The following is a 57671-nucleotide window of genomic DNA, read 5'->3' as shown; positions in this document are numbered from 1 at the left end:
TCAATACACGTTTTTGATTCTCCCATTGTGCCGCACGTTACATACGCATCAATTAACTCTCCCTCATAAGGGAAGCGTAATTCTGTACGAACAATACCTACTTGTACAATAGATGGCACAACAAATACCATCACTTTATCGTCAAGCTTCCGTATACGCCTGTTATTGAGATGCGCTCTATTGTAAGCAATAAAATCCATAAATTTATCCTCCTTATAAATCGAGGTATGCACTTTCATTATAAGAACTTTCCATTAGAAATTAACAAAGGGATAGACTTAGCTATCCCCTCGTACTGTTGTCTTTAATAGTCTTCTAGTTGCAGGATCATATGAAAATTCCCTTGTAACCTGTTGAGATAGACTTCCAAGACCATCTGTATAATATACAGTCTCTGTTTTCAATTCACCCTTTACCATAGGTGCCTCGTTCTCATAATACGTAAACTCTCGAATAATAGTATGATCTCCCGTGATAATTTCACGAATAATTTGACCTCTTTCGTTATATTCATAATCTATATCTACACTAGAATTTCCACCGTACACCAATTCTAACTGGCGTTGTATTTCATCTAAACGTGCATCTAATGAAATATGAGGCTTATCACTCTCTCTGAATTGCCTAGCATCATATACTTCTTTTTGTAAGTCATAAAATTGCGTTCCACTAATAGTAGCTTGCCCCCTACTACAATATTGGTTTTTATAGACTTCTATGTACACCTCATCACCAATTTGTAGCTGTATAGAACGCTCTTCATTTTTTGAACCTACACCTAAATGGATGTGGTAATCATCCAACTCAATATAATCAACTCCGCTTAGTAAACGCCGGCCATTATAATACACTTTTAATAACCCTTTATTTGGTTCATAAGTATGACCAACTGGTAAAATAGGATTTGATGTACCATATGTTTTCACGAAATCCTGATCAACAAGGTGTAATATTTCATCCCAATCTTTTGTGATAGGACTATATCTATGGAGCTTCATTCTTGTTCCCATTTAGCCACCCCTTATTCGTTTCTTATTTCCAAGAAGAAGTGTGAAGGTCTCATCTGTTGTTTTATTTTTTCAGGGTCGGTTGTATCGACCCTAGCAATTCTCACCCAAAAATCCTTTGATTCTCCTTCATGTAACGTTCCTATACGTATTGTTGTATCTTCATATTGATTAGGAGAACCGTTGTTGTCTGTGGCAAGATCACACCATTCCCAGCCAAACTCTTTTTTATAAACAGCAATCTGAATTTCAATATTCTCTGCTACATTTCCCGAAGTATCGTTTAAGACAGTCAATTTTTGTTCAATTATGTCACTTTTCAGTGCTCCTAAATGTGTAGCTTTTGTTTCACTTAACTCTTGACCTTTCCATTTGACTTTTAAGTTTGTACCTCTTAAAAACAGATCTCCTCCGTACATTTCAGCGTATTCTTTTTGTTCATCTATTAAAACATACTCACCAGTCTCACCCTTATCGTAAACTCTGATTTTCCCCTTAAAAGGAATGGTAGGTAATTCAATATCTATACCTGAATATCCATCTGGTACTATTTGAGTAGTTACAACATTTCTTTCATAATCAATTAACTCAACTTTATAAAAGCTATTTAAATTACCAACACTAATATTGGTACCCTTACACAGGATAACCCTTTCTACAATAAGGGGTGTATACCCATCCCTTGGCGTACCTTTTAATACAACTCCAGCCATAGCTGGATCGATACAAATTGTTGAGTCAAATAGCTCCCACGCATTTCCTCGCTCTGCAAAAAAGGTCCACAGATTTTGTTTTTTTACTGTTCTCCAAATATTATAGGTATTCTCATAAATGCTATCTTCACTTTCCAAAAACTCAACTTTCTCAAGAGCATTCTTCCAAATAACAAGTCCACCTTCATCTCCCAAATATTTTGGTGTATAGTTCGAATGCACTTGTAGTAACAATTCATCTTCATTTTGAGGAAGAGAAAAAAGAGCATTTGTACTTCTATCAGTAGCGTTGTGTTTAAGTACTAATTGTTTATCAGAATCACTGTACGTATAAGAGTCAGTAGGGGATACGATCCAACGTGAATCAAGTGTTTCAAAATTATCGTCAAAAATAAGTCCAGTCTGAACCCTATGAATGCTCAATAGTAACTTCCTCCTATCGCGTCTTCTTGATATTCCAACCATTCCATGCAGGGAATGGTTTACCCATAATGAGCCATACTTTATCCTTTTCTTTTTCATCCCATGGCTTATCTGGTTCAGGTAATCCTATACCTGTATCATCTTCATCAATTACATTCATTTCATGCTGTCTTTCAATATTTAAATCCACTTCATTTTCTATAGAAATTATATTTGAATTCGAATGCATTCCCTCATCAATTTCATCAATAAATCCATAATTCCCTTTATTAATATTTAACAATCTCTCATCTTCTATAGACATTGTATTTGATATTAATTTTTTCGTTGTAGTTTCACTATCTATTGTGATATTTGAAGCAGAATTAATGTTTATCTGTTCTTCTTCATCCAGTATCATTATAGTTTCATTACTTGAACTTCCCTCTTCTTCTTGGAAAATCCTTATTTTCTTCTTATTTACCTGTTCTGTTTGCATTTCATCTTCTATTGTCATTTTTCTATTTTTACGTAATATTGTTTTATCAAATTGTTCTTGGATAACATCTAAGAATACATTACATTCTGCTAAGGTACTTTCTTCCACCTCTGTATCTACATGAATTCCCGAAATTCCCATTTCATTATTGTTTATAATTGAATCTGTTTCTTGACTATTACTCGCAAAATCATAGTGATTTATAGTAGTTTCGAAATTACTTTCTGAACCTGCAAACTCTATTTCTTCTAATGTTGTTTCTCTATCATTACCACTATTTACGAATTCAATTGTTGCAATATCCACTTCATTTGATGCATGGTGATCTGCTAAATTCGCATCTATAACTACAGTGTCTATAGTTGCACCCATTTCACCTTTAATAGTAGAATCAATAATTGACTCATAAGTATCCCCCAAACTCATAAGAGCCCCATCAGTAACTACAACTCCAATTTCATTTGTTTGATTACCTGAAACTGTATCTTCAATGGTAGCATCCTTTTCTTTCCCTACATTGGTTAGAACTTGATTGTTCATTTCAATATCAAATATGTTAAACAGATGAGCTAAATGTTTTTTTTCTACTGCAACGTGGATTTCACTTCCACTTAATGCGCTTTCTACATCTTGTATCATTGTTTCATATTCTTTATGAATAATTAATGGTTCTACCTCTTCTATTAACGTTTCATAAGTCTCTCCTACTATACCTTCTGATACATAATCCAATAAAATACCATTGTCTTTTTCAGCCATATTTGACATTGTATTTTCCTTATAGACAACACTATCAATTATCCCATCAGATTTTGCTGTACTTAGATTAATGAGGTAATTTTCCTCTTCACGAAGATTTTGAAATGCTCTATCGTCACTTTGCATATATACTTCTAGCGTATCTTCCAGATTCATATCTAGTAATTTATCGACGTGTAATTCTTCTTTGCGTTCAATTTGGTCTGCTATCTCACCATTTTGTACATACGTTTCTAGTGTTTTTTCAAGATTCATGCTTAGCGGTTTATCGACATGCAGTTCTTCTTCACGTTGTAATTGGTCTAATCTATCTATACTTTGCACATGCATTTCTAACGTTTCTTCCAGATTCATGCCTAACAATTTCTCTACTGTTGTTTCTTCTTCGCGTTTGATTTGTTCTGCTATCTCACCACTTTGCACATACGTTTCTAGTGTTTTCTCCAAATTCATACTTAGTGGTTTATCGACATGTAGTTCTTCTTCACATTGTAATTGATCCAATCTATCCATACTTTGCACATGCATTTCTAGCGTTTCTTCCAAATTCATGCCTAACAGTTTTTCTACAGCTGTTTCTTCTTCGTATTCAATTTGTTCTGCTATCTCACCACTTTGCGCATACGTTTCTAACGTTTTTTCAAAATTAGTGCTTAGTAGCTTCTCGACATGTAGTTCTTCTTCGTTCATTCGTTTTGCTTTATTAATATTTTGTACATACGTCTCTAGCGTTTCTTTTCTAATTTCATTTTGTTCTGCCATATTACCGCTTTGCACATACGTTTCTAATATCTTTTCATGCTTCGAACTAACTAACTTCTCAATATATACCTGTTCTTTATGATCAGTTTGATTCGCTCTACTACTATCTAATAAATACAAGTCTCTTGTATTATCTAGAACAGCATCAATTAGATATATTTCATTGAGCTCTTCTTCTCGTTCTGCAAGCGCTGCTGAATCGTTATTTTGAATATAGGTTTCAACTATATTTTCTAATTCCAATCCAATTAGATTATCAACATGAGCTTTTTCTTCTCTCTGTATATCATCTGCTATCATGTTGGTTGATACATCAGCATTCAATACCTTTTCACTTTTAGCATCTAAAAAATTCACTAAATTTATTTCTTCTTCTTGTTTCAATTGATTTACTACATTACTATCTTGAATATAAGATTCAAATATCTTTTCAAGTTTTGAATTGATTAGTGTGTCTTGCTGAATTTCCATGTTCTTTTCGGGTTTATTTACTACACTTTGTTCTTCTACATAAAGTTCTAAATTCTTCTCTATCTCCCCAAAATCTCCATAGTCATTCGAAATATCAACTACGATTTCTCTTTGATCACTTAAGGTAGTTGTTGAAATAAATGTGTCAAATTCTTTATCTAGATGATACTTAATTTCATTTTCTATAGTTATCTCATAATCAGCTACACTATTTTTAACAGAAATATTTTGTTCAATTTTTGTTTCATTTGTTTTTTTCTTTTCACTCTTTTTTACTACATGTGTAACCACTACATCTTCACATTGTTCCAACACACTTGAAGAAAAACCATCTATTTTAGCGTCCTTTAATAAAGAGTGAGTTTGCATTGTATTTAACTCGTTAAGTTCAACATCTATCATATCCTCATTGCTAAAGGCCTGTTCTGTAGCTATTAATTCCCCTTTAAAAGCAAAACGATTAGCACCATTCTCTAAATTATTCAAATGGCCATTTTGAATCTGGAATGTTTCACCGGAATTTATAACAACCTTTTCACCAACTTGGTAATTTCTATCTCCACTAAGTAGATTTAACTTTTCTGCTTCACGAATAAATTCTGTGCTATCCAATAAAGTAGTAACATTCGCTTGATAATGACTACTAAAATTACTATTTAATACTGAATCTTCAAATCCATACTTAAATGATTTGCTTTGTGTTTTTTCCATATCCAGTGACTCAGAACCAGAATGGTAAACCTGACCTAATTCGAATCCTGATAAATTATTTTGAACATTTTTATACTTATCTGCAATGATAAATTTCTCACTATTCTTCGTATACTGATAAGATTTACTATCTTCCATTCTATGAATTAGCTGTTTTACAGACTTGAAAGAGGTACTACCAATGTACTGACTAAAATCATTCAAAGTATAATTCACATTTGCCCTTGGTACTGTCATTGAATCTACTCTTCCGTCTGAAATATTCTTACCTGCACCTAAACCCTGAATAATTACATCATGTACGTTTCGTGTTTCATCTAATGAAGCTTTCTGATTCATTAATCTATAGACTTCACTCGCTTCACTTAATGTAGCTATATGAGACACACCCTCGTAAATTTTAGGTTCAATATACGCCTCATATACATCAAATGGGACTAATCCATATAAATGATAATTCCCTCTACTATCCTGAGAAACGTTTCCTTCTAATGCAATTAAAGATCCTGTTTCAGTATTTGCAACCTTACTTGATAACAGCTTATTTCCATTACTCATTTCATGCTTTTGCAGAAAACCTAAAATTCCTTTATAGGATTCACCTATATCTCCTAAATTCAGAACGCCTTGAATTGGTGTATCTTTTCCTTTTAATATTCCTTCATCAGGATAACTTGTAAAAATAACTTTAAAGTTCTCAATCTTATTGGGCTCTTTCCCAAATTCACTTAATTTGTTCCCCTTATCCAATTGGCTATAGAGAGCATTCAAAACCACTTTTAAAAAATTGGCTTTTGCTATTTCTACAACTTTCTCGCCATATTGTAAGGTTAGTAATCTTTCTTCCGTATTAATTTGCCCACTTTTAAATAATACATCTGCTAATTCTTTTACTTGATTATGACCAAAACTCGGTAATAACTCGAGTAGTTCTAAACTAATATTTTCTCCAATTAACTCTTTCAAAAAGCTGAAATCATATGAATTCCTTTCACTATAAACCCTCTTATTACTACTTTTATATTCAAATGGAGTTTCTGTATGAATCATCGACTTTTTACTAGATTTCAAGTCATATTTGTTTAGTTTCTTAACTAGATTTGTATTAATTTGACTAATAACTTCTCCAAAATAAGCGTAAAAATCCTTATTCTCTGTTATTTCTATTAAATCCCCTTGTCGTGCACTTTTATCCCCTCTAGTTAATGCTTCTCCTACCTCCGCTATATAAATAAGACTACCTTTTTCTAAATTTAAATTGGAGCCTTCAAATATAGTTTTGTAATCAGCTAATACAGAGTGCATCGCACCAGCCGCTCGTTTCACTTTTGTACCCATTTTCATATCATCTAAAGCTAACGCACTATACCTATTCCAAGGATCAAAAGCCAATGGGACAACATCTAGATTAGGTACATTTTGATGACGATTGAACCTGAATACATATCCCTTTTTATTATAAAAAAGGGTAGTGAAACTGAGTAAATAATGCTTACTGTTACTCATTTTCCACCACCCACCTTTCGACAAAGTAAGACTTGCACCGTAGTATTCGGTACAAGTCATGACTTAGTTGCGGTTATTATAAATTTTCTTTTAAGAAACCAAGTCCAATAGGAGCATATGGAGTCATGTTCGCTAAACGGAAAGGTGTTCTAGGTGTATCTGCTAAAGTGTAACGATATGTTTGGGCGTAATTATAAGAAACAATCACTTCTACGCGATCTTTTGGAGCATCACCCAAAATTAATCGTTTGGTAGAACCATCTACTGTAAATTTCCCAGCAGCTGGAGGTGTATCTGCTTTATATTCAACATAATTCGCTTTAGTTAACGTATTACATCCAGTTGAACTTACTAAGCGAACTTCAAATTCATCATCGATTGTAGGTCTATGGAATAAATGAAACTCTTTGATTGCTCCATCTCCTGTACCTACTTGCTCGTTTTCAGATCGTTCTTTTACTTCTAGTTCATCTAATTGTGAGATATTTTTTGGATGAATTGCATAAACTTCATCTAGTCTACCCACATAACCATCAGAAGGATGAACAATATACATTGGCGAAATGTGATATTTATTAGAATATACAGACGGATTAAAACGAGACTCATGGCTTGGATCTACGTCAGCATCATGAGTAATAAATGCTAAGTAATGTTTTTGATACATTGCCCCGCCAACAGTTCGCTGTACAAGTACAGAACTATTACCATTAGATGTATTTACACCATAGTCAACTACACTACGTCCTAATTTCATGCCCGCTTTATATTGAATCTCATCATCAGAACGAGCTCCACCAATAATTACATTATTCATTCGAGGAGTCTTACCAATTGTCGATAGACGTCCAATATATAATGGTGCAAAGAACGTACTTTCAGGATCCGGCGCAGGATCTAAACGGAAGTAAGAAACGATACGGTCCTTTGTAATATTTCCCCAATAATAAACTTGAGAATCTCGTCCCCATCCTAAACCGATATCATTTTGCGGAATAAACGATACGGCTGTTGGTAATGAAGGATAAACAAAGCGAACTGCATCATAAGCGGCCCCCATAAGTTCTGTTGGAACTTGCGGATTAAACTTATTTACTTCAATATCTCCATAACTACCGTTTGCATCTTTTACATATTCTAATTCATAGTCAGCGAATAATGCTAACGGCTCAGTTCCTCCTGAAAACGTTACTGTACCGGCCTCATGGTCCACAGTATAATCAGCGGAATCAAGGGGTACTGTTCCAGTTAATTTATCATAGAACTTATATGAATTCTCGCGGATACGTTGGTTCCCTTTCTTCATTTTAAAGCTAAATACTCCACCTTTTTTGTCTTCTAGCTCAGCCAAGTCAGGGCGTTCAGAACGTAAAATAAATCGAGTAGGGATAAATCCTTCAAACGTAAAGAACCATAAGCGTTTTACTAGATCTGGAGCATTATCTGTAAGCGAGTATGTAGAAAAAACCTTACCTACTTGACTATCATTGAATGTTACAGTCCCTTTCTCTCCATCTATTAAATACTTTGTTGTAGCTTGGTCAATCATTGAACCATCTTCACGATATAAAATTACACTAGAAGGAATAACTGGTTTAACCATAAATTCAAATACTGTCTTTGTTTTTTTGGCCCCACTAGGAGTTACATCCTTCATTTCACCTAAAAATGTATCTTTTGAAATTACAGGTTCCTCTCCAAGCTTTCTCACATTTCCACCATAACCTGTGGTGAATCCAAAGTAGCGATGTTGTTTATCGCTACCTTTCGATTCAAATAGAAAAGTTTCAGCAAAAGTTTTTCGGTATGAATCCTTCTTTCCATTTGCATCTGTTAAAGGCGATACCGCACGGTATTTCCCTAAAGTACTCCATCCTCCCGCATTAAACAACTTCTCTAAATCTAAAGGTAGAAGTTGCACGGACAAATCTACATCGAAAAATCCATCTGTATTAATTAATGACATATTGGTCACCCCTTCTATATTTATTAAGAAACCTCTATAGGTGTTGCAGTAATACCTACAGATTCGTTACCGGCTGAATCCACCGTAGTAATTTTGATCTCAGGTTTAAATCCTGTGTTTAATCCCATTAATCTGTAATAAGTTGTTCCAGTAATTCCAGTAGCATAGATCTTACCATCTAAGTAGATATTGACATGCTTTAAATCCTTATCTGTAGGAAGTTCAAATTCTACATCAATAGTCTGTGATATTGGACTTAATACTTTAGTAATCTTCACTTCTCCTGGAGGAGTTTTATCATTCTTAATGTCGTGAGGAACTTCATTTGGATTAAAGTCCTCAGAATAAATCCCCAAACCTACAGGACGGAAAGGTGTAACAGGTAGCTTCGTTAGAGGAGATACCGCACCTATACTATGTGGTTTATACATTTCATAAACTTTTTCCGGACAGTTTTGTTTTGCAACACGTAAGTTCGTTGCACTCATTCCTTGTGAGTTAAAACCAATTGCTTTATCTAAATACCCCCTCACACCCTCTTCAGGATGAACTACATAAATTCGAGAGGAGTGTACTTTATCTGAGTATCGGGAAGTATTAAATTGATATTTATAATTGTTAGTTTTTTCAACAGGATTATATGCTCTCGGATATTTCTTACCAATTTCATCTACTCTATTTGGTGGTAGCTGGTTCGAAGGTGCGTTCCATGAGAGATAGTGAGCCTGATAACGTGCACCAAATCTTGAACGGGAAACCATTACAGAATCTACACCATTTGAAGAATGATGTGGATACAATTTAAGTAAAGGATAAATTGTTTCGCCAACAGTTGCGCCAGGATCATCAAAATCAAATAAAGATACTACATCTTCATTCTTCACTCGTTTGCTAGCGTTGTTAGTCGATAGACGAGCAATTGTCGCACCTGTGTCCCAATAAGGTGCACGCATGAATGTTCCTAGTTGCGCACGTTCAACAGTTAAATAGTTACCTTTTTTCTCAATTAGTTTAACTACCTCTGTACCATTAATCGTTAACAACGCTGGTGCCTCAGGTAATTTCGTTGCATCATTGACATAAAGGATTGTATCTCCAGGCATAATTTTCCGCCAAGAAAATGTAGTTTCTTTTCTAGTTGAATCCACACGTTTTACAGGTGGAATAGTTCCTGAAAATAATGCATAGCCTTCATCTTTATCTCCATCTAAAGAATTTACTTTACCGAAATATAGCGGTATAGTCGGAACCAAATTCTTCTCCCAAACAGGGGCTGTATCAGCTTGAAGAACTAGGAAAAATGTTGTGCTATCAATATGACCTTTGACACGAACTTCTGAATCTGTCCACCAGTTCGTATGCCATAAAGGATCGTTTATATGCTCTAAAAATTCAGCGCGCAATGTAGTCTTAACAATTGGTGACTGCATTACACGAGGATCAGCTTTTTCAATTACCGCTTCTTGCATATCAGTATCCCAACGTGTTTCTAACACTTCAATATCTAGTGCTGAACGTATTACATGGAAAGGAGAAGCTGATAATAATTTTTCTTCATAAATTAAGTCTTCTGGATCGTAGTCTCTATCTTCTACATGGTAGTTTCCTTCAAAATACTCATACCACCACTTAGACCAGTCATCTCTATCCCTATCTCTGTCTTGCTCAAAGGATGTACCACCCATACCTGGCATAGTAACGATAGAAACAATACCATCTTCTTTAACAAGATTAGAGTTTGGTAACTTCTCTAACATATAGAAATACAAGTTTGTTCTTGTTGTATTATCTACATACTTTTGTTTAATCCATTCATCCCAAGTAGGCTTCATTTTAAAGTTAGGATCATTAGGATCGGTATCATCGTGAGGTCTACGAATAGGCTGTTTTTTTTCATACTTGTACTTAAGAGGGAATTGGCTAATTGTCGCAAAACCTAGCAATTTCCCATCTGCATTTCTAAAAATGGTATGTCTTGCAATTGCATAATTGACTTGATCCGTTCGGCGATTGTACGCCCTAGTATCTACCGCAGCTTTATAAAAGTTCCTCACTAACGTCCAACCGTTATCAATTAACATTTGTGCAAATACGTCCTGCAAGTTATCTTCTTCAAACTTAGAGGGATAATCCTGAGGAGTTGAATCAATATATGGCATCTCATCACCCACTTCATCATTTTATTTTAATAATAGGTTAATTAGTTTTATAAATAGTAATTCTTCTATATCATGTATATTATAGGTAGGTACCTTTCTTTCATAACATGTAAGTTGCATTACTACATTACGTTCACAGATACTTCAATACCTGCAGATTCATTACCTTTCATGTCTACAGAAACTAGTTTAATTTTTACACCATTTCCTTTTGTCACATTTTTAATAGTATATGATTCTACTTCAGTGACACCTGTTGCATACTTCATACCATTTACGAAGATGTTAACCGTTGAGAGCTCCATATCATTCGGATTTGTCCAAGTAAGTAATACAGTTCCTTCTTGTGGATTTGTAGCTTTTAGGTTAGAAACATTAACTAGAGTCTTATTCGCTGCTGGTTTCTTAGAAGTATTTAGTGCTTCTTTGTACAACCCTAATCCCATTGGTCGAAATTGTGTGGATGGTCGCTTCGTTAGTGGTGAAATTGCACTAACTGGGACACACTGATATACATCAAAAACCTTTTCTGGACAACTCTCTTGACGAATTCTTAATTCACTAGATCCCATATTAATTGAATTAAATCCTACAGAGTTCTTTAAATATCCTCTTACTCCTTCTTCTGGATGAATCAGATAAATAAATGAAGTTTGTACTTTATCCGAATAACGTGAAGGATTGAATTGATAATTATTAATTCGTTCCCATGCTCGTGGGTATTGTTTATTACCTACTTCAGATACACGCTTAGGAGGCATATCTTGTGCAGGTGCATTCCAAGACAAGTAATAACTTTGATAACGAGAACCTAATTTAGTACGACTCACCATTACAGAGTCAACACCATTAGATGGATTAGAAGGATATTTTTTCAGGACAGGCATAATTTGACGCCCACCTTTAATCTTAATATCATCAAAGTTATAAGCAGCAACGCCATTTGTATCAGTACCTTTTGGAACAGTTCCTGCGAATAATGCGATAGCAGGATCACCTTCATCTATTGCTTCAATATCGCCAAAGTAAATCGGTACAATAGGTACGACATTATTTTCCCACATTGGTGTATTATCCGTTTGGATAATTAAGAAAAGACTATTACTGTCAATATGTCCTTTAATATTAATTTCCGAATCAACCCACCAATTTGTATGCATATAAGGGTAATCAATATTTTCAAGTAATGGTGAACGTAGAGATGACTCTACAATAGGCGACTGCATCACAACAGGATTCGCTTGTTTTACAAATTCTGAACCAGCACTTGTAGACTTAAAATCAATTTGTGTAACTTCAATATCTAAAGCCATTTGAAGTCGTTTTTCATCTGCACTAGATCCCGTTCCCCATGGGGTAAATAATTTATCTCCCTCTTTTACATCTGGTAATTTTTCCAACATATAAAAATAAAGAGATGTATTTACTTTTCTTTTTTCAAATTCTTTGGCCATATAGTTAATAAGGGCCTCTTTTTCAGTAGCTGTTGATTTAAAAGCATTGTAATATGGAATCCCTTTATCATGAGCAGTAAACTCCTTCCAATCTGCAACTACAGCAAAACCAAACAAATCACCTCGTGCATTACGTAGAATAATATGATTGGCAACTGTAAATTTTTCATCATGCCTTCCTTCTAAAGGATGATCTGTAACATAATAAGACCCTGTTACAGCTTTTTTAAACTCTACTACTTTGGTCCAACCGTGTTTAATCAGTAAATCCATAAAACCGTGTTGTAAGTTACCTTCACGAACCTTATAAGGGGAAAGTGCAGGTGTGCTATCAATATACGGCATTTCTACACCTCTCTTTCTATTAATTAAGGACGAGATTTTACCCGCCCTTATTCTGCAACTTAGTTATCGTTATGAGTAGGTAATAAGTTGCAACTAATTACTTAAATTCATTATAAGTAGTCTTTTTATTCTGTTAACAACACTCATGTCTAATTAAGAATTTTAGCTTTTAGTTTTACATCCGAAGGTACACTACTTCCACAATAAAGGGTATAACTCCACCTGCTTCCTTTATCTTGACCATCATTCATTACTACTCTTAATTCCCCATCATCAGGTTTATAATAAAAACCAAACGGACTTCCTTCTTTTTCCATTTTACGTGAAGTATCATAAATTAATTCATTATTAACAAATACTCGCATCCTATCTGGTGCAGAGAAGAAATCATATTCCACATAGCAGATGCCCTCTTCACTTACAGCATGAATATATTCCCCATATCCCATGCCACCCTGTGCCGTTTGTCCGCATTTTAGTACATTTTTACCTGGTTTCTCACCTTCGCCTTCTGGCTTTCCACCTTCACCTTCTGGTTTTCCGCCTTCGCCTTCTGGTTTTCCACCTTCACCTTCACCTTCTGGTTTTCCGCCTCCGCCTTCGCCTTCTGGTTTTCCGCCTTCGCCTTCTGGTTTTCCACCTCCGCCTTCTGGTTTTTCAGGGGGAATATTTTTTGAGATAAATTCAATATTCACTATTTTTTCGCAAACTCCAAAACCATAATCAACGATAAATTTAATTGAATATACTCCTGGTGAACTACTAGTAAAAGTGTAATTTCCTGTCTGCATGACTTTAGGAGGGGTTTGAACAAGTACACCTATATTAGAAGCTGAACTATTTTGTCCATGATCTAAATGAAGAACAATTGAATCTCCTACATGTGATTTTAAAGAAGGACCAGTAATGTTTAATTCACAAATAAATTCGCCAATAATAGTCCCCTCAGTTATACATTCTTGTCCATCGTTATACGTTACAATAAATGTAATTTTATATACGCCCTTATTAATAACTTTAAATGTTCCATTCCCAAGACTCTTTAAACCATTCTTATCATAGTTCGTATCAATGCGTAGAATACCAGATTTATTTGTGTGTACAAGCGAGAATGTAACAACCTCTCCTACTACCTTATTAAATCGTGATGTAATTAAATTTAAACCACAGCTACTAATTGGGATATCATTAATAATCTGTATTTTTGAAGGCCTTGAAATTGGTTCTAATACAGGAGTCTCTATTCTTTTAAAACAACCCGCATCTTTTAACATACCTATACCTGCCATTCTAAAATGGGTAGAAGGCCTTTTAGTAAAAGCTGATTCCCCCTCTACAATCGTCACGTAATATTCATCATTATATTCTGATTTTTTGTTATCCTTGCCCGCATCATCAGAATCATGACCATCTTTTTCTGGAGGAATGCTAGGCACCAAGTTGTCCCATTGAAAAGGAACCCTTAAATGCATTTCTTTTCCTAACCCTGTAATTACTTTTATCCAGACTTCATAAATGCCTTCTTTAGACATATTTATAAAGTCGTACATAGGTGTACCATCACCTAGGTCTTTTTGCGTAAAAGCAATTCCTTTAACTCTCCTTAATTCATGGTTTACTTCATCATCCTCTAAAGCAATTACTGCCCCAGCTTCTCCAATTTTATAGGGTTCCTCTATTAAAAGCTGATCTTTTTCTCTTAAAAATCTGATATATGCTGTTACTTCAACGATTTCAGTATCTTTTAGGAAGTAAACATCAAGATAAGATACGCCATGCTTGTTAATATCTATAGTAAGTGGCCCATGAGTATGATATGTAATTACGTCATCTACGTCTTTAAAAATGTACCTCGATGGTAAATGCCTCCATCTAATTGAATGTATAATTGGTAGTGAATCTGTTCCTTTAAACCCTTTATTTTGCGGTACTGATAAATTAGGAACGGGAGTTAATGCCATATCAAAATCACCTCTACGCTTTTATAATTTCCACGGTAAATCCTTGTAACTCTAAGTCTCTTTTGAAATATTCCATAAGATATAACTTACTAGATTTATTGATTGTTGAAGGATTTGCTCCGCTCTTTGTAATTAATTTAGGTGGAATCCCCTTAATCTCTCCTCTAAATCTTATTCCAGTTTGAACATTCAAAATATTATCTAGAGATTTTACAAGAGATTCATTATTACCGCTTACTCTGACTTTATGTTGAATATCACCTTCATTATCAACAAAGGCAAAATCTTCTCCTCTTTTTATCTTAAGAATCATTATATTTTACCTCCTACATTTTTGGATCAATACCCATCACTTTTAATTTATTAACTATAAAATCGTGTTTATCTTTAAAATTGTTAGCTAAAAACTGTCTATTAATGATATACATCATAAAGGCCTCAGCAAAATCTTCGGCCGGACTAAAACATCCATAATCTGATACCGGAGCCAGTTTTCCATTATCTAGCGCTGTACCCGGCGAGCTTTTCGTTAGTTCATTAAATGAACCATCAATATTCTCGCTCCACCCACTAATATCTAACCATTCTTGCATTTCATGTAGTTTTTCACCTAATATGTCATATCCATAATTAGATAATGCATGACCCATCTCATGTACAGCTACTTCTGCGGCAACATAAGGTATATAATTATCATTAGTCATATCCGGTAAATAATATGCTTTATATTCTCCATCAACAACATGACTGCCAAAACCCATGTTAGGTTTTATATAGTCATATGGTCGATGTGCCTTGGCAGCTGAAATATTATAAAGCAGTACCTGAGGTTCAAAGTTAACTAGAGAACGAAAAGAAGATAAAATATTTTCCTTTTTCCCATTACTATGCATTGCTGTAGCAAAACTATCCATTACCCAAGCTCCAACAAGACCTGTATCATCTTCGTTTTCAATAAATACATTATTAAAGTCAATCCAATCATATATAACACTTGGTACTTTCTTAATTAAAGGAAGCATTTTATCTAAAATATCGCCCTTTAAAAACCCCTCTGAACCTGGGAAAAATAAGACAGGTTTATTGAGTTTAGCCGACATAAATACTGAGGCTTTTTGCAATTCATTTAAACAAGGTAAATTTGCCTTTCCCCACTCGTTAAAATCTAGCCATTTATCTTGTAAACTATAACCTTCATCTTTAATATCTTTTAAAGTTTTCCATAAAAATTTATGAAAATCTTCAATTTTTATTTTAGAGTTATCCAAATGATACTGACTTTGAGGCTCCTGTAAATAATCTAACCAATCATTTCGCCCCTCCCAGAACGATTTGCTTAATTCCTTTCCAATACCATCTGTGCTGTTAGCCAAATAATCTTGCGTAATAACAGAGGGATTCCAATAAGTATCATCTACTGCTTGTGCCTTTACTGATCCATCGCAATAATAAGAAAATTTATTACCTTTATCAGAATTGGAATTAGAATTATTGGTTGAATCTCCTAAATTCACATGAAGATTATTCAGTTTGCTTGTACTCTTAGCAATTCCCCACTCTAATTTAGTAGATTCTTTAGGTACCTCAGGTTGATATTGAGATTCATTACATTCTTCACACCAATAAGGGAACACTAATTTCTCACCTTCAGAAACATTAATAACGGGCAAAAGTACGATATTAGGAATATACCCTAATACACCATCTTCAGGATGCATGACTGTTGCGCGAGATGTATGAATCTTATTACTATACCTAGATGCATGAAAATCGTATTGATAGTAACCATATCTTAAATAATTCCATGCCCTTGGGTACTTACGAACATATTCTTCCTCTTTCTCGGTTCCTTGTGCATTTTTGACCAGTCTTAATTCTTCACGAGTAGGTGGCATTAGATTAGGTGGCACGTTCCAACGTAAAAAATGTTCTTGATAACGTGCTCCATATTTTGTTTTTTTGATCATAACGGAATCTATTCCGTTTGATGGATGGTTTACATAATTTCTTGTGATAGGTTGTAAAATTTCAGTTTTAGTCTCTATACTATCGAAATCAAAAAATTCTCCTACTTGCCTACCTCCAAGCATAGCGATTGGTGTTTCATTTTTCGAAGATGTATTTTTAGATACTAGATTTCCAAAGAAAAAGGGAATTAAAGTCACCATATTATTTTCCCAGCTAGGAGCTGAATCTACTTTTAATGTAAAAAATGCACTTGTCTCATCAAATACACCTTTTAGCTGAATTAAAGAGTCCCCCCACCAATTAGTATTAGTTCGATAATTCAACTTCCCTATGGAGGCAACTAGATCACCTGTATCTCCTTTTAATTGCATGGTAATAATTGGTGATTGTTTCATACTTTCATAGTATTCATCCTCACCGTAGTACTCTATATCCATGCTATCCCTAAATATATCTAAACCATGATTTTCACTCATGATAGTAACTGGAGCAAGTTCACCACTAGGTGATACATAATGCGTATATCCAGCATATGTGTCTAGTGTGTATGAATAAACAGTTGTATAGTCTACAGATTTTCTATAAAAATTAGAAATCCATTCTAAGAAACCTTCTTTTTCTCTAGGAATATCTTTAGTGTTAATTTTTACAGCCCCTGTTGACTGTGCGAATGCTAAATACTCATTATCCCACCTACGCATAATCATATGCCGAGTGATGCATAACATACCTTCTCGAGATTCAAAAGGAGGTAGATATCCCTCTTCTCCTTTTACAAATAACCCTTTTTCAAAAGTAATTTTATATAGATCTACTTTTGGAACTTGATTGTTAAAATTTTGCCACCAGTAATTACCTGATTTATCTTTAAATCTTCTAAATACTTTATCAAACATATCATCTAAAAAATTATCTTGTCTTAATGTTTCCTCTACCCAAGGCATTTATATCCACCTCTCTTATTTGTTGGGATTATCCCTTAAACATTGAAAGTTTATCCAAACATATTTCGATTGCCCACCTTTATTATCAAAGCGGAATGTAATTGGGGTACCTGCTTTTACTGTTTTCACAGCCATTAAATAAGCACCTTCTGGTAAATCCTTCGTATAAATTTCATCAAATACGTAGTTATTTTTATGATCGTCTCCAATAAACAAACTCCAATTATCAAAGGAATGATATCTAGATGCTCCTACAGCTACGGAGACCAGCTCAATATCAAAATCAGGAATAAATTGAATATCAAAGTGCCCTAAAGTACCTAGTACCTCTAAAATTTTCCCCTTTATATAAGGAACTGTTTTTGTAGGCATAAATGGATAATCTAAACGTCCACCACCCAATCTACCTACTCTATCTATTTCCCCTCCAACTACTACATTTGCCCCAAAACTCATGTAGGACCTCCTCTCTAAATTTCATCTGTTATCTTTGGTCCGAGTTCCACATTAACATCTACAGGAGACGATGGATTATATCCATCAGACCAACCATCTGGAGAGATTTCAATTTCTTCATTAGATGCATATCCTATTTCTGCATAGTCTACATAATCCTCTACTATCACTTCTTCATAATTACTATATTTACCGTTATAAAAATCAGATGGATTTTCATATTTAGACGGCATAGAACCTTCTTCGATTTCGTCCTCACTCCAGCCCCATTCCGAGTCAAAATAAGTGAGTTTAACCTTTTTAAAATTACCGTAATCATTTTCCCTTATAATCTTTGCAACAACTTCTTGGGATTTACCAAACCACTCTGTTTTTATAGAAACTTCTGTAATCATAATATTGTTGATGTACTCATAATCTTGAATTTCATCAGATACAGATGGATTGAGCCCACGGACTAAAGAAATTTTATCTAATGCACCATTTCGATAAATAATTCGGATCTCATTAATTACATGATTAGCTATTGAATTTTCTGTTTCCCTTATGACTTCAAATGAATCTACTTGCCATTGAGAAGAATTCAATGTTGTTACACCATTGTCGTTATCATTATTGAATAGCGGACTAGTAAAATGGTGTCTTGTTCCCTTTCCTTGATTAACTTTTCTATTGATCATATCAAGTATTGGATATACATCATTTACGTTCATATGACTCTTTTGCGCCATTTTCCCACCTCGCTTTCCATAGCATTATAAGAAAAAACAAGGAGATTCCTAACGTTCTGTAGGAATCTCCTTGTTTTTTTAGCTATAATAATTCTCTTTGTCATGCCAAGTAAATTCTAGGAAATTTAACATACCTTCCTTATTTCCAACAAGTCGGTTCCCTTTTATGACATAATACCCTGCATTAGAAGTATTACTATCATAAACATAACAACCATCTAATAACTCTATCATTGGATTTCCTTTAACAACGGCATTAAAAGTACGGGCTTGTCTTTTCATATCAAAAAATAATTTGTTCGAGATATCCTCTTTGGTTCCTCTTGCATTTGAACCAAATCGCTCATCAATCCAATCAGCAACAATCTTAGCCGTTCTCATATTACCCTTTGTAGATATAAGAAGATCTTTATCTACAAAATGCTCAATTTGCCCACCATTACCAACAATAATAAGATGATTACGTATACGAGAATGGTCAATAGAAGTGGAAAGAGAATATAAATTCTCACCATCTATAAATGACCATTTTGCCTCACTTGCATTAATTTTACGGATATTTTCCAATCTAAATGTTCCATAACGATCACAGTAAGAGCGATACATAATATCTCCAATCACTTCATGAACCGCATCAGATGCTCTTGTACCTTCTAAAAAATCTATCGCCTGTACATAAGGATTTTTATAACCTTGTGCATCTTGTACAGTTGCTATATCTTTTTCGACATATTGTTGACTTTTAGTATCCCAGACGACTGCCTTTTTCCCACCTCTATCGATATCAATATAATACGTTTCTTCAATAATCGCATCAGCATATCTCAAATCATCTTCATGGATTCTCCATCCAATCATTCCTGCCTCATTTACGATATTATGAATAATAGATGATTTAACCCACATGGTTACTGGTTGTTTTTCATCACCATGTATCTCGTCTCTTCGAGGAAAAGTTAGAACCCTATCAAAAACATGTTCTTCTAACATATCGTACATATCTACACAATTAATAGTAATTGTTTTTTCATCAGAATTTTGCTCAATCTCTCCTCTTATACGTCCTGTAAAAACCCTTACTAGGTTTTCACCATAGCCTGCATAAACACGTACTGGGGTAGCTTCACTTAACACATGTCTGATTGCACCATTCTCATAATATGACATCTCTGCTTCTCTTAAATTCTCAGGGAAGATATTGGCTCGTTCATATGTAGGAGAATAAATACCATGTTTATTGTCTAAAGTAATTCTTGCAGTTGCGACTCTGGCGTCAAAATGGCTATTTATCTCCCATTGTAATACATCTTGGTCTACTGTAAAGGTTTTATCGTATACAAATGCCCCTGTATCAACCCATACATCACGTTTACGAGCCTTAATTCTTTCATCAACATATTGTGCACCGTATTGAGTTTCAATTTCCACTACCTTAAAGCATTTTAATCCAAATACAGCCTCACCACTTACATTATTTAAGGAGAAATCTAATATATGTGAATTGGTCCCTTGTATATCACTTGCAACCCATTTTGCATAAACTGGAGGTTCATATGTAGGTTGTGTTGTATTGTTCTCTTTTGTATATCGTTTTACAATCATTCCGTCATATGTAACCGTTACGGAATCTCCTTCTTTAAGATCTGCATAGAAAGCATATTCATAAAATCCGTCTGAAGAGAAGTTATGTTTATATCCAAAATCTTCAACTGCTCCTTTGGCAATATTCTCATTAAAACCTAAATACTTTTCACCTGTTGACCAAGCTGTAAAATGGGTTATGTTCTCTTGTCCATGCCAATTCCCATCCAGATTTGCATCCTTATCAAAGCACTTATTAAACTTAATATTTTGGGTAATGGTCATTTGGGGTGGTGGTTGACTAACACCACTTCCATTTCCTGTACTATTATCATTTCCGCCCGTATTACCGCCTCCATTATTACCTTTACCGCTTGGTGCTACTCCTAATTTTTGAGCACCTGTTAAAACAGGATATGGATCAATATGATTATTTCCACCATAAATCCATTCACCTTTCCAAATTTCAAAGTGTAAATGGGCGCCATAAGATTGACCTGTATTTCCGACTTTCCCTAAACGTGTTCCTGGAGTAACTAAATCACCTTTTCGAACCTGTAAAGAATTATTTTGCATGTGGGCATAAACTGTCATATATCCATTATCATGTTGAATCATTACACAATTACCATAAGATGTACTTTTATAAGCCTTATGTACATGTCCAGCCCAAGCCGCTACTACCCACATACCATTAATTTTACCTTGGGATGTATGTATAATATCAGTACCCTTATGCCCTGAACGTGCACCCCCACCCTTATGTTTCATATGGTGTGAAGATACTTTCGCACCATTTCCAAATGAAATTCCTTCAACAGGAAAAGTAGCACCGGATAACGCACTAGAGCTTGCATTATGAACTTCTTTCCTTTGTTCCTCAATTGTATAAGTCTCAGCTTTCTCACAACCACAGTCTTCTTCCTTCTTGGAAACATTTAGATTTGTAGAATGCTTTGGAAACAGATTTTTATTAATAATAGAACCAGATTCTTTACAATGCCATTTTTTTTGCCTAGATTCACCAATAATTCTATCAAAATAGCTTTTCACAAGTTTTTTCCAGTTAGGTCCATCTGCTGACCATTTCCACTTTTTATATCCTTTATCTCCACCTTCATGGAAATAATCAACATCACTAGCATCCATATATCCATTGGAAATTTTTGCGTATCTGCTCCTCATTGCTTCGGAAAAACGTTTTGCAGCATACTTCGCTTGGGTATCTATCCCTTTATATTGAGGATCGCATGAACCCGGGCAACCATATCCTACTATATAACTTCCTTTTTCAGGTTTCCCTTGTCCCAATGTTCCAAATCCTGTTTCATGTTTCGCTACAGCTAATAGAAAGAAATAAGCAACATTGGGACACTTATAATGTTTTACCCATTTATTTAAGGCACATTTAATATACTCAAACCTATCCCCTGACTCTCCACCTTTTGTAACAGAACTTGGCTCAGCACCTGCTACTGGTGTTGTTAAAGTCGCCTCTGCTGCCTGATGCACAATAGATGCTTCTCGAATTCTGTCCCAAACTTCAAACTTATTTTTCATTCCTGGTACATAGGCCATTTTATCAAATTCAATAATCACCCTAGGTTCATGACCTAAAGCATTAACTTTTCTCATTACGTCATTTAACAACTGAGGCGCAGGAGTTCTATGATCAAATACGTTCGGCATACCTTATTCCCCCTATCTAAATCTTTCTAGTGCCCATTCTGTAAATCTATGTAAATATACAATTGCTTCAGCTCTAGTTACACATACCTCAGGTTGAAAGGAATCATCTGCGTAAAGTGGAAATACATAACAACCATCATTAAATTTTTCATCTAATATATTTAAGACTGATTCGGCATACCATTTTCCTACAATCTTATCTTTATCTTTAATGTATCTCTCCGTTTGCTGAATTGTATTATTCACATATCCTCTATCTGTATATCGATTATAAATATTCATTCTTAAACGTTGTAACAAAGTAAAAAACTCTCCTCTATATATCGTTATATCAGGAAAGAATCTATCATTATAGAGTGCGCAACTTGACATAGGGACAACTTTTTCTCCCTGCCTATTTTTGATTTGAGCACCCTTTTGATAATTGTAATTCACATAAATAGGAAACTGATTTAAATTATAAGATACATAAAGATATCCATTAATTATAGTAAAACAGTCTCGTTTAAATCCTAACGTTCTTGTAAGTGCATCTTGTATGGATTCGTCTTCATTTACATCTACATGTATTCTCTTTAACTTCTTGTTCATGCAAACTGCTATTTCATTTAAAGAGTAAGTGATATCAAATACGTAATTATTTGCTTTTTCTAACTTTTTTGCCGGATAAGCCAAAGAGCATCCGCTCATCAAAGGATAAATCTGACAGTTTTCAAGAGTATGATCTCCTTCATGCATTTCCACTACCCCAGATAAAAGAATACTAACTTCTCTTCCATTGGTTAACGGGTAACCAATATGTATAAAATTATCCTCAAGTTTAGATGGGAGTGTAGGCACCCCATCAATATAAACAAACACCATTTCCCTAGAATCAGGTTTATATCCGCTTACTTCAAACTTGGTTTGTCCCTCTGTTGAAGTGAAATTATGAACCTGACGTGACTTGCCACCAATAAATTGGTTATAGGTTTTTCCACTAAATAAGGTTTCTTCTTTTTTTGTATCAATAAATATATTATCTGTTTCTAATACTGCACGATAAAACCAATCCTTTGGCCCCACATCTAACCATCGCTTTGGCATTTTTAATACCCCCTCAATATCTTTTCGATGTATTTAAAAGTCCTTGTCATATAGGATGCCGTTTGAGCCCTTGTAATCCAAACTTCAGGTTGAAAATACTGTACAGGTGTTCCATCACTAGCATAAGTAGTGATAAGTCCCCTTTTTTGCATTTCATCTATATACGTTTGCGCCCAATGATTTTCAATATCTATAAAAGGATATTGATGACGATATTCGAAATCTTGTTTTCGAATTAACATAAGGTTTACAGTAATGATATATTTCGTCTCAAATTCTGCTGTTTTAATATCTAAATCACCATTAACAATCCCTAAATAAATCGTGCCTTTTTCATCATAGTATTTGTGTTCTGCACCAATAAATTGTAGCCAGTCTGCAAATTCCTCTTTGCTCGCAAATAAAAATTGAATGGTAGTAGAATAATGAGAAGTCCCTTTCCCTACCAATCCTGCAGAAGATTGAATATTTTCGTTTATATGGGATTTTAATACTGGCGTTGGTGGCTTATAATCGCCAGTCATACGCCCCCTTACTTGTACAAAACGAATCCCGTTATCATAAAATAATTTACGTTTAAATACATCATCATTAGATTTACTTGGTTTTTGTTGTGCCATTTAATCACCCCTTAGTATTATAAGAAACCCCACCTAATAATTAGATGGGGTTTTGTAATTAGAATGTTGGATATCCCCAAGGGGCTGAATTTAACTGATTTCGTAGTGGTGTTGTTCTACCTTGTGCTAATCCTTTTCCTAAATTCATTCCAAGATTCGCTAACTGTTGACTAGAAGTTTGTCCAGTTACATTAGGTAACGTAATATTGACATACATATCTCCTGATTGAACACTAAAGTTTGAATGTGTACCTTTACTTGTTAGATAATCATACTGAGACATAACCTGTACGCCTTCAGGAAGATTAAATGTTCCACCCATTTGTGCTCTTAACTCTTGGTGGATACCAATCTGTGCCTGTAAAGATTGCTTTGTCAATTCTCGAATATCTTTCATGATTTGTTCGTATTCAGATGAACCTTCTTCAAACTTACCACTATTTCGCTCTGCAATTCTTACCGCTAAGGTCTTATCTATAAGTGATTTACGATCTTGTAATTCTCTTACTCTTAGATCACGTGCTAAGAAACTATCATCTCCTATACTTGGTCCAAAGTTTACACGTTCCTGCATGTACTTAATTTCCAAATCATCCATATTATTACCGAAATCATGTCTCCAAGCTGTAAGCCTTTGTATCCTTAAATTTTTAACTTCTAATTCAGCACTTGCGATTTGTTGACTCAATCCTTGAATAGTATCTTGTAACTGACCATCTGGATCTGCTAACTGTTGGGATTGCAGATTTGCCAGTTTACTTTTCATTTCTCCAATCATAGATTGGCTTGAAACAATCTGTGAATCAATATAAGTAGGACTCTCTGTGTTCATGCTAATAGCATTTAATGTATCCTTATACTGTTTCTTAGCCTGTGCTCTAGAAAATCCTTTCTGAGTGTCGTTAATATAAAATTCTGTTTTAATACGTTGTGCTTCAATTTGTTTTTTCTTATCTTCTAGGTCAAATTCAGCTTTTAATTTCTTTTCTTTGTCCTTACTCCGTTCAACAGATTCTTTAATTTTTTTATAATCAGCCGTCTCTACCTTTTCTCTAGTTTCTGGGTCCACAGTATACCTTTTCCCGTTTTTTTCTAATTCTTCCAACTCTGCTTCTCGCCCTCGAGTAAAGTTATGAAGCTCGTCCATCTCTTTTTTGTAAGCTTCTCGCTCTTGTTGAATTACTTGTAACCTAAGTTTCATATACTCTTTTGAGTCAGCTTTCACACCATCTAGAAGGGCGGTAATTAAGTTAAGTTCTCCCTTATTACTGGCAACTTTCTGGCTCTCTTGAATACGAGATTTTAAATCATCATAAGAAAAGTAATCATATTGACCCTCATCTATCATTTTATTCTCCCAAGCTTTACGAGCTTTTTCTGCTTCATCCCTTCGCATATTCTGCTCTGATTCAGAGATGGCCGATTTCCTATATTGATCTATAAACTCTTCTTTTTCCAATTCCTGCTTCTTAGCATACATTCCAGATTGATTTAAATACGATTGTGTTAAATCTGTTAAAGATGCTTTTGAATAATTCCCATCTTGGCCTTTAGATTTTGCATCATTTTCCCTTTTTTCATTCTCTTTTTCTAAAGCTTCTTTCCAATTCGACGTTCCATATTCTCTCTTTATCCAATTCTCAAAACTTCCTTTAAATCCCCCTTTTCCGCCAAATAATTCTTGACCTAATCCCACATCGCTAATATCTACGTCAGAGTGTCCTGGCGAAAAAGTATTTGTAATTTTATTCCACGCTAGTCCAGCCCATCTTAGTTTACTACTCCATTCACCTTCATCTTCTTCATATTTAACATATGCTTCAGCGGCACCTGCGGTTTGATTATGATAATCTCGTATTTTTTCTTGCTTGGTCGTTAAACCAAAGCTCTCAGCAGAATTCGTTAAAACATCACCAACAGCGGTTGCAATAGCTAATTGTTTAGCAAATTTTCCTACGCTGCGTGTAAGTCCCATAATAGCCCCACCAGCTCCTCTTGTTCGCTGTGGGATAGTATCAAGAAAATCAAGAAAACCCTTCATTCTATTTTTTGATGCACCTTCAGCTTCATCAGCTACCTTTTTTACGGCACTTGATAAATCCCTGTACGCAGTGGTACTTTGTCTTGTTTGTATAGTAGCCTTTCGGTTACTAGCCTCATATTCATCGAGTGCCTTATTAAGCCCATCCATATTATTTATCGATTTACCTACACTTTGATAGTTTTGATCTAGATATGTCTCAAATCCAATACGTTTTTGATCATCCATTTGAGCTAAACGACCAGCCGTTGATTTTTGATTCTCATTCATACTGTCAAAGTTAGTCCTATTTGATAAGGTATTCACTAAATGCTCTGAGAAATTTGTGGTAAAAACGTCTGTTAATAATTTACTTTGGGTAAGGTTGCGAGCATTATAGGCTGAACGAGTATGTAATTCATCAGCTGTTAATTCTTTCTTTTCACCCTTATAATAGCCTTTAGATTCATCCATGATGCTAAGGAAATCGGCCATATTTTCAGCTTTTCCACCATGATCTTTTACATATTCTTTTATCTCATTCTTTCTATCCTCTTTTAAATCCGCTAATTCTTCAAAATAACTTTTTAACGTATCATTTTTCATAGCCGCACGATAGAATTTTTTGTTATTTACTTGATTACGTAAATCTTGGCTCTCCCCCAAAACATGATCATTTAAAAAACCTACCGCTCCGTCCACTTTACGATTTGTAAAAGATGTACCACCAAAGAATTTGTTTTCCATAGTGGCTTTCTTGTAATGCTCTTCATAATTACTCAATTGACCTAATCGTTTGACTCCATGAATAGCACCAAAACCTACCAAGGCATTACCTAAAATCGTAATTAACTGCGCAAATAGCCCTGCATGTTTCTCCATTCCCTGGGCTAAGTTTGTAATAATTTTTGCCAAAGTTTGAATCTCTGGATTTAGCGCATCTAATACTGACACTAATGCATTATTAACAGATACCCCAGCTCTTTCCATTGTCACTGAAGGTGATTTCATCGTTACCGCAATCATTTCTTGAAGGCGTGCAGGATCTTTTTTAAATTCATTAATTTCTTGCTTAATTTTCCAATACGATAAATCCTTACTGTTATTTATCCCCGCTTTATGCATGGTCTCTAAAAAGGACATCAGTTTTGGTGGCTGGTTTGCCCCACCTTCTCCATACAGAATGGATTTTACTTTATCTTCTCCAATATATTTATTTTTGCTTGCTTTCGCAGTGTCTGATAGGATATCAATGAAATTCCGACGTACTTTCATACCACTTTCATTTTTTTCAAATACCTTTACACCATAATTTTCTAATTGCTTAGAAACAGATGGTAAAGTAATACGTTCTGCAATCGTTTTTAAGGCTGCACCTGCATTCTCCCCTGTTTCTCCTGAAGTTTGAATAGCTAATGCATTTAAAGTCACTGCATCTTCTGCATTCACTCCCACTGAATGGAGTGCTGTACCCGATTTTGACATTGCCTTCATAATATCTTCACTGTTCGCTTTAGTTTGACTCGTAGCAACAGCAAAAGAGTTAACTACTCCATCCAACTCCCAGACAGATAATTTAAACTGTGCCATAATTGTCTGTAATCCTGGAGCAATTGTTTCAACTAAGTCTGATTTGTTATCTAAGCGATAAACCTTAGAAGCTTGATCAACAAATTGTCGTGCAGATTGTTTATCTCCTGTTACATTTGATGCTATACCAGCTACCTTAGACATTCTTTCGTAATCAATGCCGTAAAGTGTAGATAAATCACGTACATTATTCATTAGATTTCCAGTATCATTATCTAATTTTAGCCAATCTGTATTTCCATTTTTGTTTTTATATTCTGGTTTCAAAGAGAAGTTTTGTGTAATCTTTAACTGTTCTAACTGAGAAATTTTAAAGGTTTCCATTGCTTTAGTTATCGCAGCCATTGGATCTAGCATTGAGCCCGAAGCAAGGCTCCTAACTTTTTTGGTAACCGCTCCAGCCATTCCAAACCCATCAAAAGGATTGTCTTGTTTTGTGGATTTACTTGCACTAGAATCGCTATTATTTTTATTTGTATTACTATGATTTGATCCACTTGAGTTATTTAAAGTATTAGCACTATTTCCTGCAATAAAGCTTAACTGTCTATTACTATTCGCCTTTTGAGGGTTAGTATTAATTTCTAGAATTTCATTCCTTATATGTGCAAACTGCTTATCAACGGACTCCTTGATTTTTTTAATAATTTGCTTATTCAGCTTGTTAATTTCACTAGTTAAATATTGCGTTATATTAGAATGAGGTTCAAAGTCCACAGCTCTTACTGATTGTTTCATTGACATCATTATTTTATTTGTTCCTGCAGTTAACTTTTTATTAATTGTATTTTCCATACCTTCAAACTGCCTTTTTAAAGCATATCCTCTTAGAGATCCTCGATCCACAGAATGAAAAGTATGAGCTAACTCGGCTGGAGAAACACCTAAATCATTTGCAATATACCTTTGAAGTTGTTTAGATATATTTTTCATAGGTACTTCTACAGATTTGAGATCAATCTTTTGCAGCCCTCCTCGTATGCCTTTTATATAATTTTCTATTAAACTATCAATACGTTTAGCTGTTTTTATAATCTCGCTATCAATGCTATTCTCTTCGCTAATAACACCCTCGAAATCAAATTTTATAGAATCTTTTATTTTCCCTCTTACTTTTTTCGTTAATTCAGATAAATCTTTCGATGAAATTGTTAATGTCTGGCCTTCAATAGCAACCTCAGGGTTCAGTAAAATAGGTTTTAATTGATTTTTAATACTTACTAAAATTTGCTTAACCGTTCCCTTAGAAATTTCTAATTTAAGTCCACTCAAGTTATCTGCATTTACTAGATTCCCCCCATTTTCGCGAATGGAATTTACTAATTGTTTAATTTGATTACTAATTAACTTAGAGATTTCTTTATTAATTTTATTAAATTCATCTTTTCCAACTGGTACTACGCTATTATTCATAGCAGAATCCATATTAATGTTTATATTTTTGATCATCTTTACAATCGTTTTATTTAACTCTTTATCTACTTTAGACATCAATTGTTGAACGGTTTCTTGTTTAATACTTAATGGTGCTGCCCCAACTGAAGATAAAGTAATACCATTTGCTTGGACGATATTATTTAATTCTTGCTCAAGTTTTGCTCTAAGGTTGCTTCCCGCTGCCTTAGATGTCTGAGCCGATAACGAAGATAAAGAGTTTTTCATAGCATCTATACGTTTTTCTATACTACCAAAACGATGATCTAGCTGTTCCAACTGTACTCCAAACTCTTTCATATTTTTTATTGACTTATCAAACTCTAGTGCAATAGTAGCACCAATATTTTGATTATTGACTGTCACTTATTTCACCTTCCTTTTACATAATAAAATCCCGCCCTATCCTCAAATAAAAAGGAAGGGCAGGATTATTTATTAGAGAATACCTGCTAACCACTCCATGTCATCAGCATTTGCAACCTCATATCCGTCAATTACTTCTTTTCCATCACTATGTTTTAGATTATTCTGTTCGGCAGCTTGAGCTGAACCGCCCCCAAATAACCCAGTGAAGGACATTGAATGTACCTTAACTGTAAACTCTATATGCTTATGGCATTTCTTTAAGTAATAGTTTAACTGAGGTAATGTCAAATCCCATATATCCTGTTTTTTCATCCCCAGGTAGTGACCTAAGTTAAAGAAAATCTCTGCCCAATCAACGTAGGCATTTTCGTCATATTCTTTTTCTTCTTCCTCAGAGTCTATAAAGACTTTTTTAAGCCATTAAGTCCAATCATAATATCTATAATTTCTTTAGCTGTTACAATATCAATATAATCCCCTAAATAATGAGCTGAAATTTCTTTATAATACGGTTTAAAGCCCATCAATAGGACCTCTAATAGTTCATCATAACTATCATTACCTGTTTCATCTGCAATTAAATTAGCAATAATGACACCTGTATCAATTGTATTCAACTTTTTCATTAGGTTTTTAGCATCTTTTAATCCTAAAGGAGGGATAGCATAGGTTTTTCCATCACGTAATGTTACCTTTTCATCCTCTTCGAAGAATACTTTTTCAATAAACTCTGATTCCTGCTTAGTTAACTTTACTTCCTCTTGTTTATTAGGTTCTTGCTTTTCAACCTTCTCCTCTGCTTCCTCTACAAGAGTAGGTTCCTCGATAGCTTCTTCTCTACTTGGAATTGCTAAATTGCGTTCACTCATTTAATCTCCCCCTATATTACTCTATTACCCCTTATTAAATTTAAAGAGGACGCAAGGAAGGGGATCGCCTAAACGACCTCGTAACTAATATAAGAATTTATGTGTTAAATGTAACAACCTTACGAAAAAAGGTTTAAGTGATAGATATTTTTATAATCCATTCTCACCCTTATCTAAAATGTTTAAAAATGAATTAATAAAAAAAGAGGATACATAAGTATCCTCTTCTCTAATTAACAAACATCGCCACTTTTTTCGATTTGATAACGCTTAATAGAACCTAAACGACTGTCTGTACGTTCCCCATCAATAACTGTAAGTGTAATACTGTGAGTCGCTGCTGTTTGTCGTGCTGTGTCTAATGTAAAGTTAGATTTCACTCGGCAAGAATATAGTTCAACTTGGTAACCTTGAATGCTACCATCCATTTGTTCAAAATGTCCATCATGAACAACAGATACTGTAAGAGGAAAATCGCGAGAACCAATTGCCATTACATCTACAACCTCTGGGCGCTTGTAGTTCACATAAATTTGCTCTCCTTCAAGATAATCATTAAACTTAATCTCCCCTGTAGAAGGATCAATTGTATACTCACCTTTTGCAGGATTAGTTGTTACTTTTTTAAGTAATTTATTCTCTTTTACTAATCTTACAGATACATGCTCTGTCTTAGAAGAAGCTGAACCTAAAGATCCACCAAATAGAGGATTCTTAAGAGTCACTAGTCCACCTTTAACATCATGACGTTCTTCTAATACCCATACGAAACCATCAGGATCGATAGATGATGATGCTACAGGATAATAAACTACTACAGTATCACCTTCAACCGCACCACCTTTTAGTGTTACAGCTGATCCATTTACTGTAATTGCTGATTCTGGTACAAATGAACCTGCAACTTGGTTGAAAATCTGTACTTTAGGTGCTCCGCTACCTGTTAATACTGGACTAGATAATTTAATAGAAACAGGTTCAGTATCGCCAGCAATTGTTACTGTTTCATTTTTCAATTCATAGGCTAAGCCGCTAACTCCTTCTCGAAGTTTTGCTCCTAACACAAGACGTACCATGTTTAAATCAAATTTTGCATCCTCTGCAGTAATATCAATTACCTTTTTACGTAGTAGTGTATCAATAGGTGCTGAAGAGTCTCCCCCTTCAATATCAACCATATCCAACTGCACATCAAGACGCATATTCGCCATGTGACCTAGTGTAATTAATTCATCACACCCTGGAATTTTAGCCATAAATTTACCTGCACCTTTAATAATCATTTTCTTATTCTTACTGTTAAACTTGTCAAATTGTGACATTAACTACACCCCTCAATTTCAAAAATAAATTCAAATCTAGTGAAATACTTATAAGAGTGTTCTATTTCACTTGCAACCTCTGCAGATCCTACATACTGACCCTTGAAAAATACTCCTTTAAATAACTGCAGAGATTGATTATCGAATAATTGATTTATTCTATCTGCAAGGTCTAATGCCAATTCCACATCATCATTTGTGTAGATATCGAAGTCAAATGTTATCACATGAATATTATTGTTTCGTTCCTTTTGAACAAATGACTTGTAAAATGCAATTAAAGGAATTTGGTTATTTAGTGCCTCTTTAGGAGACATACGTTTTTGTATGTGCATTTCATTTTCCATATCTACTGTAATATTATTAAGACCCATACATTTACGTATTACACTATCTTCTCTCAATGTCTTATGTATGCAAGCATAAACATCAGTGATACGTGGAAAGAACAACTCATCACACCCTCTTGTAAGTATTTGCAGTAACAATATAAGAAAATCACAATGAAAATTTAACATCACTTAGAATAAATTTAGTCAAACTCTATCTCACCCCATAATTACTCTTAACAAAATCAATTTTTTACACTTAGCTTCTATTAAGCTCTCACGTACATTCTTAACTATTGAATTGACATGATCAAAGATTTTCTTATTTATTCTTCAATTAACAAATTAGCAATTCTATTAAAGAAGTATTTGTCATTTAACATAAAACATGTAAACGATTTATTTCTCTGAATTTGTTTATAAATTACACTAAATAATTAAATCCACTTTGAAATTGATGGAACTCAATATAAAAATAATGGTTTTAAATATTTTTAGTTTCTAAAATGAGATAGTATTGAATCTATTTTTATAACAAATAATCATTATTAAATAATAGATAATAATTTATTAATAATATTATTTAGCTTTAATATGATGGATTCAGCTTTTACCTTTAAATTAAATGCTGCAATTTATACATTGTGATTCAGCAACAACCTTTAAACTAATAAGTCTCTTTACAATTCACTTGCAACTATAGTTACTTAAATTTCGATAACTATAGGGAGGTGATATCTTGAATTTACATAAAGATAGAAAGTTAAACACTACTGATATAAAAAAATATTTTTCATTTTTATACAATGATAAACAGATAAGAGCTGTCCTTACTACAAGTAATCAACTCTTATTTGTTGGATACGATATTGGGAAAAATGCAATTGGAATAAAAAATCCTTATAGCTTAATCGAAAATATGGACAAACGCTCTAAATGCAGTGCTGTAATTACCTTTAATCAGGATATTAACCCTCAACGCTATATTTTAGTTGATTTAGAGGGACTCCACCATATGGTCTATAGAGCCAGAAAAGTTAAGGTTAATAGATTAGATTTTATTCATTGGGCCATATCTTTAGAAAAAAATATACTTTAATTCATTTCATTATGTTAGCTTTTATTGGGGTAACTATCTTTCAAATGATTTATTAAATATCCCAGCTAAATATTAATTATTTTGTAAACCTCAACTTTCTAACAACTTATTACGACTTTTAAATAGGAATTGGAGGTGAGATAATGAATTTTGATATAAGTATAAGCCTGTTGCTATTTATATCCTTAGGGGTACGCGCATTTTTATTTGAAATAAAATTTCAGTACACACGTGAAAAATTACGTAGTATTCATGAATTGTTTGAAATTTTTTTAGACTGTTCTTTTTGTAATGGCTTCTGGACTGGTTTTTTTGGTTATGTAATTGTAAATGGTATTGATATTATTCTAATACCATTTGCTATTTTAGTTGGTTCTTCCTCATACTATTTAACGCTATTTGTTAAGAGTCTTACACAAAGAAATTAAGAAACACAGTTTATGTCCTTTATTTCTTAAATTATCCATTCTACATCTTTATCTACTTAACCCTACTAAACTTTAGTAGGGTTTTATTCACTATTCTTATTATTTCTATCTCTATACAAATTCCTAAACAAAAAAATTGTTCAAAATAGCAAAGTACATTTTGTACTGTACCTTGTTTACGCAACTAAAACAATAAATAAGACGACTATTAAACTATCTATCACCTTTAGAAATGGAGTGAACAATATGATTTTCTTTTCAAGTAAGCACCGAATTAAAGATCTTTCTTTCCTAAATAAACTTTGGATGACACCCGTAGCTTATGGACTAAAATATCTTGCCGGAACTGTAATATACATTGCAGATAAATTTGATGAAAAGGTAAGATTTGAAATCCTAAAAAGACATATCTAAAACGGAGGAAATGAGAAAATAAAAAGAGGATTTATTCACTTTAAGAAAGGTTATAACGAATTGATAAAGGCCACTTTAAATTCCTGCCATCATGCAATGAATTAAAAAACATTTATAAATCCTTTCTTGAAAACTTTAGTCAGGGAGATATTATTCCTATAAACTATACAGGATAGTATTAGGTATCGCGGTGATTTCAAGTATAATTACGGACTTAAAAAGTTTAAAATTGCGTTAGTAAGAAAGAATCACTCTAAGGATATTTTTACTAACGCAATCTTATTTATTTTTGAAAAAATATTTTAACAATCTATAAATAGATTTTCTACCTAAAACATCGTATTATCATTAGCTGCTTCATTTGGAATCTCTTGAATTACATCCCAGTGTTCGACAATCTTTCCATCCTTTATACGGAAAATATCCACTATAGCAACTCCCTTATCTTGAGAGTTAGTACGAGAATGTACATGAAGAGCAACTGTATCTCCTTCAGCTACTACACGTTTAATTTCTGCAGAAGAATTAGGGTTCTTAACAAAATCCTCCTTAAAGAAATCCATGAAAGCTTTTCGTCCATCAGCTACAAAAGGATTATGTTGCTTATACTCTTCACCTACATATTTTTAGTAAAAAAACTCATAGTTGAATTTAATGTATCTAATTCCTTTTATTATCAGAATAAGCCTTTACAACAACTATTTTTTATTTCATTAATTCTATAGTTTCTTTAATACACTTACCATTATCCATTGTTATATCTAATTTCTATTTAAAACCCTTCTTTGTAAGTTTACACCTATGTATCGTGTTAAATTGTGTGTGGCAAGATAAAACAAGCTTTTAAATTTAATTATTGTTAGGTAGCTTCTACGGTATGATATTATCAAACAATCAGTTATACATATAAACCTAAAATTTCAACAATCTGACGTGCCTTAGCATTATCTATATAATAATGCATCTCTAACCCTCTTCTTTCTGAACGGAGTACGGTTCTCCTCAATTTTGATAAATGTTGTGAAACAGTGGATTGGGGGAGTCTTAATATTTCCGTTAACTGTGTAACATTACATACTTTATGGTGCATTAATTCATTTACAATTTGTAATCGGACAGGATGTGCCATTACTTTTAATACATCTACATCGTCTTCATGGATTTCAGCTAGATTTCTTTCAGATATTAATGTTATCATTTCGCATTCTCCTTTATTATTAATTTCTCTTTTCCTTTTATCCTTATAATTAATACTTATAGCTAATTACCATTTGTCCTGTTGAGAAAATATATTCTCTTTTTAAAACAAAAAGGACACCAATTCATAAAAACGTTTTTTACTGCTTTAATGAATTGATGCCCTCTAATTTTTTGACCAGAATATATCTTGTTTTAAAGGATATCCTCAATTCCTTTTTCTCACATCTAGTAAAAAATATGTATTTCCTTTAAAATCCATATCAAGAATATTCTTCAAACTCTAAAAACATAAGTTTATTACAAAGTTTCTATCGAAAAACAATATGCAACTGGCTGGGGCTATTATGAAACTTGGTTTAATTGGAACTCTATGTTACCAGCTGGTACAACTTAAGAATTAGTCACTTTCTCAGACAATGGAGAAGATATTTGGGATGCAGGCACATTCCGCTATAAAGTTGAAGTTACAAATGCTGACGGTTCTGTTGATACAATTTACATAGCGCCAATAACATTAGTAAATTAAATAATAGGTTGGCTTCACATCTTATAATATATACTTTAACAATATCATTAAATCTTCACATAGATATACTGGATCATGAAAAGAAGGATTACACCTTCCTTTTTTATATTTTAAAATAAAAACGTATCCCCACCTATATTTATCTATACCAATTTAAGAAATAAATAATTCAAAAAGAAAAACACTACAACAAAGAATGTCTATTTGTTTCTTTTCGTTAATTTTCCTACATGTTGTATATAAAAAAATAAAGTAATACCTGTCATAGTAATTAAAAAGATTTGATAGTAATCAATCAACTGTAGTACCCCCTCCATACCAAAATAAACTCAACGAAATATTCACTATAAAACCAACGTATGTAAAAAAACAGCTACAAGTCCATTCATAGTTTTAAAAATTTGTCCTCCTCTTCTTCTAAGAATATTCAAAATTTCAAATAGATTATCTTATATCGCCATCTTATGTATGCAGAATTACATATCAAACCATATCGAAAATCATTCTCATTGTAACTATAATGGTTTCAAGAAGTGGTATTTTTACTTCCTTTTCAAATCTCAAAATATATTAAAGGAGACACTAACATTGTGAAAAAAGCTATTTTAGCAGGGGCACTAGGAATTGTAGTACTATCAGGTATGAATTTACCAGGAGTAGAGGCATCAAAAACAAGTGCAGCAACTACAAATTTAGAAACTCAAGAAGTTACAAAATACTACTCTATGAGTTCCTATGAAGTTTCCCCAAAAAAATCATTTAATCTTAATAAAGGGGAAGAACTTACGGTCTTTGTACAAAATTCCGGGTTCCCAATTTCTTATACAGTCTTTGATGCAGATAATCAAGTAATTGGCACATACAATGCTAATTCACCATATGGTCGCGTATTCAAAGCACAATAAGACGGTAATATTTCTGTTCAATTTCAAGCAGGAGTAAATTCTTCTTACATGAAGAAAATGAATTTCACAGCTAAATTCGCAGTTTCTAAACTTAACCAACAATAAAAAATTTAACGATCCTCTTTAAAAACAAATTAAAAAGGTATATCCCTTCAATGGGATATACCTTTAACTTTAGTGAATTTTATATTGACCAGATAACCTCTCTTGCGCCATACGAACTAAACGTTTCGTAATCTCTCCACCTACTGAACCATTTGCTCGTGAAGTTGAATCTGGTCCAAGTGTAACGCCAAACTCCTGAGCAATTTCATACTTCATTTGCTCAATTGCACTTGCTGCCGCCGCTACCAAAATCTCGTTTGAATTATTATTTTCTCGAATTTGCATTTCTAACACACCTCCATTTAATTGGTAATATCATGCTCTATTTCCAATTAAATATGCAAAATTTATATTTATTTAAGTAAGCGTGTGATTTACATTAATACATTCCAATTAAAAAAGATTTTACAAATGAATCAATATAATCCTTATTGATTATATTGAATTTTAAACTATCCATTAATTCTTGTAACTCTTGTGATAGCCAACTTAATGATGTTGCTAGTTCCGCAATAGTGAGTTTAGTGTTTCACTGAACTCTTTGATGTTCGGATATTAACAATATATTGTTAATAATCACCATTTTATAGGTACACCTACATATAGGCCAAGTATGCAATTACAGAACGTTTGTTATAAAAAAACGTAAACATGTCAAACAAAAAAGACTCAATTACTATATCTCATCCCTTCTTTTAAATATAAATCTACTACCTCGTTCTTAAATTCTACATTGTTAGTGACTCTAATTTTCCCCATAGAAAAATCCGCTCTTAACTCTCAATCAATTTCTTAAATTTCTTTTCTAATTGATCTGGTGGTAATACACCTCGCACATGATCTACTATAATTCCATCTTTATTAACAAAAAATGTCGTCGGTAAAGAAAATACTTTATAATCTAGTCCAGCTACTCCGTCCATATCTAGTAGAACAGGAAACTCAAACCCATAGCGATTAGCAAATGCGCTTGCTTCTTGTACTGGGTCACTAACAGTTGCATTCACCGCAAAAATTTCAACATCCTTTTTATATTTATCATACATATGAACTAAGTCAGGTGCCTCCATTTCACACGGTCCACACCATGATGCCCAAAAATTAATAATATATGGTTTTCCCTTGGCATCATTTAACGACTGCAACTTTCCGTCTAATCCTTTTAATGTGATGCTAGGTGCTTTAAAACCGACTTGTGGTAATACTTCTTTCTCCTGTAGCTCTGCTTGTTTCGCTTTTCTTTCCTTTTCTTCTTTCTTTGAATTATAAAAGTTAACCCCCGCCCAAAGGAGAGCACCTACTAGTATAATAGCAATTAGTTTCTTCACTTTTCTTCCTCCTCATTTTTAAAAACCTGTAAATCCACCGAATAGACGAATAAAGAATGCTGTAATTTTCGTCATTTAATTTGTATACAATAAAACACCTGTAATATATGATAAATAATATATATATAGGGATAAAAAGTATCATGATATAAATGACAATACCTCTATCCACACTACATAGAGTAGTGTTCATCCTTAAAAAAAGAGGCTATATGCACTCTCCGACAATAAGGACAACCGACACACAGAATAACCCTATTGTTACATATACCGAATTCGTATGTAACGGGATATTAAACTTCACAACTTTTTCATTTAACACTTGCTTGATTCGTAAATTTATTGCTGTTTTTGCAAATGAAGCTGTAACACATCCATTTTCCATTGTCTTTAATTTAATCAATTTTAATAATGCACTACCTAACTCAAATGAAGATTTCATTTTTTGCATCGCATATTTATCTGCTGCTAACTCTTGATACGTATGATATCGTTGTAACAATCCTTTTAATATCGGGATGTACATCATTCCTTCTGCTAATAACGTAAAACAAAATAATTTTAGCGGATCCCAATTATTTTGATGATATTCTTCATGGAAAATAATCGCATCAATTTCTTCATCTGAAAATGTTTGAAGCAACCCTTCCGAAATGACAACTTTCGGACGGAATAATCCAATTGTAAATGCTGCAACTTCCGCAGTCGGCAGTATATGTATTTGTTTCCCTTTTCTAATAAATGGGATAAGTGCCTTTTGTACTTTTTTACTATAGAAAAATTGTCGCCAAATTCTTTTACAGACAATCAATACAGTAATTAATAATAACCCTGCTATTATAATACGAACCATTGATAGTTCTTTCATATGTTTTTCTAACTGAAACAAGCAAAACTTTGAAAGGAATAATGCCTTATTTTGAAAAAGAAATGGGTATGTAACATAATACAATAACAAGTTGAAAAAGAGGGTACTAACAATGAGCGCTAACAATACGATTTTACGCATTTGCCATTTCATTTCATCGATCCTCTTTTTTTAACTGATTCAATTTGTCTTCTAATTTTTTTATTAAATTCGGATCAGCCTGCTCTAGCTCATCTATCATATGAGTTACAACTAAATCTCCAAATTCCCCCACTAATTCCTGTGTCATTTTCTTCGTTTGATTGGATAAGAATTCTTCTTTCGTTTGTATAGCACGATATAAGCCACTTCTTTTCACAGTCTGTTTTTCTAGGTGTAATTTCTCTACTAACCTGTTCATAACTGTCATAACAGTATTAAAATTCACAGGCGATTCTTCACTTAATCTCTGCTGGACTTCTTTAATAGTAATACCTTCAGTAGACCAAATAATCTCCATAATCTTCGCTTCAAGCGGTCCAAAGAAATGATTTAATCCTTGCTCATTTAACCTATAGTTTTGCGTAAACATCGTATGACTCCTTTCACACTACGAATTGTAGTACAAATTAAATGAGAGGTCAAACGCGAGTAATATAAACTAAAATTCACTACCTATAAATACGTACCTCATTCTATTCATTATAAGCCTAACTTATCTCCAAATGTATCAAAAAGATACTGCTCTAATATTTGTACACTAAACTTCTCATTACGTCCAAGTGCAAATAATTCCCGATCTTTCGCTACGATAGTATCTAACGGAATAGCTACATTATCCACTATTTTTGTAATTTCAATTATATTACTTTTTACATTTACTTCTGTTTTAAATTCAACGTTTTCTAACACTATATGTGAACGTCTTCCTGATGCAAAAAAAGTAAAATTAGGATTTTTAACAACGCCAATTTCAGTCTCTAACGCATATAAATAGTGAAAAATTACATCTCTGTGTCCATCTTTTATTATTTTTTCATCCTTCTCATCGTCTAAGTATTCTTTCAGCTTCGTTGTAAATTCAAATCGAAAATCCACTTTTTTCACTCTCCTTCTTTGTATTTCATATTAAATAAATATATTGAAATAATTTTAACATATTGTAATACAACTTCCTATTAAAAGTAAAAACTGTTTTAAAAAATCGCTATTATTTCCGATACCCTTTTAAAATATAAGTATAAATTCAATATGAATCAATGCGTCATTATATCTATTTAAACATATTTTTTCCATATTTTGAAACATTAGTATGAAATATTATATATCAATGTATGGTTTCTAATGCATTGGTATATATAGTCAGTAGTTTCTTTACTATTCCGATATACTTAAGCTACATTTTCTAATTATTGATTACATTACGGAAGGAATGTAACTCTCTTCTATCGAATTTTTATATAACAAAAATAATTAGGTGGTGCTTTACTATGAAATTAGCTGTCATTGGTGGCGGTGATTTACAAGATTCAAATCACTTGCCTATTAATGAACGCCTTATAGAATTAACAAATAAACAGTACCCAAAAATATTGTTTATTCCAACGGCTAGTCATGATGATGAAAGCTATATAAAATTATTTTTAGACACTTTTGAAAAACAATTACATTGTGAAGTACAAATTTTACGTACTACAACAGATTCACCTTCAAAGTATGAAATAGACGAGATGATTCATTCAGCCGATTTAATTTATTTAGGTGGCGGGAACTATATTCACATGCTTACGCAATGGAAAGAACATAGACTCGATGAAAAATTATTATTGGCTCTGCAGCAAGGAACACTTATTGCTGGTTATAGCGCTGGTGCTATGTGTTGGTTCACGTCTAGTATCCGATCAGATTATGAAGGTTCTGGTTATATAGAGAGTAACGGATGGGGTATTGTTAATAAAAGATTTTGTCCACATTATAATCAATTAAACAGAATGAACGCCTTCCATTCCTTTTTACAAAATCATCAAGGGAATATAGAAGGAATTGCACTGGAGGATAATTGCGCTTTATATATTACAGAGGAATCCTTTGAGATTATCGGTGAACCGGAAAGAGCGTGGGAGTTTTATATGAGTGATAAAACACTCATTAGACAACATTTTGATATAACTTTAAAAAGCTATTTATAAACCTGAACTTACGAAAAAATGTCCCTAAGTCTAATAACTTAGGGACATTTTTCTATTTAACTAACTAATCGTGTAATTCGTTTCTTTTGCCATGAAAGCTTATAATATGCATACTGTAATATTAAGCTGACAATAAATGCTGCTGGATACCCGATCCAAATGCCTTCTATTCCAAGACTTGTATGGTAAGAAAGATAATATGCTACGGGTACTTCTACAAGCCAAATTGAAACAACTCCAATAACAGTTGGCCAAAGTACTGTACCGCTCGCTCGCATTGTCGCACTAATAATTTGTGCATGACCGAAAATTAAATAACTCCATAATGTAATCATAACTAAGCTATGAGCAATTTCAATTGTAGTTTGACTCGTTAAAAATAGTGATAAAATGTCTCTTGAGAATACGTAAATAAGAGATATTAACACACCACCGATGACGTAGTTCATAATAATTCCGGCCTTCACAACTTTCTGTAATCGATCAAATTGATTCGCACCAATCGATTGTGCCGCAAAAATGGAAACTGTAATACCAAGGCTAACTGCTGGCATTTGTACATAACTTGCAACTTGATTCACAACGCCGTAAGCAGCTGTTGCATCCGAACCGTAACGATTTACAAATGCGATTACGGCAATTTCAGATAATGAAACTAATATCATATTAATACTCGCTGGAATACCGAGCCTTAGTAATAGCTTTAATAACTCCCCATCCATTCGAAGGTATTTTCTAACCGTTCCATCTAGTTGTAATGGGTGATTTTTCTTCTTTAAATACACAAGCATGACAATAAACGTAATAACTGTAGATATAACAGATGCATAGGCCGCTCCATACACATCTAATTTCGGAGCTCCTAACCATCCAAAAATAAGAATCGGTAATAAGATCATATTTAGCGCTGTACTTACAATTAAAAAGTAAAATGGCGTTTTAGAATCTCCTGTACCTCTCATAAATGTTGTATATGCGAAATATAAAAATAATACTGGCATCGATATAAATAAAATCCGTGCATAATGTACACTTATTTCAATAATATTTTCTGGCGTTCCCATTAGACGCATAATATCCATTGCAAAAATACTGCCTATTATCGCCAACACAACTCCAATAATAAAGGTAAACGTCAACGTCGTACCAACGATAGCTTTTAAACGATCTTCGTTTTTAGCACCAAACGCCTGACCAATTAAAATAGAGCTTCCTGAACCGATACCAATTACAAATGAAACGAGCAAGAAAAATAATGGGAAGAATGCTGATATAGCCGCTAAATCATTAACTCCAAGCCATCTTCCTACTACTACCATACCAAATAATTGTCCAACTGATTGTAGTACATTACTTAATAATAACGGTACTAAAAACATCGACATCGATTTCCAAATCGGTTTACTCTCACTTTCCAACTTATGTGACTCCGCACCTTCTTTATTGTTATCTGCAGGTGGTTTCAAATTTCATTTCTCCTTTTATTAAACATCTATTTTCAATCTCTATCTCTTTGTATAGTTGTTATAATACTGTGCTTCTATTCATTTTCTTTTCGTATGATTATAACTTCACCCAATATTGACTTCCATCGGCTGTTCGATCTAAAAATCCATATTCGATTAAATATCTTCTTAAAGTTACAAAATCAGGGTATACATTTTCTATCACTGTATTTACTTCTTTTTCAGTATACTTTTTATTACTATCAAACTTCTTCACTAAATGGCGCAATATAATTAATTTACGCTTTTGTTTCTTCGGAAATTTAGAGAGAGGTCCATCTAATCCTTCTGTAAAATGAGCTTTTAATACTTCATCATTTTCTTCTTCCGTAATATTGTATCGATCATCCACCATCGTTGCTGTTCTATGAATTGGCACAAATTTCGTTTGTACTTTTGATTTTTCTTCTGATAATTCCATTAGCGCTAAAAATACTTTTGCTTGCTTCATTTTCTCTCGCAGTGTAAATCGATGATTACGAATTGTTGATGTACTTCCGCCATCCATCTCTTTTACAATTTCTTTATCATTCAGTCCCATATGGAAAAACTGAACCATTTTCTTTTGTAAATCCGTTAAACCAGTAAATTTCTTATCCATATTTAACAAATAATCAAACATAGACGTATGCTCATTTTGAATATGCAATTGGACGAACTTCTCTGCTTCATACAAAATTTGGTTATCTTGATAAATAACACCTTTAATAAATGTTTCACCACAAGCTAAGCAAATGTACTCCTCTTTTTCTTCATCAAACACATACCCTTTCTTTAATTCCTCTATTGACGCATCCCAAAACTTCTCTGAAATATCGCTCATACTAAACACTCCTTCAAAATGTTTATTTAAAACCAAACAAATCAATATATCGTTTATTATCACTTCATCATCTTATCACAACGCAAACAAACATTTCAACTTTTCGTTTGCCCATTTTATAAACTTTTATAAAAACATCTAACAAAAGGGTTTAATACAACGAAAAGCGAATATGTTTATATAAATTCATTTTATAGGATGTGAAATAGAACATAAATATTCTTCAAGACCCTTAGTTTACCGTTAAACAAATTGCACAGAATACATATGCGATTAGTGAATATGGAACTGGTATTCACTCATTCCAAAACTTCAGTATTCAATTTTAACTACAAAAAAGATGTTTTCGTATAAGAAAACATCCTTTACTTTTTATATATTCTATTTACAGTCTCTACTAAAACCTTACTTGCTTGTACAAATGTATGCTTTCGATTTCTATCTTCAACAAATTTATTAGCACAACTACTCATAATGATCATACAACTAATTATGACTAACGCTATCTTTCTATTCTTGTAAGTCACTTTATGCCACTCCACTATTACAAAACTTCTTTTGAATTTATCCCATCAAGAAATTTTACATGAATAATAAAACGCGCGAATATGCAATTCTGCATATTCACACGTTTTATCACAATGTTATGATTTAATTTAGTTAAAGAACAAGTATACCGAGGTGACTAACTTGAAATTTAAAGCGAAAAAAAATCCATTCCACGTCATTTTCATTACATTATTTATAATTTTTTTTTTCGTTTCGTTATTCTTCCAAAATGAAAATTCTATTTTTTTCACTCTCATGATGCTATTAAATATCGTGAATCTTTCTTCATTCTATTTCTCTCACTACAACATAACGGAATCATCTCTTGTTGTAAAACACGGTTTCATTTTTCATACTGAAATTCCATTTGAAGATATTCGTCACGTTAAATACTCTGGTAAAAAACTTCATTCAAAAAAATGGACTAGACAACAATTAGAAATCCATTACAATTTATTTGACTCAGTGACCACTTTCGTACCACTAGAAGAAGAAAAATTCATTTCACTCTTAAAAGAGAACTGCCCACAGATGAAAGTAATGAATACGCCTGCTAACAAATAATATATTTTGAAGCTTGTAGTATTGCAAGTAGATGAAACATAAAAATGAACATCAAAAAAGCCAAGATTCTATACTAAGAACCTTGGCTTTCTCTATTACTCTTTTGGAGCAATCATTTTCTTTGGATCTACAATTTCATCAAATTTCTCTTCTGTTAGTAGCCCAGATTGCAATGCTGCTTCTTTTAAAGTTAACCCTTCTTTATGAGCATGCTTCGCAATTTTCGCTGCATTTTCATATCCGATATGTGGGTTTAGCGCTGTTACAAGCATTAGTGAACGATTCACATTTTCATTAATTACTTCTTCATCTGCTTCAATACCAACTGCACAATTGTCATTAAACGAAACAATTGCATCCGCTAATAAGTGAGCTGATTGTAAGAAGTTATAAGCAATAACAGGTTTAAATACATTTAACTCAAAGTTACCTTGGCTCGCAGCAAATCCGATTGTTGCATCATTCCCCATCACTTGCGCTACAACCATCGTTAATGCTTCACTTTGCGTTGGATTTACTTTCCCTGGCATAATAGAGCTTCCCGGTTCATTTGCTGGAATAATAATTTCTCCAAGACCACTACGTGGACCACTTGCAAGCCAACGTACATCGTTAGCGATTTTCATTAAATCCGCAGCTAATGCTTTTAATGCACCGTGAGTATATACAACTTCATCATGGCTCGTTAATGCATGGAACTTATTTGGTGCAGAAACAAATTGTTTACCTGTAAATTGACTAATTTCCTCTGATACCATCTCACCAAATTTAGGATGAGCATTGATACCTGTTCCAACCGCAGTTCCACCAATTGCTAACTCTTTCATATATGTATTGCTCTCTGCAATCATACGCTCTGTTTTTTCAAGCATACGGTGCCATCCGCTAATTTCTTGCCCTAAAGTTAACGGCGTTGCATCTTGTAAATGTGTACGACCAATTTTTATAATATGTTCAAATGCAGTTACTTTTTCTGCTAAAGTTTCTTTTAATTTCGTAATTGCTGGTAATACGTGATTTTCTACTGCGATTACACAAGCTACATGAAGCGCCGTTGGAAATGTATCATTTGAACTTTGTGACATGTTCACATCATCATTCGGATGAATATGTACGTCAGATCCCTTCTCTTTCAAAATTTGATTCCCACGATTTGCAATTACTTCATTCACATTCATGTTTGACTGTGTACCACTACCTGTTTGCCATACGACAAGCGGAAAATGTTCATTCCATTTCCCTGCAATCACTTCATCCGCAGCTTCTACAATTGCTTCTGCTTTTTCTTCTGATAGCTTTCCTAATTTTTGATTGCTAAGCGCTGCACTCTTCTTTAAAATTGCAAATGCTTTTACAATTTCAAGTGGCATTTGCTCTGTTCCAATTGGAAAGTTTTCTTTACTACGTTGTGTTTGTGCTGCCCATAATTTATCAGCTGGAACTTTTATTTCTCCTAATGTATCTCTTTCAATTCTGTACTCCATGTTTTCATCCCCTTGAAAATATAATACCTACATCTCTTATAATAACAGACTTTCTCTTAAATGATAAGAATTCTCACTCTTATATATAGATATTCTATATTTATTTTAAAAAATTCCTCTTGACCTAAACTTAAGTTTAGGCTGTATCCTTTCCATTGTAACCTACTATAACACTACTGGAGGAATTCAATATGAAAAAATATGCTTTTATAACAGGTGCAAATAAAGGAATTGGATATGAACTTGTTCGTCAATTAGCAGAAAAAGATTATCACGTATTTTTAGGTGCTCGTAATGAACAACTTGGACAACAAGCCGTAGAATCTTTAAATGTTTCAAACGTTTCCTATATTCAAGTAGATATTTCAAATTCACAATCCATTCAAGAAGCAATAAAGAAAATTTACGAAATGACTGACCACTTACATTTATTAATTAATAACGCAGGCATAGCGCTAGACTTCAATACACTACCTAGTGAATTAAATATTGAAACTTTACGCCAAGGATTTGAAGTTAATTTTTTTGGAACTTTCCAAATGATGCAAGCCTTTTTACCATTATTAAAGAATTCAAGCAACAGTAAAATCATAAATGTAACAACTGACATGGCCTCACTAACAATGTTTGCTAATGGTGAAACACATCCAATTAATACACTAGGATATAATTCTTCCAAAACAGCTATTAATGCTTTAACATTAGCTTTTAGTAAAGAATTTTCCACTAACGGTCCCGAAGTATTTGGGGTAACTCCTGGTTTTACAACTACGGATCTTAATGGAAATTCCCCCGGTGGCCATACAACCACTGAAAGTGCTAAAATTATTATTAAATATGCATTAAGTGAAACAAACTATAATGGTAAAATACTTAACAAAGATGGCATTATACCTTGGTAATAAAAGGATGAATGATATGTATTATACAATTGGGCAAGTCGCCAAAATGCAACATTTAACTATTTCTCAAATACGTTATTACGATAAACAAGGACTGTTTCCTTTTCTGCAAAGAAACGAAAAAGGAGATCGAGTTTTTGATGAAGAAGCACTGAAATATTTAGAAATGATTTTGTGTTTAAAAAACACCAGTATGCCAATTCAAAAAATAAAACAATTTATCGACTGGTCTATGGAAGGAGAATCTACCATCCTTCAAAGGTTAGAATTAATGAAACAACAGGAGACCAATGTCTTACAGCTCATGCAAGACACTGAAAAAAACTTAAAAAAGATACAACAAAAAATTGCTAAATATGAGAATGAAATAACTTCAGCAAATGCTATTAAAAAATAAAAATCACCTTCTACATATTGTAGAAGGTGATTTTTATTTTATAATGCTTGCTTTCCTTTATCTGCATCATCTACATACCAGATGAATTTGCCTGTATATCCGTAAATAACTGCTAAAATTAACGATACGAAGCTTAACCACATAAACGGAACGTATGAGAACGTTGCTACACCTAAAATACCAGCCATAAAAATACCATTATCAGACCATGGAACCATACCTGAAGTTAACGTTCCACCTACTTCTGAGTTACGCGCTAATACACGACGGTCTATTTTTAATTTATCATAGCTATCTTCCATAATTTTTGGTGTTAAAATTAGTGATACATACATCGCACAACCAAATATATTAGCTAAGAATGCCACGATTAATGTAGACAATGTTACATTACCTGCAGAATTTAATTTCTTCTCAAATTTTGATACGATTACTTTTAAAACACCTAGTTTTTCAAGTAATCCACCAAATCCTAAACCGAAAATAATAACGGCTACTGAGCCAAGCATGCCGTTAATTCCACCACGGTTTAATAACTTGTCAACAAACTCAACACCAGATTGAATTGAGAATCCGTTATAAGCTGTTCCAATCGCCTCTCCAAAGTTCATCCCTTGGAAAAGAGTTGCCCAAATTGCACCAATTAAAGCTCCCATTGCAATTGTTGGCATAGACGGTTTCTTCATCGCTAATAGAACGATAACAATGACCGCCGGAACAAGCATCCATATTTTAATATCAAATTGCTTTAATAAAGCTTCTTTTAAAAATTCTACTCGATTCAAATCTACATTATCGCCGCCATACATCCAACCAGCTACAGTAAACATAATACTAGTAATAATATAAGCCGGAACATCTAATACGAGCATAGCTCGAACGTGAGCAATAACATCTACTTTCGCCATAGAAGCTGCAAGAACTGTGCTATCAGAAAGTGGTGATAATTTGTCGCCGAAATAAGCTCCTGAAAGAACTGCACCAGCAACAAGCGGAAGTGGTAAACCAAGTCCTTCACCAATCGCCATCATAGCAATACCTGCTGTTCCCACTGTTCCCCAAGACGTTCCTGTTGCGATAGAAGTTATAGAACAAATAATTAATGTTGCTAATAGGAATATGCTAGGGTGAATAAATTCTAATCCATAATAGATTAATGTTGGTACTACCCCACCAGCAATCCATGTTCCAATTAAAGCACCTACTGCAACTAAAATCAGTATCGCTTCTAATCCGTTAGAAATCCCTTTCGTAATTGCATCTTGCAATTCTTGATAACGAAATCCTAATCTTAATCCAAGCGCAATTACTAAAAACCATGAAATAAATAGCGCTAATTGAATTGGGAGATCAAAAATCGTTTGGAAGGAAAAGACAACAGCAAGAAATAGTAATAAAAGAACTATGATTTCTAGCATCGATGGTAATCTTACACTTTTCATTTTTTTCTCTCCTTACAAGTCGATAACATGACGTATGTCGTCTTACATGTATGTAATATACAATTAGCGAAGACAAAACAAAATTTTCATATTATTTCGATTTATTTTTCCAGTATAATATATTCACAACCCTTTCTATTGTAAAAGTAGATTACGTTTTTCGCAATGAAAAATATAAAAAATGTTGTATTTTTATTTATCCCGATATTTTTGGCCAATAAGACCTCCGCCTTAAAATTCAGTAAGTGCAAAGCACTTAGGTAAGAAATTAACTACTGTAAAATTCCGAATCGATATGAACATATTAAAGCTTCACTTTATTTACAAGGAACAATCCCATACTAACTTTTTTAATATTTGCTGCAACAAAACTTTTTACAACTATCTTCACTTTTTAATTCACACCATTATTTTCTACATAAAAAATAGGGCACACATCCTTAAAATGATGCATGCCCTATCTTTATTTATACATATTTTGTATTTTTTCTTTATTTTTAAGTATTTCCTCAAACTTATCACTACAACCCTTCGGAAATAACACTCCCAGTCCATATGAATGTGCAAATTGAAAATGAGGGTACTTCGCTTTTACCTCATCCCAAAACTTATACACGCCGAAATCACCACTTCTAACTTCAATATCATGAAATAATACAATACCGTTTTTCGCGACTTTCGGTAGCCATGTATTATAATCGTGAGAAACAGCTTCATACGTATGATAGCCATCAATATGCAAAAGATTTATCGTTTCATCTTGAAACCGGTCTACAGCATCATCAAAAGTAGATCGAATTAAATTTCCTATATTAAGGTAGTTATCGCTCACTACTTTTTCTACTATTTGAAAAACCCCTTCTCCATATGGACCTGTATGCCCATCTCCAGCCCAAGTATCTACTGCAAAGCATTTAGTCGATAACCCTCCATCTTTTACTCCTTGACAAAAACTGAAGAAAGAAGCACCTAGATGTGTACCTAACTCAACTAAAGTTTCTGGTTTTTCAAATCGTACTAAGTCATATGCAAAATCTAAATGTCCACTCCACGCAGATTGTGACCGAATAATAGGACTAAATGTTTCAAATTCAAATGATGGTTTATGAGTAACCCAGTTCATCGCATAACTCCTTCTGCACATATTTTTAACAAACCAAATTACTCTTATCTTTATTTTTTTATCGCCTTGATTATGATTCTATTTCATGAAAATATGAAGAATTTATTCTTTTCTATTGAGGTAAAGATTCATATACATATGGGTCAGTTGGCTTATTAATTTTCTCGATTTTGTTTACTTTTACAAGTGGAAAGACTGTTCCTTTATATGTCGTTTCATCTAATAATCCTGTTATTTTCACCCATGTTTCTTCTGGAATTTTTTCAATATTTTTCCCAGTAACAATCATCCCCCAGACTGATGCATCCGCAATACAACAAGTTATACCATATCGAGCCACTACTGCTTTATTACCCGTCACATCTTTATCCTTATATATAAACCCTAAAAATGTAATTTCTTTTCCTTTAAACCAATTAACATTTTGACCAATTACATTCATTGTTTGAACATAGTCCTTATCCTTTACTTGTAGTTTACGCTGTCCTAACATACTTTTTACTACTTGCTCTTCCGTTTTATAAGTCGTTGCTAAATTTGATGTTTCTTCTGGATCCACGGATACTTCTCGCCCATCAAACTTAACCTGTTCCCCCTCTTTTTCATTCCTTTCCAGACTTCTCGACTGTACACTTTGATTCATACCCCTTTTTCCTGCTAAACTTCCATCAATTGTTACACTTCCAAAGAGAAAAGCACTAACTATCGGAACGACAAATAAAACATATACAAAGAAACTTTTTATCCCTGATTTTGATGTTGTATGATGTTTACAACAATTACAATCATGCTGTTTTTCTCTTCCATCCCTCCAAACTTGTACAATACCAAAAATTAAAATTACTACAAAAGCTATATACGTAAATTTGATCATTTTTGGAGCTATAAAATTATAAATATTCCCTGTTACAAGTAGTTTAAATAAGAGCATTGCTAAACCAATTAAAATAATGCCACGAATATAGCAATGATATGCCTTCTGCTCCTCTTTCTCCATTCTTTCTCACCTCCTATAACATTATGATTTGCAGGATGGTATACACAGATGCAATGACAATTCCGATCAAAAAGAATACAAATCTCTTTTGAAAATATGCAAATAGCATTAACGTATTTTTCATATCAAGCATAGGCCCAAATACAAGAAATGCGAGAAGTGCCTTTACCGAGAAAACATGTCCAAAAGATGCCGCTATAAAAGCATCGGCTGCAGAGCAAATTGATAAAACATAACCAAATCCCATCATAATAAAGGGGGCAATTACTTCGTTATGTGCTACTGCATCCAGTACATTCCGATCAAAAAACGTTTGAAATACACTTGCTAAAAAAGCACCAATCAATAAATACTTACCAGTATCAAAAAACTCATCTACAATATGATTCATAACATCTTTCCAACTCTTTTTATTGCTTGTTTGAACTGAAACCTCTATATCTTTTAAAACATTTCTTTCGCGATAGCAATAATACACAATTAGACCTATGAATAGAGCAACTAAAATTGTTATCCCAAAGCGTGCATATACAACGTAATCATTTTTTGGAAACGCATATACAGTAGATAAAAGAACAACTGGATTCATAATGGGTGCACTCAGTAAAATAACAATGCCTACATGAAGTGGTAACCCCTTTTGAATGAGCCTTCTTACAATTGGTATAATGACACATTCACACATTGGAAAAAGAACTCCCACAAATACTGCCGGAATCATTGCAACAATCGGAGATTTCGGCATTACTTTTTGAATCATATCTTCTGTCACAAACACTTGAATACATGAAGAAACAATTACCCCTAATAAAATAAAGGGTATTGCTTCAAAAATGATACTTAAAAATACTGTATTCACATTCAACCATTCCTGTGGCATATTTTTGTGCAAATTTGCTAGACTTGTAAAATCTACAAAAAATAATAAAAAGAGAAACATAGCGATAAGAGCTATGCCTACTAATTCTTTTGAAACTCTATTAAAGACCAAGCTTCTCGCCTCCATTTTATTTATATGTAAACATGTGCTTGTCCAAATGCTCCATACTACAGCACAAATTTTATAGTCTATTTCTATTCTTAAATCGTAATCATTATGATTTATTCTTGCTTTTTCTTTTCCCATCGTTTAACATAAAACGTAATCATTACGATTTAAAGGAGAGATCATTTCATGAAAAAAGTACCTATCACTGTATTAAGTGGTTTTTTAGGATCTGGAAAAACTACCTTACTACATCACATTTTGACTAATAAGAATAACTTAAAAGTAGCTGTCATCGTTAATGACATGAGCGAAGTAAACATTGATGCATCTCTTATAAAAAAGGGTGGTTTTTCACGTACGGAGGAAAAACTAGTAGAAATTCAAAATGGCTGTATTTGTTGTACACTACGAGAAGATTTAATGATAGAAGTGAATCGTCTTGTTGAAAATGGTGATATTGACTATATTATTATTGAATCTTCTGGTATAAGTGAGCCTATTCCAGTTGCTCAAACATTTACTTATACAGACGAAGTTCTTAACATTGATTTAACAAAAAATTGTCGCCTCGATACGATGGTTACAGTTGTAGATGCAAATAGGTTTTGGGATGATTTTGCAGACGGAGAAAGTTTATTAGACCGAAAACAAGCAATCGATGAGAATGATACCCGGGAAGTTATTGATTTATTAATAGATCAAATTGAGTTTGCAAACGTAATTATTCTTAATAAAATAGATTTGCTAGAAAAAGAAGATGTGATAGAGCTTCATCATTTACTAAAAAAATTAAATCCTAATGCAAAAATTCTTGAAGCTTCGTTTAGCAAAGTACCATTACAAGAAATTTTAAACACAAATCTATTTAATTATGAAGAAGCTAGTCAATCGGCCGGCTGGATACAAGAATTAAATAGTGAACATCATACACCGGAAACGGAAGAATACAGTATCAATTCCTTTGTTTACCGCCGCAAATATCCTTTCCATCCCGAGCGCCTTATGAATTGGCTAGAAAAATGGCCTTTAGATGTTGTAAGAGCGAAAGGATTCTTCTGGCTGGCATCTCGTAATAATATGATAGGGCTTCTATCTCAAGCAGGTTCCTCTATTACAATTCAAGGAGCCGGTGAATGGATAGCCGCATTACCTGAAACTGAAAGAAATCAAATGATTGCAGAAGAACCAGAAGTATTAAAAAACTGGGACGAGCGATATGGAGATCGAATAACTGAGCTCGTATTTATCGGTATTGATATGAATCGTTCTGTGATTGAACAATCATTAGATGATTGTCTATTAACAGAAAAGGAAATGGGACAAAAGTGGAATACATTTATTGATCCTATTCCGGCTTTTACTTATACTTCATAATAATTAATAAAAGGCTTCAGTAGAATGAAGCCTTTTTACTTTATAGCACTCTTATTTAATAGGTTTGCTTTAATTATAAATACAATTGTACCTAAAACAATTAATATAGCATATACGATACCAACTACATCCCCTATTTTTTCCAAGCCAAGCGGTAATATTATAGTAGCAACTCCAACTATATAAGAAAATGCTCCTGAAAGCTTCGCTAATTTATTTTTATCTCCAACAAACGTTTCTTCTTGATATCCTGCTAACAAAAACAACCTCTTTTTCACATGTATTTGATACCCTAAAAAAATGATAAGTAACCCAACAAATAAACAAACTAAAAATCCAGCTAACATATACTCCCCCTCCTCTACAATATTTTACTATACATAAAAAAAATAAAATTAGAAATTTCAGTTTATTAACGAGTTATTCTGTGATATATTGCATATTGTATTTAATTTATATTTTTAGAAAGGAGAATTTTAAATCATATGGATTCAAATCGATTAAAAGGAATTATAATGGTCATAATCGGTGCTTGTTTATGGGGCTTGTCTGGTACAGCTGCACAACAGCTTTTTCAATATGACAATGTTTCAACCGAATGGTTAGTTACGATCCGCTTACTTATATCTGGAATTATTTTGCTCATTATTTCCTCATTCGGAACGAGAAAAAAAGAGATATTTGGCATTTGGAAACAAAAATCTGATGCTATTAAAATGATTTTGTTTGGTCTATTCGGTATGCTTGCTGTACAGTATACGTATTTCGCTTCAATTAAAGAGGGAAATGCTGCCGTGGCAACATTATTACAATATTTAGCTCCTATATTCATCACTGTATACTTACTTTTCAAATGGAACGTTCGTCCATCAAAAATTGATTTCATTTCAATTACCCTTTCATTAGTAGGCACTTTTCTCTTACTAACAAACGGGTCTGTTCATAACTTGGCTGTTTCTACACCAGCTATTATTTGGGGTATTTTATCTGGATTATCTCTCGCTTTTTATAGTTTATATTCAAAGGAATTGTTAGAAAAATGGTCTTCCTCCGTTATCGTTGGATGGGGCATGATTATTGGGGGTATTGGTGTAACGATTGTACACTTTATTTCTACAAACGAATTCATTTTATTATCAACTATGAAATATGTAAAACTAAGTACCCTACCGCTCATCATATTTGTCGTCATTTTCGGGACACTTATTGCCTTTTATTTATACTTAGACAGCATACGATACCTGACTCCGAAAGAAACAACATTATTTGGTTGCACAGAACCACTCGCAGCTATTATTTCTTCTGTACTTATATTGCACGTGCCATTTCAATCTTTTCAGTTATTAGGCGCTTTTTGTGTCATTGTAATGGTGCTCATCTTAAGCCAAAAACCGGATGAAGGGAAACAAAAATTAAAGCTTGTTCATGCAAAAAAGGAAAATATACAATGAAAGGATTGAATTCACTATGCCTGTCCCTCAAAATTATAAAAAACCAGGAAGAATTTCAGCAAAATCACTCGTTTTAAATCAACTACAAAATTGGATTATTGAAGGTGTACTGAAGCCCAATGAAAAAATTAATGATGGGGAATTGGCTGAGGCACTAGGAGTAAGCAGAACACCTGTAAGGGAAGCACTTCAAATATTAGAGCTTTCTGGATTAGTGGAAATGGTACCAGGGCAAAAAACGAAAATTGCTCCTATTAAGTTAGACGACGTATCTATCATTTATGAAACGATGGCTGGTCTTCACTCTATTATAGGAAAGCAAGCTCTTCAAAACATTACAGACGCTGATATTCAAATACTTTCTGAAATAAATGATCATTTTCAGCACTCTATAGAGAAAAAAAACGCAAAACAAGCTTTAAAATTAGATATACAATTCCACAATACAATTTCTTCTATTGCTAAAAACCAATATATTGAACCCTTTCTAGAAAATATGCAACTTCACGTTTTACGTCTTGAATATTTGTTTTTCCAAAACTTTGTTCCAGCAAGTCAATCTATTGAAGAACATCACTCTATCATTCAAGCATTACAGAAGCAGGACGAAAAACAAATGGAACAAATAATGACCCAAAACTGGCTCCGTCCCATGAAAGAAATACAAAAAATAATTTCTACGAAATAAAAAGAGAGCTGGTTACACAAAATCGTAACCAGCTCTCCTTTTACTAATCTATATAGCTACGCCTGAATATTTGCATAATCTTCCATATCTTCGTACTCTTTTTCCAATTCCTCTAAAGACAGCTCGTATAATTGTCGGTCGCGAATCTTAAACACACCTGCTCCAATTAACTCATCAATTAAATGCCTCTTACGATTTTCAACAGCAAAACGGAGTTGACTACTCATCTTTTAAAAAACTCCTTTCTACGATCATTGAAAATGATAATCTTTATCAATTACCACTTTTGATTATAAAAGATGACTCTTTATAAGTAAAGTAATTTCATGAAATATTTACCTTGCAAAGTATTTGTGGCCACATTATATATATGTATGCCGTGCGAAAAATGTTATGACACTTTTTCTTATCCTTTTTCTTTCATACTTTGCAAGTTGTCTCATCGTGATGAAATTCACCATCTATTTCTACTTGAATGGTGACATGTTCTACATGAAACTTCTCCTTTAATACATACGTAGCCTCTTTTAATACACTTTGCGTTTCATTCCCTTTAATAATCAAGTGGCAAGTTAATACTTGAAAATCCGATGTGACAGACCATATGTGCAAATCATGAACTTCTTTGACAATCGGAATATTTAATAATGTACTTTTTACCTCTTCAACATTTATGTGCTGTGGTGCACCTTCCATTAATATATGAACCGTATCACGTGTTACACGCCATCCACTAATAATGACTAAAATAGACACAAGAATACTAGCAATCGCATCTGCAGCAGTCCATCCGAAAAATTTAATAAGTAACGCAGCAATAATCGCTCCGACGGAACCCAATAAATCGCCTAGTACGTGCAGGAAAGCACTTCTTAAATTCAAATTACCTTTCACATCTCCGCCTCTCATTAATATCCAAGCTGATAAAATATTAATAAGCAGACCAAGGACTGCAATAATGAGCATCCCATTACTAGCAATCTCAACTGGTTCTTTAAAACGACGGATTGCTTCAATAAAAATGTATACCGAAATGACAATAAGAACGACACCGTTACATAATGCTGCTAACATTTCGACTCGCTTATATCCATATGTTTTCACAGTTGTTGCTGTTTTTTCTCCGAGCTTAAACGCAAGTAAACTTAAAGCTAAAGATACTGCATCACTTAGCATATGCCCCGCGTCAGATAGTAGTGCTAAGCTATTTGTTACAAATCCACCAACAACTTCTGCAATCATAAAACTTGTTGTTAGTAGGAAGGCAATTAGTAATGCCTTTTTATTTTTTGAATGACCATGATCATGCGAATGTCCCATACTTATACTCCTTTAAGTACAATATCTGTATGTTAGTATGAAACAAACTCCCCATCTTTATCCCGAATCAACTGATTGTAAACGCCCGCTTCCTCTGTATACACACTTCGCTACTTTTTAGACAATCCCTTTTTCTCAAATAAAAACAAGACTACTTCTTTTTTATTTTCATATTGTTTACTAATGAAAGACTTTTTAAGGAGGTTACTAAAATGAAACGTTTATTTCTCTGTATGGAACGTGAACTTGTTGTAGTGAAAGAACAATATGATAACTATGAAACGACTTACCACTTACAAAATATGCAACCTACCTGTATCGCTGTTGATCCGTTCCGCCCAAACCGTGTATATTGCGGAACATTCGGACGAGGTCTATGGTTAAGCGACGATAGCGGGGATTCATGGAGACCAATTGGAGATTCTTATCGTTACTTTGATTTCCCTAAAGAAGATGGTATTTTACACTCCTCTATCACTTCCATAACAATAAGCTCAAATGAACAAGTGAACGGATATGGGGTCGTTTATGTCGGCACAGAACCGAGCGCTTTATTTCGCTCTGAAAATGGTGGTGAAACGTGGACTGAACTTAAAAATATGAAATCATTATTATCTTCTTATACGTGGGCTTTCCCGCCTAGACCTTTTACCCATCACGTACGCTGGATTACAGTTGATCCAAACAACCCTAATACAATACACGTTTCAATCGAAGCTGGTGCTGTTATTCAAAGTAATGATAAAGGGCATACATGGATTGATAAAAAATTCGGTGCTCCTATCGATGCTCATCAATTACTTATGCACCCTGAAGCACCAAATCGTCTTTATGCATCATGTGGTGACGGATTTATGGGCGGACCTGATCGTGCTTATCTTGAAAGTTATAACAATGGAAACAGCTGGATCTCATGTAGTGAAGGACTTGAACATCATTATTTATACAGCATGGCAATTGATCCAGCTGATTGCAATACGATTCTCGTTTCAGCTGCACCGAGTGCTGATCTGGCTCATCACCGTATCCCTTATGAATCTTATATTTATCGAAAAACGAAAGATACTCCGTTCCAGCAAGTACAACAAGGACTACCATCTGCAATCGGTACAGTCATTTCGATGTTTGCTACAAACGAAGCCGAACCACATACGTTCTACACGTTAAATAACAATGGCGTCTTTCAATCCAATGATAGCGGCGAATCATGGGAACAACTAAACATTCCGTGGAAAGATGAATATAAAACGCAGCATCCGCATGCACTACTCGTTACTAGTTCTTAACGAAAAAGAGACTG

46 protein-coding genes and 3 pseudogenes (1 of these 49 only partly in view) are annotated in these 57671 nt (G+C 33.6%); 11 read left to right on the top strand and 38 right to left on the bottom strand.

Annotated elements, in window-relative coordinates; genetic code table 11:
- The 20 genes from MR112_RS02740 to MR112_RS02645 form a co-directional block, all read right to left on the bottom strand.
- Window positions 1-200 carry the start of a hypothetical protein gene (locus MR112_RS02740; protein ID WP_000345536.1) on the bottom strand. 244 nt of this gene lie to the left of the window's left edge, so the window shows 200 of its 444 coding nt (coding positions 1-200); its start codon is at window positions 198-200; the stop codon falls past the left edge of the window.
- Between the two features lie 78 nt (window positions 201-278).
- Complete coding sequence (locus tag MR112_RS02735) at window positions 279-1010, bottom strand: hypothetical protein (protein ID WP_000537240.1); 732 nt, start codon at window positions 1008-1010, stop codon at window positions 279-281.
- Between the two features lie 11 nt (window positions 1011-1021).
- Entirely contained in the window at window positions 1022-2143 is a 1122-nt protein-coding gene (locus MR112_RS02730) for a hypothetical protein (RefSeq protein ID WP_242244759.1), read from the bottom strand.
- Window positions 2144-2156: 13 nt separating this feature from the next.
- Complete coding sequence (locus MR112_RS02725) at window positions 2157-6830, bottom strand: hypothetical protein (RefSeq protein ID WP_242244758.1); 4674 nt, start codon at window positions 6828-6830, stop codon at window positions 2157-2159.
- Between the two features lie 76 nt (window positions 6831-6906).
- Window positions 6907-8796: a hypothetical protein gene (locus MR112_RS02720; protein WP_242244757.1), complete on the bottom strand. Its 1890-nt coding sequence runs from the start codon at window positions 8794-8796 to the stop codon at window positions 6907-6909.
- 23 nt (window positions 8797-8819) lie between these two features.
- Complete coding sequence (locus tag MR112_RS02715) at window positions 8820-10955, bottom strand: hypothetical protein (protein WP_001146342.1); 2136 nt, start codon at window positions 10953-10955, stop codon at window positions 8820-8822.
- Between the two features lie 122 nt (window positions 10956-11077).
- Window positions 11078-12754 carry a hypothetical protein gene (locus tag MR112_RS02710; protein WP_001146340.1) on the bottom strand — a complete coding sequence of 559 codons (1677 nt, stop codon included), beginning with the start codon at window positions 12752-12754 and terminating at the stop codon, window positions 11078-11080.
- A gap of 149 nt (window positions 12755-12903) precedes the next feature.
- Complete coding sequence (locus tag MR112_RS02705; RefSeq protein WP_242244756.1) at window positions 12904-14715, bottom strand: hypothetical protein; 1812 nt, start codon at window positions 14713-14715, stop codon at window positions 12904-12906.
- Between the two features lie 13 nt (window positions 14716-14728).
- Window positions 14729-15028 (bottom strand): hypothetical protein, encoded by a 300-nt coding sequence (locus tag MR112_RS02700; protein WP_000601028.1) that lies wholly within the window; start codon window positions 15026-15028, stop codon window positions 14729-14731.
- A 13-nt stretch (window positions 15029-15041) separates the two neighbouring features.
- Entirely contained in the window at window positions 15042-17627 is a 2586-nt protein-coding gene (locus MR112_RS02695) for a hypothetical protein (RefSeq protein WP_242244755.1), read from the bottom strand.
- Between the two features lie 15 nt (window positions 17628-17642).
- Complete coding sequence (locus MR112_RS02690; RefSeq protein WP_000007798.1) at window positions 17643-18083, bottom strand: hypothetical protein; 441 nt, start codon at window positions 18081-18083, stop codon at window positions 17643-17645.
- A 14-nt stretch (window positions 18084-18097) separates the two neighbouring features.
- Window positions 18098-18814, bottom strand: coding sequence for a hypothetical protein (locus MR112_RS02685; protein ID WP_242244754.1), 717 nt, complete (start codon window positions 18812-18814; stop codon window positions 18098-18100).
- Between the two features lie 78 nt (window positions 18815-18892).
- Window positions 18893-22084, bottom strand: coding sequence for a M23 family metallopeptidase (locus tag MR112_RS02680; protein ID WP_242244753.1), 3192 nt, complete (start codon window positions 22082-22084; stop codon window positions 18893-18895).
- Window positions 22085-22096: 12 nt separating this feature from the next.
- On the bottom strand, window positions 22097-23170 hold the full coding sequence (locus tag MR112_RS02675; RefSeq protein WP_242244752.1) for a hypothetical protein: 1074 nt from the start codon (window positions 23168-23170) through the stop codon (window positions 22097-22099).
- Between the two features lie 2 nt (window positions 23171-23172).
- Entirely contained in the window at window positions 23173-23790 is a 618-nt protein-coding gene (locus tag MR112_RS02670; protein ID WP_000068593.1) for an S-layer homology domain-containing protein, read from the bottom strand.
- Between the two features lie 58 nt (window positions 23791-23848).
- Window positions 23849-29200, bottom strand: coding sequence for a phage tail tape measure protein (locus MR112_RS02665; RefSeq protein ID WP_242244751.1), 5352 nt, complete (start codon window positions 29198-29200; stop codon window positions 23849-23851).
- Between the two features lie 72 nt (window positions 29201-29272).
- Window positions 29273-29491, bottom strand: a complete 219-nt coding sequence (locus MR112_RS02660; RefSeq protein ID WP_226799801.1) for a hypothetical protein — start codon at window positions 29489-29491, stop codon at window positions 29273-29275.
- A 110-nt stretch (window positions 29492-29601) separates the two neighbouring features.
- The gene (locus tag MR112_RS02655; RefSeq protein WP_000004090.1) at window positions 29602-30072 is read right to left on the bottom strand and encodes a hypothetical protein; all 471 of its coding nucleotides are present in this window, start codon (window positions 30070-30072) and stop codon (window positions 29602-29604) included.
- Between the two features lie 233 nt (window positions 30073-30305).
- Window positions 30306-31394 carry a hypothetical protein gene (locus MR112_RS02650; protein ID WP_000077128.1) on the bottom strand — a complete coding sequence of 363 codons (1089 nt, stop codon included), beginning with the start codon at window positions 31392-31394 and terminating at the stop codon, window positions 30306-30308.
- Window positions 31394-31846 (bottom strand): hypothetical protein, encoded by a 453-nt coding sequence (locus MR112_RS02645; RefSeq protein WP_000465972.1) that lies wholly within the window; start codon window positions 31844-31846, stop codon window positions 31394-31396. Before MR112_RS02645 ends, MR112_RS02650 begins: the two co-directional genes overlap by 1 nt.
- A gap of 616 nt (window positions 31847-32462) precedes the next feature.
- Here MR112_RS02645 and MR112_RS02640 point away from each other — a divergent pair.
- Complete coding sequence (locus tag MR112_RS02640; RefSeq protein ID WP_001048703.1) at window positions 32463-32822, top strand: BRO-N domain-containing protein; 360 nt, start codon at window positions 32463-32465, stop codon at window positions 32820-32822.
- A 143-nt stretch (window positions 32823-32965) separates the two neighbouring features.
- Window positions 32966-33250 (top strand): hypothetical protein, encoded by a 285-nt coding sequence (locus MR112_RS02635; protein WP_001008317.1) that lies wholly within the window; start codon window positions 32966-32968, stop codon window positions 33248-33250.
- 743 nt (window positions 33251-33993) lie between these two features.
- On the opposite strand, the pseudogene MR112_RS02630 reads toward MR112_RS02635, so the two are convergent.
- Both MR112_RS02630 and MR112_RS02625 read right to left on the bottom strand, forming a co-directional pair.
- Window positions 33994-34290 (bottom strand): annotated as a pseudogene (locus MR112_RS02630) (nuclear transport factor 2 family protein); the annotation flags it as partial.
- A gap of 272 nt (window positions 34291-34562) precedes the next feature.
- Entirely contained in the window at window positions 34563-34862 is a 300-nt protein-coding gene (locus MR112_RS02625) for an ArsR/SmtB family transcription factor (RefSeq protein ID WP_000631354.1), read from the bottom strand.
- A 1118-nt stretch (window positions 34863-35980) separates the two neighbouring features.
- Here MR112_RS02625 and MR112_RS02620 point away from each other — a divergent pair.
- A pseudogene (locus MR112_RS02620) lies at window positions 35981-36400 on the top strand (hypothetical protein).
- 69 nt (window positions 36401-36469) lie between these two features.
- On the opposite strand, the gene MR112_RS02615 reads toward MR112_RS02620, so the two are convergent.
- The 6 genes and pseudogenes from MR112_RS02615 to MR112_RS02590 form a co-directional block, all read right to left on the bottom strand.
- The gene (locus MR112_RS02615; RefSeq protein WP_001167053.1) at window positions 36470-36685 is read right to left on the bottom strand and encodes an alpha/beta-type small acid-soluble spore protein; all 216 of its coding nucleotides are present in this window, start codon (window positions 36683-36685) and stop codon (window positions 36470-36472) included.
- A gap of 488 nt (window positions 36686-37173) precedes the next feature.
- On the bottom strand, window positions 37174-37728 hold the full coding sequence (locus MR112_RS02610; protein ID WP_000733178.1) for a TlpA family protein disulfide reductase: 555 nt from the start codon (window positions 37726-37728) through the stop codon (window positions 37174-37176).
- A gap of 18 nt (window positions 37729-37746) precedes the next feature.
- Window positions 37747-37833, bottom strand: a pseudogene (locus MR112_RS02605) (cytochrome c biogenesis protein CcdA); the annotation flags it as partial.
- A gap of 103 nt (window positions 37834-37936) precedes the next feature.
- Window positions 37937-38749 (bottom strand): M56 family metallopeptidase, encoded by an 813-nt coding sequence (locus MR112_RS02600; RefSeq protein ID WP_242244750.1) that lies wholly within the window; start codon window positions 38747-38749, stop codon window positions 37937-37939.
- Between the two features lies 1 nt (window position 38750).
- On the bottom strand, window positions 38751-39167 hold the full coding sequence (locus tag MR112_RS02595; protein ID WP_000495077.1) for a BlaI/MecI/CopY family transcriptional regulator: 417 nt from the start codon (window positions 39165-39167) through the stop codon (window positions 38751-38753).
- A 110-nt stretch (window positions 39168-39277) separates the two neighbouring features.
- The gene (locus MR112_RS02590) at window positions 39278-39673 is read right to left on the bottom strand and encodes a DUF3942 family protein (RefSeq protein WP_000347524.1); all 396 of its coding nucleotides are present in this window, start codon (window positions 39671-39673) and stop codon (window positions 39278-39280) included.
- 392 nt (window positions 39674-40065) lie between these two features.
- Between MR112_RS02590 and MR112_RS02585 the strand changes: the two genes are divergently transcribed.
- A complete protein-coding gene (locus MR112_RS02585) occupies window positions 40066-40764 on the top strand; it encodes a peptidase E (protein ID WP_000762118.1) in 699 nt (232 codons plus the stop codon).
- 56 nt (window positions 40765-40820) lie between these two features.
- Here MR112_RS02585 and MR112_RS02580 read toward each other — a convergent pair whose 3' ends face one another.
- Both MR112_RS02580 and MR112_RS02575 read right to left on the bottom strand, forming a co-directional pair.
- Window positions 40821-42230 carry an MATE family efflux transporter gene (locus MR112_RS02580; RefSeq protein ID WP_000804124.1) on the bottom strand — a complete coding sequence of 470 codons (1410 nt, stop codon included), beginning with the start codon at window positions 42228-42230 and terminating at the stop codon, window positions 40821-40823.
- 97 nt (window positions 42231-42327) lie between these two features.
- Window positions 42328-43092 (bottom strand): DUF2087 domain-containing protein, encoded by a 765-nt coding sequence (locus tag MR112_RS02575; protein WP_001280271.1) that lies wholly within the window; start codon window positions 43090-43092, stop codon window positions 42328-42330.
- 690 nt (window positions 43093-43782) lie between these two features.
- Between MR112_RS02575 and MR112_RS02570 the strand changes: the two genes are divergently transcribed.
- On the top strand, window positions 43783-44205 hold the full coding sequence (locus MR112_RS02570; protein ID WP_000669063.1) for a PH domain-containing protein: 423 nt from the start codon (window positions 43783-43785) through the stop codon (window positions 44203-44205).
- 95 nt (window positions 44206-44300) lie between these two features.
- Here the strand turns inward: MR112_RS02570 and fumC are convergent, their stop codons facing one another.
- Window positions 44301-45689 carry a class II fumarate hydratase gene (gene fumC, locus MR112_RS02565; RefSeq protein WP_016513042.1) on the bottom strand — a complete coding sequence of 463 codons (1389 nt, stop codon included), beginning with the start codon at window positions 45687-45689 and terminating at the stop codon, window positions 44301-44303.
- 191 nt (window positions 45690-45880) lie between these two features.
- Here fumC and MR112_RS02560 point away from each other — a divergent pair, with 191 nt between their 5' ends.
- The gene (locus MR112_RS02560) at window positions 45881-46591 is read left to right on the top strand and encodes an SDR family NAD(P)-dependent oxidoreductase (protein WP_000759545.1); all 711 of its coding nucleotides are present in this window, start codon (window positions 45881-45883) and stop codon (window positions 46589-46591) included.
- Between the two features lie 16 nt (window positions 46592-46607).
- The gene (locus tag MR112_RS02555) at window positions 46608-46988 is read left to right on the top strand and encodes a MerR family transcriptional regulator (protein WP_012593198.1); all 381 of its coding nucleotides are present in this window, start codon (window positions 46608-46610) and stop codon (window positions 46986-46988) included.
- 38 nt (window positions 46989-47026) lie between these two features.
- On the opposite strand, the gene nhaC is transcribed toward MR112_RS02555, so the two are convergent.
- The 4 genes from nhaC to MR112_RS02535 form a co-directional block, all read right to left on the bottom strand.
- Window positions 47027-48430 (bottom strand): Na+/H+ antiporter NhaC, encoded by a 1404-nt coding sequence (nhaC, locus tag MR112_RS02550; RefSeq protein ID WP_134207725.1) that lies wholly within the window; start codon window positions 48428-48430, stop codon window positions 47027-47029.
- 463 nt (window positions 48431-48893) lie between these two features.
- On the bottom strand, window positions 48894-49553 hold the full coding sequence (locus MR112_RS02545) for a class I SAM-dependent methyltransferase (RefSeq protein ID WP_088349704.1): 660 nt from the start codon (window positions 49551-49553) through the stop codon (window positions 48894-48896).
- Between the two features lie 112 nt (window positions 49554-49665).
- Window positions 49666-50550: a TIGR03943 family putative permease subunit gene (locus MR112_RS02540; RefSeq protein WP_134207726.1), complete on the bottom strand. Its 885-nt coding sequence runs from the start codon at window positions 50548-50550 to the stop codon at window positions 49666-49668.
- 13 nt (window positions 50551-50563) lie between these two features.
- On the bottom strand, window positions 50564-51556 hold the full coding sequence (locus MR112_RS02535; RefSeq protein WP_170871713.1) for a permease: 993 nt from the start codon (window positions 51554-51556) through the stop codon (window positions 50564-50566).
- Between the two features lie 168 nt (window positions 51557-51724).
- Between MR112_RS02535 and MR112_RS02530 the strand changes: the two genes are divergently transcribed.
- On the top strand, window positions 51725-52912 hold the full coding sequence (locus MR112_RS02530; protein ID WP_000757668.1) for a GTP-binding protein: 1188 nt from the start codon (window positions 51725-51727) through the stop codon (window positions 52910-52912).
- Between the two features lie 35 nt (window positions 52913-52947).
- Here MR112_RS02530 and MR112_RS02525 read toward each other — a convergent pair whose 3' ends face one another.
- A complete protein-coding gene (locus MR112_RS02525) occupies window positions 52948-53259 on the bottom strand; it encodes a DUF3784 domain-containing protein (protein WP_000879373.1) in 312 nt (103 codons plus the stop codon).
- A 138-nt stretch (window positions 53260-53397) separates the two neighbouring features.
- On the opposite strand from MR112_RS02525, the gene MR112_RS02520 reads away from it, so the two are divergent.
- Together MR112_RS02520 and MR112_RS02515 are read left to right on the top strand one after the other, a co-directional pair.
- A complete protein-coding gene (locus MR112_RS02520) occupies window positions 53398-54363 on the top strand; it encodes a DMT family transporter (RefSeq protein ID WP_000378077.1) in 966 nt (321 codons plus the stop codon).
- A 16-nt stretch (window positions 54364-54379) separates the two neighbouring features.
- The gene (locus tag MR112_RS02515) at window positions 54380-55051 is read left to right on the top strand and encodes a GntR family transcriptional regulator (protein ID WP_002040907.1); all 672 of its coding nucleotides are present in this window, start codon (window positions 54380-54382) and stop codon (window positions 55049-55051) included.
- Between the two features lie 56 nt (window positions 55052-55107).
- Here the strand turns inward: MR112_RS02515 and fbpA are convergent, their stop codons facing one another.
- Together fbpA and MR112_RS02505 are read right to left on the bottom strand one after the other, a co-directional pair.
- Window positions 55108-55278 carry a Fur-regulated basic protein FbpA gene (fbpA, locus tag MR112_RS02510; protein ID WP_000098302.1) on the bottom strand — a complete coding sequence of 57 codons (171 nt, stop codon included), beginning with the start codon at window positions 55276-55278 and terminating at the stop codon, window positions 55108-55110.
- A gap of 193 nt (window positions 55279-55471) precedes the next feature.
- A complete protein-coding gene (locus MR112_RS02505) occupies window positions 55472-56371 on the bottom strand; it encodes a cation diffusion facilitator family transporter (RefSeq protein ID WP_000510038.1) in 900 nt (299 codons plus the stop codon).
- Between the two features lie 212 nt (window positions 56372-56583).
- Between MR112_RS02505 and MR112_RS02500 the strand changes: the two genes are divergently transcribed.
- A complete protein-coding gene (locus tag MR112_RS02500; RefSeq protein ID WP_000825323.1) occupies window positions 56584-57657 on the top strand; it encodes a WD40/YVTN/BNR-like repeat-containing protein in 1074 nt (357 codons plus the stop codon).
- Window positions 57658-57671 lie beyond the last annotated feature (14 nt).

This window comes from Bacillus cereus group sp. BfR-BA-01330, assembly GCF_022663885.1.
Classification (GTDB): Bacteria; Bacillota; Bacilli; order Bacillales; family Bacillaceae_G; genus Bacillus_A; species Bacillus_A cereus.
This window is presented reverse-complemented; position numbering and strand designations above follow the sequence as displayed.

Excerpts from the sequence above, each read along its gene's own strand:
- MR112_RS02725 (WP_242244758.1), bottom strand. The coding sequence starts at position 6,830 with ATGAGTAACAGTAAGCATTATTTACTCAGTTTCACTACCCTTTTTTAT.
- MR112_RS02535 (WP_170871713.1), bottom strand. The coding sequence starts at position 51,556 with ATGGAGGCGAGAAGCTTGGTCTTTAATAGAGTTTCAAAAGAATTAGTA.
- MR112_RS02710 (WP_001146340.1), bottom strand. The coding sequence starts at position 12,754 with ATGCCGTATATTGATAGCACACCTGCACTTTCCCCTTATAAGGTTCGT.
- MR112_RS02715 (WP_001146342.1), bottom strand. The coding sequence starts at position 10,955 with ATGCCATATATTGATTCAACTCCTCAGGATTATCCCTCTAAGTTTGAA.
- MR112_RS02700 (WP_000601028.1), bottom strand. The coding sequence starts at position 15,028 with ATGATTCTTAAGATAAAAAGAGGAGAAGATTTTGCCTTTGTTGATAAT.
- MR112_RS02680 (WP_242244753.1), bottom strand. The coding sequence starts at position 22,084 with ATGCCGAACGTATTTGATCATAGAACTCCTGCGCCTCAGTTGTTAAAT.
- MR112_RS02600 (WP_242244750.1), bottom strand. The coding sequence starts at position 38,749 with ATGAAATGGCAAATGCGTAAAATCGTATTGTTAGCGCTCATTGTTAGT.
- fbpA (WP_000098302.1), bottom strand. The coding sequence starts at position 55,278 with ATGAGTAGTCAACTCCGTTTTGCTGTTGAAAATCGTAAGAGGCATTTA.
- fumC (WP_016513042.1), bottom strand. The coding sequence starts at position 45,689 with ATGGAGTACAGAATTGAAAGAGATACATTAGGAGAAATAAAAGTTCCA.
- MR112_RS02650 (WP_000077128.1), bottom strand. The coding sequence starts at position 31,394 with ATGTCACAATTTGACAAGTTTAACAGTAAGAATAAGAAAATGATTATT.
- MR112_RS02595 (WP_000495077.1), bottom strand. The coding sequence starts at position 39,167 with ATGTTTACGCAAAACTATAGGTTAAATGAGCAAGGATTAAATCATTTC.
- MR112_RS02685 (WP_242244754.1), bottom strand. The coding sequence starts at position 18,814 with ATGGCGCAAAAGAGTCATATGAACGTAAATGATGTATATCCAATACTT.
- MR112_RS02505 (WP_000510038.1), bottom strand. The coding sequence starts at position 56,371 with ATGGGACATTCGCATGATCATGGTCATTCAAAAAATAAAAAGGCATTA.
- MR112_RS02705 (WP_242244756.1), bottom strand. The coding sequence starts at position 14,715 with ATGGCATTAACTCCCGTTCCTAATTTATCAGTACCGCAAAATAAAGGG.
- nhaC (WP_134207725.1), bottom strand. The coding sequence starts at position 48,430 with ATGAAAAGTGTAAGATTACCATCGATGCTAGAAATCATAGTTCTTTTA.
- MR112_RS02545 (WP_088349704.1), bottom strand. The coding sequence starts at position 49,553 with ATGAACTGGGTTACTCATAAACCATCATTTGAATTTGAAACATTTAGT.
- MR112_RS02560 (WP_000759545.1), top strand. The coding sequence starts at position 45,881 with ATGAAAAAATATGCTTTTATAACAGGTGCAAATAAAGGAATTGGATAT.
- MR112_RS02735 (WP_000537240.1), bottom strand. The coding sequence starts at position 1,010 with ATGGGAACAAGAATGAAGCTCCATAGATATAGTCCTATCACAAAAGAT.
- MR112_RS02500 (WP_000825323.1), top strand. The coding sequence starts at position 56,584 with ATGAAACGTTTATTTCTCTGTATGGAACGTGAACTTGTTGTAGTGAAA.
- MR112_RS02655 (WP_000004090.1), bottom strand. The coding sequence starts at position 30,072 with ATGAGTGAACGCAATTTAGCAATTCCAAGTAGAGAAGAAGCTATCGAG.
- MR112_RS02720 (WP_242244757.1), bottom strand. The coding sequence starts at position 8,796 with ATGTCATTAATTAATACAGATGGATTTTTCGATGTAGATTTGTCCGTG.
- MR112_RS02540 (WP_134207726.1), bottom strand. The coding sequence starts at position 50,550 with ATGGAGAAAGAGGAGCAGAAGGCATATCATTGCTATATTCGTGGCATT.
- MR112_RS02520 (WP_000378077.1), top strand. The coding sequence starts at position 53,398 with ATGGATTCAAATCGATTAAAAGGAATTATAATGGTCATAATCGGTGCT.
- MR112_RS02515 (WP_002040907.1), top strand. The coding sequence starts at position 54,380 with ATGCCTGTCCCTCAAAATTATAAAAAACCAGGAAGAATTTCAGCAAAA.
- MR112_RS02530 (WP_000757668.1), top strand. The coding sequence starts at position 51,725 with ATGAAAAAAGTACCTATCACTGTATTAAGTGGTTTTTTAGGATCTGGA.
- MR112_RS02695 (WP_242244755.1), bottom strand. The coding sequence starts at position 17,627 with ATGCCTTGGGTAGAGGAAACATTAAGACAAGATAATTTTTTAGATGAT.
- MR112_RS02635 (WP_001008317.1), top strand. The coding sequence starts at position 32,966 with ATGAATTTTGATATAAGTATAAGCCTGTTGCTATTTATATCCTTAGGG.
- MR112_RS02525 (WP_000879373.1), bottom strand. The coding sequence starts at position 53,259 with ATGTTAGCTGGATTTTTAGTTTGTTTATTTGTTGGGTTACTTATCATT.
- MR112_RS02670 (WP_000068593.1), bottom strand. The coding sequence starts at position 23,790 with ATGGCACAACAAAAACCAAGTAAATCTAATGATGATGTATTTAAACGT.
- MR112_RS02615 (WP_001167053.1), bottom strand. The coding sequence starts at position 36,685 with ATGCAAATTCGAGAAAATAATAATTCAAACGAGATTTTGGTAGCGGCG.
- MR112_RS02675 (WP_242244752.1), bottom strand. The coding sequence starts at position 23,170 with ATGCCAAAGCGATGGTTAGATGTGGGGCCAAAGGATTGGTTTTATCGT.
- MR112_RS02555 (WP_012593198.1), top strand. The coding sequence starts at position 46,608 with ATGTATTATACAATTGGGCAAGTCGCCAAAATGCAACATTTAACTATT.
- MR112_RS02575 (WP_001280271.1), bottom strand. The coding sequence starts at position 43,092 with ATGAGCGATATTTCAGAGAAGTTTTGGGATGCGTCAATAGAGGAATTA.
- MR112_RS02625 (WP_000631354.1), bottom strand. The coding sequence starts at position 34,862 with ATGATAACATTAATATCTGAAAGAAATCTAGCTGAAATCCATGAAGAC.
- MR112_RS02690 (WP_000007798.1), bottom strand. The coding sequence starts at position 18,083 with ATGAGTTTTGGGGCAAATGTAGTAGTTGGAGGGGAAATAGATAGAGTA.
- MR112_RS02585 (WP_000762118.1), top strand. The coding sequence starts at position 40,066 with ATGAAATTAGCTGTCATTGGTGGCGGTGATTTACAAGATTCAAATCAC.